Annotated in this window: 60 protein-coding genes (1 of these 60 cut by a window edge); 37 read left to right on the top strand and 23 right to left on the bottom strand. The window is 68.9% G+C overall.

Features of this window, described 5'->3' with window-relative positions:
- Window positions 1-98 precede the first annotated feature (98 nt).
- From SK803_RS20245 to SK803_RS20225, 5 genes are all read left to right on the top strand, one after another.
- Complete coding sequence (locus SK803_RS20245; protein WP_319967583.1) at window positions 99-1,502, top strand: NAD(P)H-quinone dehydrogenase; 1,404 nt, start codon at window positions 99-101, stop codon at window positions 1,500-1,502.
- Window positions 1,503-1,581: 79 nt separating this feature from the next.
- A complete protein-coding gene (locus SK803_RS20240) occupies window positions 1,582-1,932 on the top strand; it encodes a hypothetical protein (RefSeq protein WP_319967582.1) in 351 nt (116 codons plus the stop codon).
- Entirely contained in the window at window positions 1,929-2,522 is a 594-nt protein-coding gene (locus tag SK803_RS20235) for a class F sortase (RefSeq protein WP_319967581.1), read from the top strand. The genes SK803_RS20240 and SK803_RS20235 overlap by 4 nt, the downstream gene beginning before the upstream one ends.
- 31 nt (window positions 2,523-2,553) lie before the next feature.
- Complete coding sequence (locus tag SK803_RS20230; RefSeq protein WP_319967580.1) at window positions 2,554-3,252, top strand: hypothetical protein; 699 nt, start codon at window positions 2,554-2,556, stop codon at window positions 3,250-3,252.
- Window positions 3,253-3,325: 73 nt separating this feature from the next.
- Complete coding sequence (locus SK803_RS20225) at window positions 3,326-3,862, top strand: sortase domain-containing protein (RefSeq protein ID WP_319967579.1); 537 nt, start codon at window positions 3,326-3,328, stop codon at window positions 3,860-3,862.
- A gap of 18 nt (window positions 3,863-3,880) precedes the next feature.
- Here the strand turns inward: SK803_RS20225 and glpK are convergent, their stop codons facing one another.
- Both glpK and SK803_RS20215 read right to left on the bottom strand, forming a co-directional pair.
- Window positions 3,881-5,389, bottom strand: coding sequence for a glycerol kinase GlpK (gene glpK / locus SK803_RS20220; protein ID WP_319967578.1), 1,509 nt, complete (start codon window positions 5,387-5,389; stop codon window positions 3,881-3,883).
- 14 nt (window positions 5,390-5,403) lie between these two features.
- Window positions 5,404-6,147 (bottom strand): MIP/aquaporin family protein, encoded by a 744-nt coding sequence (locus SK803_RS20215; RefSeq protein WP_319967577.1) that lies wholly within the window; start codon window positions 6,145-6,147, stop codon window positions 5,404-5,406.
- A 284-nt stretch (window positions 6,148-6,431) separates the two neighbouring features.
- Here SK803_RS20215 and SK803_RS20210 point away from each other — a divergent pair, with 284 nt between their 5' ends.
- Together SK803_RS20210 and SK803_RS20205 are read left to right on the top strand one after the other, a co-directional pair.
- The gene (locus tag SK803_RS20210; RefSeq protein ID WP_319967598.1) at window positions 6,432-8,141 is read left to right on the top strand and encodes a glycerol-3-phosphate dehydrogenase/oxidase; all 1,710 of its coding nucleotides are present in this window, start codon (window positions 6,432-6,434) and stop codon (window positions 8,139-8,141) included.
- 19 nt (window positions 8,142-8,160) lie between these two features.
- Window positions 8,161-9,579, top strand: coding sequence for an alkaline phosphatase D family protein (locus SK803_RS20205; protein ID WP_319967576.1), 1,419 nt, complete (start codon window positions 8,161-8,163; stop codon window positions 9,577-9,579).
- Here SK803_RS20205 and SK803_RS20200 read toward each other — a convergent pair.
- From SK803_RS20200 to SK803_RS20175, 6 genes are all read right to left on the bottom strand, one after another.
- Window positions 9,576-10,853, bottom strand: a complete 1,278-nt coding sequence (locus SK803_RS20200) for a M20 family metallopeptidase (protein WP_319967575.1) — start codon at window positions 10,851-10,853, stop codon at window positions 9,576-9,578. The two genes, SK803_RS20205 and SK803_RS20200, sit on opposite strands and share 4 nt — an antisense overlap.
- The gene (locus SK803_RS20195) at window positions 10,850-12,022 is read right to left on the bottom strand and encodes a M20 family metallopeptidase (RefSeq protein WP_319967574.1); all 1,173 of its coding nucleotides are present in this window, start codon (window positions 12,020-12,022) and stop codon (window positions 10,850-10,852) included. The genes SK803_RS20200 and SK803_RS20195 overlap by 4 nt, the downstream gene beginning before the upstream one ends.
- 205 nt (window positions 12,023-12,227) lie before the next feature.
- Complete coding sequence (locus SK803_RS20190) at window positions 12,228-12,521, bottom strand: hypothetical protein (protein WP_319967573.1); 294 nt, start codon at window positions 12,519-12,521, stop codon at window positions 12,228-12,230.
- A 56-nt stretch (window positions 12,522-12,577) separates the two neighbouring features.
- Window positions 12,578-13,618 carry a methylmalonyl Co-A mutase-associated GTPase MeaB gene (gene meaB / locus SK803_RS20185; RefSeq protein WP_319967572.1) on the bottom strand — a complete coding sequence of 347 codons (1,041 nt, stop codon included), beginning with the start codon at window positions 13,616-13,618 and terminating at the stop codon, window positions 12,578-12,580.
- A gap of 111 nt (window positions 13,619-13,729) precedes the next feature.
- The gene (gene scpA, locus SK803_RS20180) at window positions 13,730-15,865 is read right to left on the bottom strand and encodes a methylmalonyl-CoA mutase (protein ID WP_319967571.1); all 2,136 of its coding nucleotides are present in this window, start codon (window positions 15,863-15,865) and stop codon (window positions 13,730-13,732) included.
- The gene (locus tag SK803_RS20175; RefSeq protein WP_319967570.1) at window positions 15,862-17,622 is read right to left on the bottom strand and encodes a methylmalonyl-CoA mutase family protein; all 1,761 of its coding nucleotides are present in this window, start codon (window positions 17,620-17,622) and stop codon (window positions 15,862-15,864) included. The genes scpA and SK803_RS20175 overlap by 4 nt, the downstream gene beginning before the upstream one ends.
- A gap of 90 nt (window positions 17,623-17,712) precedes the next feature.
- On the opposite strand from SK803_RS20175, the gene SK803_RS20170 reads away from it, so the two are divergent.
- Genes SK803_RS20170 through SK803_RS20160 form a run of 3 tightly spaced genes read left to right on the top strand, consistent with a single transcriptional unit; the run spans window position 17,713 to window position 21,749 of the window.
- Window positions 17,713-19,350, top strand: a complete 1,638-nt coding sequence (locus SK803_RS20170) for a serine/threonine-protein kinase (protein ID WP_319967569.1) — start codon at window positions 17,713-17,715, stop codon at window positions 19,348-19,350.
- Window positions 19,351-19,359: 9 nt separating this feature from the next.
- Entirely contained in the window at window positions 19,360-20,151 is a 792-nt protein-coding gene (locus SK803_RS20165; protein WP_319967568.1) for a purine-nucleoside phosphorylase, read from the top strand.
- On the top strand, window positions 20,148-21,749 hold the full coding sequence (locus SK803_RS20160) for a phospho-sugar mutase (RefSeq protein ID WP_319967567.1): 1,602 nt from the start codon (window positions 20,148-20,150) through the stop codon (window positions 21,747-21,749). Before SK803_RS20165 ends, SK803_RS20160 begins: the two co-directional genes overlap by 4 nt.
- Before the next feature lies 1 nt (window position 21,750).
- Here SK803_RS20160 and SK803_RS20155 read toward each other — a convergent pair whose 3' ends face one another.
- Window positions 21,751-22,086 carry a hypothetical protein gene (locus tag SK803_RS20155; RefSeq protein WP_319967566.1) on the bottom strand — a complete coding sequence of 112 codons (336 nt, stop codon included), beginning with the start codon at window positions 22,084-22,086 and terminating at the stop codon, window positions 21,751-21,753.
- Between the two features lie 110 nt (window positions 22,087-22,196).
- Here SK803_RS20155 and SK803_RS20150 point away from each other — a divergent pair, with 110 nt between their 5' ends.
- Together SK803_RS20150 and SK803_RS20145 are read left to right on the top strand one after the other, a co-directional pair.
- Entirely contained in the window at window positions 22,197-22,664 is a 468-nt protein-coding gene (locus SK803_RS20150; RefSeq protein ID WP_319967565.1) for a hypothetical protein, read from the top strand.
- Window positions 22,664-23,116 (top strand): flavodoxin family protein, encoded by a 453-nt coding sequence (locus SK803_RS20145; RefSeq protein WP_319967564.1) that lies wholly within the window; start codon window positions 22,664-22,666, stop codon window positions 23,114-23,116. The genes SK803_RS20150 and SK803_RS20145 overlap by 1 nt, the downstream gene beginning before the upstream one ends.
- Window positions 23,117-23,186: 70 nt before the next feature.
- Here SK803_RS20145 and SK803_RS20140 read toward each other — a convergent pair whose 3' ends face one another.
- From SK803_RS20140 to SK803_RS20125, 4 genes are read right to left on the bottom strand one after another with little or no spacing between them, the layout of a single operon-like run.
- Window positions 23,187-24,104 (bottom strand): aldo/keto reductase, encoded by a 918-nt coding sequence (locus SK803_RS20140; RefSeq protein WP_319967597.1) that lies wholly within the window; start codon window positions 24,102-24,104, stop codon window positions 23,187-23,189.
- Between the two features lie 47 nt (window positions 24,105-24,151).
- Entirely contained in the window at window positions 24,152-24,529 is a 378-nt protein-coding gene (locus SK803_RS20135) for a MerR family transcriptional regulator (protein WP_319967563.1), read from the bottom strand.
- Window positions 24,530-24,563: 34 nt separating this feature from the next.
- A complete protein-coding gene (locus SK803_RS20130; protein WP_045315410.1) occupies window positions 24,564-24,950 on the bottom strand; it encodes a type II toxin-antitoxin system death-on-curing family toxin in 387 nt (128 codons plus the stop codon).
- Window positions 24,951-24,982: 32 nt separating this feature from the next.
- The gene (locus tag SK803_RS20125) at window positions 24,983-25,189 is read right to left on the bottom strand and encodes a ribbon-helix-helix protein, CopG family (RefSeq protein ID WP_319967562.1); all 207 of its coding nucleotides are present in this window, start codon (window positions 25,187-25,189) and stop codon (window positions 24,983-24,985) included.
- 56 nt (window positions 25,190-25,245) lie between these two features.
- Here SK803_RS20125 and SK803_RS20120 point away from each other — a divergent pair, with 56 nt between their 5' ends.
- On the top strand, window positions 25,246-25,869 hold the full coding sequence (locus SK803_RS20120) for a TetR/AcrR family transcriptional regulator (RefSeq protein ID WP_319967561.1): 624 nt from the start codon (window positions 25,246-25,248) through the stop codon (window positions 25,867-25,869).
- Between the two features lie 76 nt (window positions 25,870-25,945).
- On the opposite strand, the gene SK803_RS20115 is transcribed toward SK803_RS20120, so the two are convergent.
- Entirely contained in the window at window positions 25,946-27,244 is a 1,299-nt protein-coding gene (locus tag SK803_RS20115) for a glycoside hydrolase family 18 protein (protein ID WP_319967560.1), read from the bottom strand.
- A gap of 94 nt (window positions 27,245-27,338) precedes the next feature.
- On the bottom strand, window positions 27,339-27,962 hold the full coding sequence (gene upp, locus SK803_RS20110; RefSeq protein WP_319967559.1) for a uracil phosphoribosyltransferase: 624 nt from the start codon (window positions 27,960-27,962) through the stop codon (window positions 27,339-27,341).
- Between the two features lie 33 nt (window positions 27,963-27,995).
- Here upp and SK803_RS20105 point away from each other — a divergent pair, with 33 nt between their 5' ends.
- The 12 genes from SK803_RS20105 to SK803_RS20050 all read left to right on the top strand — a co-directional run bounded on the left by SK803_RS20105 (window position 27,996) and on the right by SK803_RS20050 (window position 37,999).
- Complete coding sequence (locus tag SK803_RS20105) at window positions 27,996-28,607, top strand: maleylpyruvate isomerase N-terminal domain-containing protein (protein WP_319967558.1); 612 nt, start codon at window positions 27,996-27,998, stop codon at window positions 28,605-28,607.
- 32 nt (window positions 28,608-28,639) lie between these two features.
- Complete coding sequence (locus tag SK803_RS20100; protein WP_319967557.1) at window positions 28,640-29,632, top strand: Gfo/Idh/MocA family protein; 993 nt, start codon at window positions 28,640-28,642, stop codon at window positions 29,630-29,632.
- A gap of 62 nt (window positions 29,633-29,694) precedes the next feature.
- Entirely contained in the window at window positions 29,695-30,186 is a 492-nt protein-coding gene (locus tag SK803_RS20095) for a SigE family RNA polymerase sigma factor (RefSeq protein ID WP_319967556.1), read from the top strand.
- Window positions 30,186-30,947: a hypothetical protein gene (locus tag SK803_RS20090; protein ID WP_319967555.1), complete on the top strand. Its 762-nt coding sequence runs from the start codon at window positions 30,186-30,188 to the stop codon at window positions 30,945-30,947. The genes SK803_RS20095 and SK803_RS20090 overlap by 1 nt, the downstream gene beginning before the upstream one ends.
- A 100-nt stretch (window positions 30,948-31,047) precedes the next feature.
- On the top strand, window positions 31,048-31,245 hold the full coding sequence (locus SK803_RS20085) for a hypothetical protein (protein ID WP_319967554.1): 198 nt from the start codon (window positions 31,048-31,050) through the stop codon (window positions 31,243-31,245).
- 19 nt (window positions 31,246-31,264) lie between these two features.
- Window positions 31,265-31,909 carry a DUF1707 SHOCT-like domain-containing protein gene (locus tag SK803_RS20080; protein WP_406601554.1) on the top strand — a complete coding sequence of 215 codons (645 nt, stop codon included), beginning with the start codon at window positions 31,265-31,267 and terminating at the stop codon, window positions 31,907-31,909.
- A complete protein-coding gene (locus SK803_RS20075; RefSeq protein ID WP_319967553.1) occupies window positions 31,909-32,121 on the top strand; it encodes a hypothetical protein in 213 nt (70 codons plus the stop codon). Before SK803_RS20080 ends, SK803_RS20075 begins: the two co-directional genes overlap by 1 nt.
- 126 nt (window positions 32,122-32,247) lie before the next feature.
- Entirely contained in the window at window positions 32,248-32,583 is a 336-nt protein-coding gene (locus tag SK803_RS20070) for a hypothetical protein (protein WP_319967552.1), read from the top strand.
- Window positions 32,580-34,742 (top strand): bifunctional polysaccharide deacetylase/glycosyltransferase family 2 protein, encoded by a 2,163-nt coding sequence (locus tag SK803_RS20065; protein ID WP_319967551.1) that lies wholly within the window; start codon window positions 32,580-32,582, stop codon window positions 34,740-34,742. The genes SK803_RS20070 and SK803_RS20065 overlap by 4 nt, the downstream gene beginning before the upstream one ends.
- Window positions 34,743-34,752: 10 nt before the next feature.
- Window positions 34,753-35,709 carry a deoxyribose-phosphate aldolase gene (deoC, locus tag SK803_RS20060; RefSeq protein WP_319967550.1) on the top strand — a complete coding sequence of 319 codons (957 nt, stop codon included), beginning with the start codon at window positions 34,753-34,755 and terminating at the stop codon, window positions 35,707-35,709.
- Window positions 35,710-35,715: 6 nt separating this feature from the next.
- Window positions 35,716-37,143 carry an aldehyde dehydrogenase family protein gene (locus SK803_RS20055; protein ID WP_319967549.1) on the top strand — a complete coding sequence of 476 codons (1,428 nt, stop codon included), beginning with the start codon at window positions 35,716-35,718 and terminating at the stop codon, window positions 37,141-37,143.
- Complete coding sequence (locus SK803_RS20050) at window positions 37,136-37,999, top strand: aldehyde dehydrogenase family protein (protein WP_319967548.1); 864 nt, start codon at window positions 37,136-37,138, stop codon at window positions 37,997-37,999. Before SK803_RS20055 ends, SK803_RS20050 begins: the two co-directional genes overlap by 8 nt.
- Before the next feature lie 146 nt (window positions 38,000-38,145).
- On the opposite strand, the gene SK803_RS20045 is transcribed toward SK803_RS20050, so the two are convergent.
- A complete protein-coding gene (locus SK803_RS20045; protein WP_319967547.1) occupies window positions 38,146-38,772 on the bottom strand; it encodes a response regulator transcription factor in 627 nt (208 codons plus the stop codon).
- Window positions 38,769-39,899, bottom strand: coding sequence for a sensor histidine kinase (locus SK803_RS20040; RefSeq protein ID WP_319967546.1), 1,131 nt, complete (start codon window positions 39,897-39,899; stop codon window positions 38,769-38,771). Before SK803_RS20040 ends, SK803_RS20045 begins: the two co-directional genes overlap by 4 nt.
- Before the next feature lie 108 nt (window positions 39,900-40,007).
- Here SK803_RS20040 and SK803_RS20035 point away from each other — a divergent pair, with 108 nt between their 5' ends.
- From SK803_RS20035 to SK803_RS20015, 5 genes are all read left to right on the top strand, one after another.
- Window positions 40,008-40,697: an ABC transporter ATP-binding protein gene (locus tag SK803_RS20035; protein WP_319967545.1), complete on the top strand. Its 690-nt coding sequence runs from the start codon at window positions 40,008-40,010 to the stop codon at window positions 40,695-40,697.
- Window positions 40,694-42,880 carry an FtsX-like permease family protein gene (locus SK803_RS20030; protein ID WP_319967544.1) on the top strand — a complete coding sequence of 729 codons (2,187 nt, stop codon included), beginning with the start codon at window positions 40,694-40,696 and terminating at the stop codon, window positions 42,878-42,880. The genes SK803_RS20035 and SK803_RS20030 overlap by 4 nt, the downstream gene beginning before the upstream one ends.
- 77 nt (window positions 42,881-42,957) lie before the next feature.
- Entirely contained in the window at window positions 42,958-43,479 is a 522-nt protein-coding gene (locus tag SK803_RS20025; protein WP_319967543.1) for a VanZ family protein, read from the top strand.
- A gap of 48 nt (window positions 43,480-43,527) precedes the next feature.
- Window positions 43,528-43,986 (top strand): hypothetical protein, encoded by a 459-nt coding sequence (locus SK803_RS20020; RefSeq protein ID WP_319967542.1) that lies wholly within the window; start codon window positions 43,528-43,530, stop codon window positions 43,984-43,986.
- Between the two features lie 62 nt (window positions 43,987-44,048).
- A complete protein-coding gene (locus tag SK803_RS20015; protein WP_319967541.1) occupies window positions 44,049-44,645 on the top strand; it encodes a MarC family protein in 597 nt (198 codons plus the stop codon).
- Here the strand turns inward: SK803_RS20015 and SK803_RS20010 are convergent.
- Window positions 44,638-45,174, bottom strand: a complete 537-nt coding sequence (locus SK803_RS20010) for an SMI1/KNR4 family protein (protein WP_319967540.1) — start codon at window positions 45,172-45,174, stop codon at window positions 44,638-44,640. The two genes, SK803_RS20015 and SK803_RS20010, sit on opposite strands and share 8 nt — an antisense overlap.
- 92 nt (window positions 45,175-45,266) lie before the next feature.
- Here SK803_RS20010 and SK803_RS20005 point away from each other — a divergent pair, with 92 nt between their 5' ends.
- Both SK803_RS20005 and SK803_RS20000 read left to right on the top strand, forming a co-directional pair.
- Window positions 45,267-45,593, top strand: a complete 327-nt coding sequence (locus SK803_RS20005) for a type VII secretion target (protein ID WP_319967539.1) — start codon at window positions 45,267-45,269, stop codon at window positions 45,591-45,593.
- Complete coding sequence (locus tag SK803_RS20000; RefSeq protein WP_319967538.1) at window positions 45,590-46,762, top strand: bifunctional WXG100 family type VII secretion target/C40 family peptidase; 1,173 nt, start codon at window positions 45,590-45,592, stop codon at window positions 46,760-46,762. The genes SK803_RS20005 and SK803_RS20000 overlap by 4 nt, the downstream gene beginning before the upstream one ends.
- Here SK803_RS20000 and SK803_RS19995 read toward each other — a convergent pair.
- On the bottom strand, window positions 46,744-47,172 hold the full coding sequence (locus SK803_RS19995; RefSeq protein ID WP_319967537.1) for a limonene-1,2-epoxide hydrolase family protein: 429 nt from the start codon (window positions 47,170-47,172) through the stop codon (window positions 46,744-46,746). The genes SK803_RS20000 and SK803_RS19995 overlap by 19 nt on opposite strands.
- A 54-nt stretch (window positions 47,173-47,226) precedes the next feature.
- Window positions 47,227-47,553 (bottom strand): YnfA family protein, encoded by a 327-nt coding sequence (locus SK803_RS19990; protein ID WP_319967536.1) that lies wholly within the window; start codon window positions 47,551-47,553, stop codon window positions 47,227-47,229.
- 31 nt (window positions 47,554-47,584) lie between these two features.
- On the opposite strand from SK803_RS19990, the gene SK803_RS19985 reads away from it, so the two are divergent.
- From SK803_RS19985 to SK803_RS19975, 3 genes are read left to right on the top strand one after another with little or no spacing between them, the layout of a single operon-like run.
- Window positions 47,585-47,938: a hypothetical protein gene (locus tag SK803_RS19985; RefSeq protein ID WP_319967535.1), complete on the top strand. Its 354-nt coding sequence runs from the start codon at window positions 47,585-47,587 to the stop codon at window positions 47,936-47,938.
- Window positions 47,935-48,372 (top strand): YbaB/EbfC family nucleoid-associated protein, encoded by a 438-nt coding sequence (locus SK803_RS19980; RefSeq protein ID WP_319967534.1) that lies wholly within the window; start codon window positions 47,935-47,937, stop codon window positions 48,370-48,372. The genes SK803_RS19985 and SK803_RS19980 overlap by 4 nt, the downstream gene beginning before the upstream one ends.
- A gap of 54 nt (window positions 48,373-48,426) precedes the next feature.
- The gene (locus SK803_RS19975; protein ID WP_319967533.1) at window positions 48,427-49,644 is read left to right on the top strand and encodes a primosomal protein; all 1,218 of its coding nucleotides are present in this window, start codon (window positions 48,427-48,429) and stop codon (window positions 49,642-49,644) included.
- A 163-nt stretch (window positions 49,645-49,807) separates the two neighbouring features.
- Here the strand turns inward: SK803_RS19975 and SK803_RS19970 are convergent, their stop codons facing one another.
- Window positions 49,808-50,896, bottom strand: a complete 1,089-nt coding sequence (locus SK803_RS19970; protein WP_319967532.1) for an adenosine deaminase — start codon at window positions 50,894-50,896, stop codon at window positions 49,808-49,810.
- Between the two features lie 359 nt (window positions 50,897-51,255).
- On the opposite strand from SK803_RS19970, the gene SK803_RS19965 reads away from it, so the two are divergent.
- Together SK803_RS19965 and SK803_RS19960 are read left to right on the top strand one after the other, a co-directional pair.
- The gene (locus tag SK803_RS19965) at window positions 51,256-52,665 is read left to right on the top strand and encodes a hypothetical protein (RefSeq protein ID WP_319967531.1); all 1,410 of its coding nucleotides are present in this window, start codon (window positions 51,256-51,258) and stop codon (window positions 52,663-52,665) included.
- Between the two features lie 188 nt (window positions 52,666-52,853).
- Window positions 52,854-54,311 (top strand): serine/threonine-protein kinase, encoded by a 1,458-nt coding sequence (locus SK803_RS19960; RefSeq protein ID WP_319967530.1) that lies wholly within the window; start codon window positions 52,854-52,856, stop codon window positions 54,309-54,311.
- Here the strand turns inward: SK803_RS19960 and SK803_RS19955 are convergent.
- Both SK803_RS19955 and SK803_RS19950 read right to left on the bottom strand, forming a co-directional pair.
- Entirely contained in the window at window positions 54,308-55,579 is a 1,272-nt protein-coding gene (locus SK803_RS19955) for a thymidine phosphorylase (RefSeq protein ID WP_319967529.1), read from the bottom strand. The two genes, SK803_RS19960 and SK803_RS19955, sit on opposite strands and share 4 nt — an antisense overlap.
- A protein-coding gene (locus SK803_RS19950; RefSeq protein WP_319967528.1) for a cytidine deaminase crosses the window boundary here: on the bottom strand, window positions 55,576-55,712 show its final stretch. The gene runs 253 nt beyond the window's last position; the window shows 137 of its 390 coding nt (coding positions 254-390); its start codon lies beyond the right edge, outside the window; it ends in the stop codon at window positions 55,576-55,578. The genes SK803_RS19955 and SK803_RS19950 overlap by 4 nt, the downstream gene beginning before the upstream one ends.

Here is a 55,712-nt window from a genome sequence, read left to right as displayed (position 1 = left end):
TAGCGACCCAACGATCAGCTTTCGGTACTGACGACACGGGCGATTCGGCCAACGCGTACGGTTGTGCCGGCCAGCAAGCGCGCAGAAGGGAACTGATCGTGACCCGCATCGTCATCATGGGCGGCGGACCCGCAGGTTACGAGGCAGCCCTGGTCGCTGCGCAGCACGGCGCCGACGTGACCGTGGTCGAGAACGACGGAGCCGGTGGCGCGTGCGTGTTGTACGACTGCGTGCCGTCCAAGACCTTCATCGCTTCAGCGGGCGCTCGCAGTGCCTTCCGCAACGCCGGTGAGCTGGGCATTCAGACCAACAACGACCAGGCGGCGGTCGACCTGCCGGTGGTCCACGGACGGGTCAAGGGCCTCGCCCTGGCGCAGTCCGCGGACGTGCGGGCGCGGTTGCAGCGCGAGGGCGTGCGGCTGATCAACGGGCGCGCGAAGTTCGCGGACGACTCGCGAGGGCTCGCCCAGCACCAGGTCGTCGCCATCAGCGCCAGCGGTGAGGAAGAGATCCTCAGCGCGGATGTGGTGCTCATCGCAACGGGCGCCACGCCCCGCGTGCTCGGCGGCGCGGAGCCGGACGGCAAGCGGATCCTCACCTGGCGGCAGATCTACGACCTGCCGGAACTTCCCGAGCACCTCGCGGTCATCGGCTCCGGTGTGACCGGTGTCGAGTTCGCCAGCGCCTACACCGAGATGGGCGTGAAGGTGACGATGGTCTCCAGCCGGGACCGCGTGCTCCCCCACGAGGACGCCGACGCGGCCGCGGTGCTGGAGGACGTGTTCGCCGAGCGCGGCACGGCCGTCGTCAAGCACGCCCGCGCGGACCGGGTCGAGAACACCGGCGACGGTGTCCTGATCCACCTGGAAGACGGTCGCACGATCGAGGCATCGCACGCCCTGATGACCGTCGGCTCCGTGCCGAACTCGACCGACATCGGCCTCGAGAAGATCGGCATCGAGCTCGGCCGCGGCGGGTACATCCCGGTCGACCGCGTCAGCCGGACCAACGTCAGCGGCGTCTACGCGGCCGGCGACTGCACCGGTGTGCTGTTGCTCGCGTCCGTGGCCGCCATGCAGGGCCGCATCGCGATGTGGCACGCGCTGGGCGAGGGCGTCAGCCCGATCAAGCTCAAGACCGTCGCCGCGAACGTCTTCACCAACCCCGAGATCGCCAGCGTCGGCATCAGCCAGCAGGCGATCGACTCGGGTGAGGTGCCCGCGCGCACGATCATGCTGCCGCTCGCCACGAACCCCCGCGCCAAGATGGAGGGTCTGCGCCGCGGCTTCGTGAAGCTGTTCTGCCGCCCTGCCACCGGTGTCGTCATCGGCGGCGTGGTCGTCGCACCCAACGCGAGCGAGCTCATCCTGCCGATCGCGCTGGCCGTGCAGAACCAGCTCACCGTCGAGCACCTCGCCACCACGTTCTCGGTCTACCCGTCGCTTTCGGGCTCCATCACCGAGGCCGGCCGCCAGCTCATGCGGCACGACGATCTCGACTAGGTAACACCGAACTTCCCTGGCAACCGGGGCGCCCGCAAGGGCGTCTTCGGTGTGCAAGTACAAAGCCGGGGGAGAAAAAATGAAGCGCATTTTCGCGGCTGTGGTCGCACTGGGGGTTGCGTTCGCTTTTGCACAGTCGTCGAGCGCGCAGACCGGCACCGAGCTCGCCGGCGCCGACCTGTTCGTCATTCCACAAAGGACCACCGCGCCCGGCGGCATGGTCGTGGTCCTGAGGTCGGCCCTGTCGAAGTGCACCGATCCGGTGACGTCGAAGGGATTCGTCGCACCGATCGAGTTCACCCACCAGAACGCCGACGGCTCGTGGATCGGCATCGGCGAAGTGATCGGCACGCCCGGTTCCTACGCCGCGAGCACCACGTGCGAGGGCAAGAACGTCACCCGCACCTTCACCGCCGCCGCGGCACGATGAAGCGCCTCCTGGCCGGCGTACTGCTGTCGGCCCTGGCGCTGACCGGCTGCGCTTCTCCCCAGGCATCCGAACTTCCGCCCGCACCAACGACTTCGGCACCAGCGACTTCGGCAACGTCCACTCCGGACGCTCGTGGCCTGCCATCGTCGGAACCGGCCGAGATCCGCATCCCGAAGATCGACGCGGTGTCGTCGTTGGTACCACTGGGACTCAACGCCGACGAGACCGTCGAGGTACCGCCGGTCGAAAAGCCGATGCAGGCGGGCTGGTACCGGCACGCGAGGACGCCGGGTGAGGCAGGACCCGCCGTCGTCCTCGGTCACGTCGACGGCAACAAGCAGCCGGGAATCTTCTTCCGGCTCAAGGAACTCGTCACGGGAGACGAGATCGTGGTGTCCAGAAAGGACGGCACCACGGCGAAGTTCCGCGTGCACAAGAAGGAACAGATCGCCAAGGACAGCTTCCCCACGGAGGCCGTCTACGGCGACACCGACGTACCCGAGCTGCGCCTGATCACCTGCGGGGGCAGTTACGACCAGGCAGCACGCAGCTACCGGGACAACGTCATCGTCTACGCGACGCTCATCTGAGCATCGCCAGAAAACCATGGGGGAAAAAGAAATGAAGAACACCAGAACCATCTCCGGACTGGCCGCGATCGCCGCCACCCTCGCGTTCGCACCGTTCGCGAGCGCGCAGACGAACGCGGGCTTCGAGCTCGACAAGGCGGTGTACGGGATGGCCGAGACCATCAACCTCGCCTACGACGCCGCCGACAGGTGCGAGGGCAAGGCGACCTCGAACGCCTTCATCAACGGAACCTCGACCGAGTTCGAGCTCGACCCGCCGAACATCATGCGCGCCACCGCCCAGGCCGGCTGGGTTCCCGGCAGCTACACCGCCGAGATGACCTGCGGCGGGGAGAAGGTCGTGAGGCCGTTCAAGGTCGTGCAGACGGACGAGCTCACCTTCTTCCTGGACAAGAACCAGGTCGAGGCCGGCGGCGAGGTCACCGTCAGGAAGACCGCGAAGTCGGGCTGCGGCGACGCGGCGAACTCTCCTGGTTTCGTCTCGCGCATCGAGCTGAAGCAGCAGGCGGACGGCACCTGGAGCGGCACGGCCAAGGCCGTCGACACGCCGGGGACGTACCAGGTGGCGATGCTCTGCTTCGGCACCCACACGTACCGGCAGCTCACGGTCCTGCCGAAGACGCCGGAACCGACGCAGCCGCCCACCACCGTCACCGAGAAGCCCAGGCCGAAGGCGCCGATCGTGAAGCCGAAGGGCGCCCCGCAGACCGGTGGTGGCGGCACCGCGTGATCACGCTGATCACATTTCGGCGCCGTCTCGACCGGGCGAGCAACGAACCCACCGGATGTGCGTCAATGAGTCCGTGGGGACTCGTGTCTTGATCGCGGTGCTGTGCGTGGCGCTGGCCACCGCCTGTTCGCAGGCTCCTGCACCGAAGCCGTCGGCGGCGACGAGCGACAGCGCTCCGCCGCCGGTGGTGTCACCGCTCGGCAAGTCCGATCCGATGGAACTGAGGATCGAACGGATCGGCGTGCGGTCGTCCCTGGTCCAGCTCGGCCTCGACCAGCAGGGCGTGGTCCAGATGCCGCCCGCCAGCGAGGGCATGCAGGCCGGTTGGCACCAAACGCATCCGCAGCAGTGGATCGTCGTCGGGCGGATCGAGAGCAACAAGGCCAGGGGCGTGTTCTTCCGGCTGAACGACCTGCAGCAAGGCGACCTGCTCGAAGTGTCCAAGAAGGACGGTTCGGTCGCCCGCTTCACCGTGACGCGCACCGAGAGGATCATCCGCGACGACTACTTCGCCGAAGCTGTGGCGAAGGACGCGGACGAGCAGGGGCTGCGGCTGATCACGTGCGGCACTCGCGACAACGTGATCGTGCACGCAGCCCCTGCTCAGTAACTCAGCGGCTCAGCGGACTCAGTCCTCGACCCAGTCGAACGTCTTCGTGACGGCCTTCTTCCAGTTGGCGTACTCGGACGTGCGGCGAGCCTCGTCCATCTGCGGCTCCCACTGCTTGTCCTGAGCCCAGTTCTCGCGGATCTCGTCCTCGGTCTTCCAGAACCCGACCGCGAGACCCGCCGCGTAGGCCGCACCCAGCGCGGTGGTCTCGGCGACGACCGGCCTGATCACCGGCACGCCGAGGATGTCGGCCTGGAACTGCATCAGCAGCTCGTTCACGACCATGCCGCCGTCGACCTTCAACGCCGTCAGGTCGACGCCGGAGTCCGCGTTCATGGCGTCGAGCACCTCCCGCGTCTGGAAGGCCGTCGCCTCCAGCACGGCCCGCGCGAGGTGGCCCTTGTTGACGAACCGGGTCAGGCCGACGATCGCGCCACGGGCGTCGGAACGCCAGTACGGCGCGAACAGGCCGGAGAACGCGGGCACGAAGTACGCGCCGCCGTTGTCCTCCACGGACCGCGCGTGCTCCTCGATCTCGGCCGCGCTCCCGATCATGCCGAGGTTGTCGCGCAGCCACTGCACCAGCGAACCGGTGACCGCGATCGACCCCTCCAGCGCGTAGACGGGCGCGGCGTCACCGATCTTGTAGCAGACGGTGGTGAGCAGTCCGTTCTCGCTCATCACCTTCTCGGTGCCGGTGTTGAGCAGCATGAAGTTGCCGGTGCCGTAGGTGTTCTTGGCTTCGCCGGGCGACAGGCAGGCCTGGCCGAACGTCGCCGCCTGCTGGTCGCCGAGGATGCCGGCGATCGCCACTCCCGCCAGCGCACCGCGCTCGCGCACCTGGCCGTAGACCTCGGACGAGGACCGGATCTCCGGCAGCATCGACATCGGAATGCCCATGTCCGCGGCGATGCCGGAGTCCCACTGCAGCGTGTCGAGGTCCATCAGCATGGTGCGCGACGCGTTCGTCGGGTCGGTGACGTGCACGCCGCCGTCGGTGCCGCCCGTCATGTTCCACAGCACCCACGTGTCCATGTTGCCGAACAGCAGGTCGCCGGCCTCGGCCTTCTCCCGCGCGCCTTCGACGTTGTCGAGGATCCAGCGGACCTTGGGCCCGGAGAAGTAGGTCGCGAGCGGCAGCCCGACCTTGGGCCGGTAGCGCTCCTGCCCGCCGCCGAGCGCACCCAGCTCCTGCACGATCTTGTCGGTGCGGGTGTCCTGCCACACGATGGCGTTGTACACGGGCTCGCCGGTGTTCTTGTCCCACACCACCGCGGTCTCGCGCTGGTTGGTGATGCCGACGGCGGCGATGTCCGAAGTGGACAGATCCGCCTTCGCGAGCGCGCCGGCGGCGACCTGGCGGGTGTTCTGCCAGACCTCCATCGGGTTGTGCTCGACCCAACCAGCCTTGGGGAAGATCTGCTCGTGTTCCTTCTGGTCGACCGAGACCACCCGGCCGGAGTGGTCGAAGATCATGCAACGGGTCGACGTGGTGCCCTGGTCGATCGCGGCCACGTACTGGGTCATTGCGGAAAGTCCTTTCAGACCGGGAGAACCAGGAAGAGCAACGCGGCGAGTGCGGCACCCACCAGCGGACCGACCACGGGCACCCAGGAGTAGCCCCAGTTGGCGTTGCCCTTGTTGTGGATCGGCATCATGAACGCGTAGGCGATGCGCGGACCGAGGTCACGCGCGGGGTTGATGGCGTAGCCGGTCGGGCCACCGAGCGACGTACCGATCACCAGGACGACGAACGCGACGCCCGCGTACCCCAGTGCGGAGTTGCCGAACTGCGGCACGCCGCCGTCACCCATCTTCGCGGCCGGCGACAACAGGATCCACGCGACCAGCACGAACGTGCCGATGATCTCGGACACGAGGTTCCACACCCGGTCCGGAACCGTCGGCCCGGTGGAGAAGATCCCGAGCGTGTTCTGCGGCTCGTCGTGCGTGTCGAACTGCTTCTTGTACGTCGCCCAGCAAAGCATCGCGCCGATGATCGCGCCGACCATCTGACCGAGGACGTAGAACGGAACGTCGCCCCACGGTGTCTTGTCCGCGATCGCGAGTCCCAGCGTCACGGCGGGGTTGAGGTGGGCGCCGCTGGGGTTGGCGATGCTCGCGCCGGTGAAGACGGCGAACGCCCAGCCGACGTTGACGAACAGGAACCCGGTGCTGTTGCCGAGAGTGTCTTTGAGCACTTGGTTCGCGACGACACCGGTGCCCAGGAGAATGAGGATCGCCGTCCCCAGCATCTCCCAGACGAAGATCGAGCCTGCACTCATCGTCGACCTCCTTCGTTTGCGGCCGAGGAGGACGCGCAAACCCGAGGTCAGGGCCGCGCCGCCCTCCTAGAACGTGCTCGGACGCTATTACCGCGCTGATCAGTTGTCTACGCCAAGCAGCTGGGGTCGGGCCGTTTTCAGGCCATAAGGTTCTGGACCGCTCGCCCATGGGCGAGCGGACGCCGCTGAAGGTAACGTGATCCGCGAGTCGTCACAGGGAGGCGTCTGCCGTGGCCACGCGCAAAAACGCAGGTGCAGCACCGCAAGTCCACACCGCCCCACCGATCACCGGCAGGCTCGGCCCAGCCGAGCGTGAGGAGTCGTGGCGGCGGCTGGAGGCCGAGACGTTCGACGTCGTCGTGATCGGCGGTGGTGTGGTCGGCGTCGGTGCGGCACTCGACGCGGCGACACGCGGGTTGCGGGTGGCGCTCGTCGAGGCCCGCGACCTGGCGTCCGGCACGTCCAGCCGGTCCTCCAAGCTCTTCCACGGCGGCCTGCGCTACCTGGAGCAGCTGGAGTTCGGTCTGGTGCGCGAGGCACTGCGCGAGCGCGAGCTGATGCTGACGCGGATCGCGCCCCACCTGGTGAAGCCGGTCGCGTTCCTCTACCCGTTGAGCAACCGGCTGTGGGAGCGCCCGTATTCGGCGGCCGGGCTGTTCCTCTACGACACGATGGGCGGCGCCCGGTCCGTGCCGGGTCAGAAACATCTCACCCGTGCGGGTGCACTCCGGCTGGTCCCCGCGCTGAAGCGCGACGCGCTGATCGGCGGAATCCGTTACTACGACGCACAAGCCGACGACGCACGGCACACGATGATGGTCGGCCGCACCGCCGCGCACTACGGCGCCGTCGTGCGCACGTCGACCCAGGTCGTCGGGTTCCTGCGCGAGGCGGACCGCGTGTCCGGTGTGCGCGTACGGGATGTCGAGGACGGTCGCGAGACCGACGTGCGGGCGCACGCGGTGATCAACGCGACGGGCGTGTGGACGGACGAGCTGCAGCGGTTGTCCGGTTCGCGTGGGCGGTTCCGGGTGCGGGCGTCGAAGGGCGTCCACATCGTGGTGCCGCGCGACCGGATCGTGGCCGAGGCGGGCATGATCCTGCGCACCGAGAAGTCCGTGCTGTTCGTGATCCCGTGGCGCAACCACTGGATCGTCGGCACCACGGACACCGACTGGAACCTCGACCTGGCGCACCCCGCGGCGACCAAGCACGACATCGACTACATCCTCGAGCACGTGAACTCGGTACTCGCGACTCCGTTGACGCACGACGACATCGAGGGCGTCTACGCGGGCCTGCGTCCGTTGCTGGCGGGCGAATCCGATTCGACGTCGAAGCTTTCGCGCGAGCACGCGGTCGCACGGGTCGCTCCGGGCCTGGTCGCGATCGCGGGCGGCAAGTACACGACGTACCGGGTGATGGGCGCGGACGCGATCGACGCGGCGCACGTGGACCTGCCGGGCCGGATCCAGCCGTCCATCACGGACAAGGTGCCGCTGGTCGGCGCCGACGGCTACCACGCGTTGATCAACCAGGCCGACCAGCTGGCCGCCAAGCACGGCCTGCACCCGTACCGCGTCCGGCACCTGCTCGACCGCTACGGCTCGCTGGTGCACGAACTGCTGGCGCTCGCCTCGGACAACCCGGAGCTGCTCAAGCCGATCCCGGCCTCCCCCGACTACCTGCAGGTGGAGGCGGTGTACGCGGCCTCGCACGAGGGCGCGATGCACCTGGAGGACGTGCTGACCCGGCGCCTGCGCATCTCCATCGAGTACGCCCACCGCGGCGTCGACTCGGCGGAGGCGGTGGCACGGCTCGTCGCGCCGGTGCTCGGCTGGGACGAGGACGCGATCAAGCGCGAGATCGAGGTCTACAACGCACGCGTCGAGGCCGAGCGCGCGTCCCAGACCAAACCGGACGACCAGGCGGCGGACGCTGTTCGTGCCGCCGCACCGGAAGCACGGTCGCAGTTGATCGAACCCGTGAGCTGACAACAGGCATGCTGGAGGCATGACTGGGGTTGATCGCAGAACTTTTCTGGTCGGTGCAGCCGTGGCCGGTGCCGCTTCGACCGGTACCGCCCGCGCCGCCACCGCGTTGTTCGAGCACGGCGTCGCGTCCGGCGACCCGCTGGCGGACGGCGTCCTGCTGTGGACGCGCGTCGTCACGTCCGAGCCGATCCGCTGGGAGATCGCTCGCGACGAGGACTTCCGTCGCGTCGTGAAGCGCGGTACCACCCGCACCGGGCCCGCGCGCGACCACACGGTGAAGGTCGAGGTCCACGGCCTGCACTCGAACACCCGCTACTGGTACCGGTTCCGCGTCGGCGACGTCGTGTCGCCGGTCGGGCGCACCAAGACAGCGGGCTGCGACTCCGAGCTGAACTTCGGCGTCGTGTCGTGCGCGAACTGGTCGATGGGCCACTTCGCGGGCTACGGCTTCCTCGCACAGCAGGACATCGACGCCGTGATCCACCTCGGCGACTACGTCTACGAGGGCGTTTACGCGGTCACGCCGCAGCTCCGCCCGACGGATCCGCCGCACGAGTGCGTGACGCTCAACGACTACCGCCGCAGGCACGCGCAGTACAAGACCGACCGGCACGTACAGGCGATCCACCAGGCCCACCCGATGATCGCGACCTGGGACGATCACGAGAGCGCCGACAACTCGTCCAGCACCGGCTCGCCGCTGCACGATCCGGCGACCGAGGGCCCGTGGGGTGTGCGGATGGCCGCCGCCACACAGGCCTACTTCGAGTGGATGCCGATCCGCGAGGGCAAGCTGGACCGGAGTTTCCACTTCGGCGAGCTGGCGTCGTTGACCATGCTCGACCTGCGGTCGTACCGCACGGACACGACGATCCTGGGTGCGGCACAACGCAACTGGCTGATCAACAGGCTCACCACCGACAACGCCCGCTGGCAGCTCGTCGGCAACTCGGTGATGATCAGCCCGTTCAGGATCCCGCCGGCGCCGGGCTTCCCGTCGTCGAACCCCGACCAGTGGGACGGCTTCCCCGCCGACCGGGAACTGGTGCTGCGCGCGCTCGGCGACCGCAGGAACACGGTGTTCCTCACCGGTGACATCCACAGCTCGTGGGCGTGCGAGGTGCCGTTCGAGGGCCGTTCGGTCGCCACGGAGTACATCACGACGTCACTGACGTCCGACAACTTCGACGAGCTGCTGAAGGTGCCGCCGCGCACCGGATCAGTGCTGCTGGAGGCGCAGATCCAACTGCTCAACCCACATGCGAAGTTCGTGGAACTGGACTCGCACGGGGTGAGCACCGTGAAGATCACCGAGGACGAGGTCCGCTACGACTGGTACTACACGGCGGACCGCAAGGACCCGAACAGCGCTGTGGCGCGTGCGCATTCGTTCCGCACGCGCCACAACACGGCGCAAACTGAGAGGGTTCTCTCCTAGGCGAGGGCGGCCAGCGCGGTGTGCACCATCACGCGCACACCAACGAGGAGCGCGCGCTCGTCCAGGTCGAACGACGGCTGGTGCAGGTCGCGCTGCTTCTCCTGGCCGTTCCACACGCCGAGGCGCGCGAACGAGCCGGGCACGTGCTCCAGGTACCAGCCGAAGTCCTCGCCACCGGACGACTGCTCGGTGCCGGCCAGCGCGTCGTCGCCCAGGGCGGCCTCGATGCCGGCGCGCAGGATCTGGGTGGACTCGCGCTCGTTCACCACCGGCGGCACGCCGCGGCGGTGGTGCAGGTCGAAGCCGACGCCGGTCGGCGCCAGCAGACCCGTGACCAGGTCCTTGACCAACGGCTCCAGCTCGGCCCAGATGTCGCGGTCGCCGGTGCGCAGCGTGCCGCGCACCATGCCGTCCTGCGGCACCGCGTTCGGCGCCTCACCGGCGTGCACCGCGCCCCACACCAGGACGGTGCCGGAGCGGGGGTCGACGCGGCGCGACAGCATCGTCGGCAGGCCGGTGATGACGGTGCCGAGCGCGTGGACCAGGTCCGCGGTCAGGTGGGGGCGCGAGGTGTGGCCGCCCGGCGAGGACAGCCGCAGCTCCAGCAGGTCGGAGGCCGACGTGATGGCACCGATGCGGGTGCCGATCCGGCCGACCTGCAGGCGCGGGTCGCAGTGCAGGCCGAAGATCCGCTCCACGCCGTCGAGACCACCCGCTGCCAGCACGTCCAGCGCTCCACCCGGCATGACCTCCTCAGCCGGCTGGAACACCAGCCGGACGCGGCCGGGCAGTTCGGTGGCCGAGGCGAGCGCCAATGCCGTGCCGAGCAGGACCGTGGTGTGGGCGTCGTGACCGCACGCGTGCGACACACCGTCCACAGTGGAGGCGAACGACAGACCGGTGTTCTCCGGCAACGGGAGTGCGTCCATGTCCGCGCGGAGTGCCACGCAGCGGGGGCCGTTGCCGATGTCGCAGATCAGGCCCGTGCCGCCGGGAAGGATGCGCGGCTTGAGGCCGACCTCGCGCAGCAGCTTGGCCACGAGCTCGGTGGTGTTGTACTCACGGCGGGACAACTCGGGGTTGGCGTGGATGTGACGCCGCCACGCGATGACGTCCGCGGCGTTCGCCTTCAGCCAGTCGTCGAGCCACGCGGGGCCGCGGCCCTCTCCGAGATCATCCACAGGAGACATGCTCACCCCGGTGGGGTCGACAAGCATCTCGGTGGACGTCTTCACAGTTGAGGTTCCCGAGGGACGGGAGTCCAGAACCGTCATGCCGCACCTCCGCGGGCCAGCAGCCGTGCGCGCTGCTGGGAATCGGTGGCTGTCGCGATCGTCGTCCAGGCCATGGCAAGTGCTCCTTCGAGCACCCCACGGTCCGCCGACGCCGAGGCACAGGCGGTCGCGAACTCTTGTTGGTGATTCACCGCGTCTCCGCAGTCGATGGCAATGGTCGGGTGGATTGCGGGCAACACTCTGGTGACGTTGCCCATGTCGGTGCTCCCGATCTTCTCTCGCTGTTCCTGCTCGGGCGAGAGCGGTCGTCGTCCCAGCTCAGTGGCCGCACGCCGGTAGGCGTCCGCGAGCCACGGGTCGGGAGTCAACTCGGCGTAGATCGGTGAGACCTGCTCGACCTCATGGGTGCAGCCGGTCGCGAGCGCGCCGGCGGAGAAGCAGTCCCGGATCCGGTTCTCCAGGCGCTGCAACGATTCCAGATTTTCCGCCCTCACATCGAACATCGCTGATGCGCGGGCGGGTATTACGTTCGGCACGGTGCCGCCGTTGGTGACGATGCCGCTCACCATCTGGCCGGGCTCGAAGTGCTGCCGCAGCAGACTGATCGAGATCTGCGCGACGGTCACCGCGTCCGCGGCGTTGACGCCCAGGTGAGGAGCGGCGGCCGCGTGTGACGGCTTGCCCTGGTAGTGCACCTGGAGATCGGTGATGGCCAGCGATTTCGCCGCGCACGACTCGTACGGTGCCGGGTGCACCATCATCGAGAACGCGACGTCGTCGAACACGCCCCGTTCCAGCATGAGCACCTTGCCGCCGCCGACTTCTTCGGCCGGAGTGCCGATCACCTTGATGGTGATGCCCAGTCGGTCGGCGATGTCACGCAGCGCGAGCCCCGTGCCGACGGAAGCGGCGGCGATGACGTTGTGCCCGCACGCGTGCCCGACCTCGGGCAAAGCGTCATATTCGGCACAAAGTCCCAGCACCAGTTCGCCGTCGCCGAACGTCGCGACGAACGCGGTGTCGAGGCCGGCCACGCCGCGATCGAGCTTGAAACCCTCGCGGGCCAGCAGGGAGGTGATCTTCTCGACGCTGCGGTGCTCCTCGAAGGCCAGCTCAGGCTCGGCGTGGATCGAGTGCGACAGGTCCAGCAGCGCGTCGGAGTACCGCTCGACGGTCGAGCGTGTGCTGATCTTCAAATCGGTACCCATTTGCCACCATCCTGCATCACCACCTTGGCGACGCAGCGCGCTGATGATGATCAACCGGCTGGCCGGTCGCAGCGCTGCGCCGAGCGGCGAGCGAGTTTCGGTCTGACCGATCAACGATGACGCAAATGGTCGGGAAGCACGCTTAATTTTGACTATTCCGTCCCACCACGTGGGAGGGATCGTCTCAGCTCGAACGACCGGCGGACTAGCCCTTCTTGGCCGCCCGCGCCTTGCGCCACGCCGCCCACCGACGCTTGTTCCGGTAATAGACCAGCGCGAACAGTCCCACGGCGATAGCGCCGATCCACAGCTTGCGCTTGGTTTCCTGCCTGATCTCAGGCGACGGTTCCTGCGGCGCGTTCACGCTCGGACCCGGATTCGCTGTCGTCTGCTGCGCAGCCGCCACGGGCGCGTTCGGCGCCTCTTGCGCGGACGCCACACCGGCGATCCCGACAACGCTCATCAGCGCGAACACGCAGGCCAGCAGCAACCTCGACATGGCCTGGACTCTACCTCGAATACCACGATCGAAGGTCACCCAAACTAGTTAAGCGCCTACCTAGAGTCCGATTGGAACGCCTTGAGAATCTGCTCCGCCGCAAGGGTGGCGGTGAGCTCTCCCGACCGGACCTTCTCCTCCAGGGAGGGGGCCAGAGAGCGCACCGCGGTGCTCTCCCGCACCTGCCGCCACAGTTCGTCGTGGACCATCATCCAGGTCCATTCGACTTGCTGACGGCGACGGCGTTCGTCCAGTTCACCAGCGTCCTTCAAGGTGGCCTGGTGTTCCAGCACTCGGGACCACAACTCGTCGAGCCCAGCACCGGTGAGGCCCGAACAGGTCAGCACCGGCGGGTGCCACAACGCGTCCGGCGGGCGCAGCAGCTTGAGCGCACCGGCCAGTTCGCGCGCGGCCTTGCGGGCGTCCAGTTCGTGCTCGCCGTCGGCCTTGTTGACCGCGACGACGTCCGCGAGCTCCAGGATGCCCTTCTTGATGCCCTGCAGCTGGTCGCCGGTGCGCGCCAGGGTCAGGAACAGCGAGCAGTCCGTCATGTTCGCGACGGCCACCTCCGACTGTCCGACACCGACGGTCTCGACCAGCACCACGTCGAATCCAGCGGCCTCGACCAGCACGATCGTCTCGCGGGTGGCCTGCGCGACCCCGCCGAGCGTGCCGGACGTCGGCGAGGGCCGGATGAACGCCTTCTGGTTCACCGACAGCCGCTGCATGCGCGTCTTGTCTCCCAGAATGCTGCCGCCGGTGCGGGTCGACGACGGGTCGACGGCGAGCACCGCGACCCGGTGCCCCCGCTCGGTCAGCGTGGTGCCGAGCGCGTCGATGAACGTCGACTTGCCCACGCCGGGAACACCGGTGATGCCGACCCTGATCGCGTTGCCCGACTTCGGCAACAGCTCGATCAGCAGCTCCTGGGCCTTGGCCCGGTGGTCGGCGCGCGTCGACTCGACCAGCGTGATGGCCCTGGCCAGCACGCCGCGATTGCCGTCGAGGACGCCCTTCGCATACTCGGCGACATCGATCACCCGCGTGCGGTGACCGCCCACCTTCGGCGCGTTGTTTCGATGGTCAGACGGGTTCATCGCGGTGTCTCCCCCGCGCCCTCATATCGGGCATATGGGGGCGCGGGGGAGACACCGCGAGGGATCCTGCTGAGCACCGAAAGAACCCGGTGAAGGTGGGTGGTCATCGCACTACCCATGATGGCCGAGCTGATCTGCGAGTTTCACCAGCAAATCCTTGGCCGCGTCCGCGATCACGGTGCCCGGCGGGAAGATCGCCGCCGCGCCCGCCGCGTACAGCTCGTCGAAGTCCTGCGGCGGGATCACGCCACCGACGACGATCATGATGTCCGCCCGGCCTAGCTTGGTCAGCTCTTCCTTCAGCGCCGGCACCAGCGTGAGGTGCCCCGCTGCCAGGGAGGACACGCCGACGATGTGCACGTCGGCCTCGGTGGCCTGGCGCGCGACCTCGTCCGGCGTCTGGAACAGCGGGCCGACGTCGACGTCGAAGCCGAGGTCCGCGAACGCCGTCGCGATCACCTTCTGGCCGCGGTCGTGCCCGTCCTGCCCCATCTTGGCGACCAGGATGCGCGGCCGGCGACCCTCCTCCTCCGCGAACGCCTCGACGACCTCGCGGCAGGCGTCCACGTTGGACACTGAACCGACCTCCTGCCGGTAGACCCCGGAAATGGTGCGGATCTGCGCGCTGTGCCGTCCCCACACCTTGCCGAGCGACTCGGAGATCTCGCCGACGGTGGCCTTGGCGCGGGCGGCGTTGATCGCCAGCTCCAGCAGGTTGCCACCGCCGTTCGCCGCGTTCGTGAGGGCGTCGAGCGCACTGTCCACAGCGGACTGGTCGCGTTCTTCCTTCAACCGCCTGAGCTTTTCCAGCTGCTGGACGCGGACGCCCGCATTGTCGACCTTGAGCACGTCGATCTGCTCGTCGTTGCTCACCAGGTACTTGTTGACGCCGATGACGGGCTGCCGGCCGGAGTCGATGCGCGCCTGCGTGCGGGCGGCGGCCTCCTCGATGCGCAGCTTGGGAATGCCCTCGTCGATCGCGCGGGCCATGCCGCCGGCCTTCTCGACCTCGGTGATGTGCTGCCACGCCTTCGCGGCGAGTTCGTTCGTCAGCCGTTCGACGTACGCGCTGCCACCCCACGGGTCGATCACGCGCGTCGTGCCGGACTCCTGCTGGAGCAGCAGCTGCGTGTTGCGGGCGATGCGCGCGGAGAAGTCGGTGGGCAGTGCGAGCGCCTCGTCGAGTGCGTTGGTGTGCAACGACTGCGTGTGCCCCTGCGTCGCCGCCATCGCCTCGACGCACGTGCGCGCGACGTTGTTGAACACGTCCTGCGCCGTCAGCGACCACCCGCTCGTCTGGCAGTGCGTGCGCAGACTGAGGGACTTCTGGCTCTTCGGCTCGAACCCGTTGACCAGCTTGGCCCAGAGCAGGCGCGCGGCCCGCATCTTGGCGATCTCCATGAAGAAGTTCATGCCGATCGCCCAGAAGAAGCTGAGCCGCGGCGCGAACGCGTCGACGTCCAGCCCGGCTTCCTTACCGGCGCGGATGTACTCGACGCCGTCCGCCAGCGTGTAGGCCAGCTCCAGGTCGGCGGTCGCTCCGGCCTCCTGCATGTGGTAGCCGGAGATCGAGATGGAGTTGTACTTCGGCATGTGCCGGCTGGTGTAGCTGAAGATGTCGGAGATGATCCGCATCGACGCCGCGGGCGGGTAGATGTAGGTGTTGCGGACCATGAACTCCTTGAGGATGTCGTTCTGGATGGTCCCCATGAGCTGCTCCGGCTTCACCCCCTGCTCCTCCGCCGCCACGACGAACAGCGCGAGAATCGGCAGCACCGCACCGTTCATCGTCATCGACACGGACATCTTGTCCAGCGGAATGCCGTCGAACAGCGTGCGCATGTCGTAGATCGAGTCGATCGCCACCCCGGCCATGCCGACGTCACCGGCGACGCGCGGATGGTCCGAGTCGTAACCGCGGTGCGTCGCCAGGTCGAAAGCCACGGAGAGGCCTTTTTGGCCGGCCGCGAGGTTGCGGCGGTAGAAGGCGTTCGACTCCTCGGCCGTCGAGAAGCCCGCGTACTGGCGGACGGTCCACGGCTGGTTGACGTACATCGTCGGGTACGGGCCGCGGAGGAACGGCGCGACGCCGGGGTAGGTCCGCAGGAAGTCCAGGCCGTCCACATCGGACGGGCCGTAGACCGGCTTGACCGCGATGCCCTCCGGCGTCTCCCACACCGGGAGGTCGGTCTCGTACTTGGCCGACGGGAGCGGGCCGAGGTCGATGTCCGCGAAGTTGGGGATCATCGCTCCACTCCCATGAACTCGAAGGTGTTGTTCAGGATCTCGAGCGCCGGGCAGCCCATGAACACGAAGCCGTCGACCTTGGCGTCGCTCTTCTTGCCGGCCAGGAGTACCCGTTCGGCGCCGGCTTTGCGCAGGGCCTCCACGGTTTCGACGGCCAGGTCGGCGTAGCTGGTGTCGCTGCCGCAGACGACCGCGATCTTGGCACCGGACTCGGCGAACTTCTCGGCCACCTCGTCGGCGGTCTTGGTCGGACCCGCGTTGGGGGTGGCGAAACCACCGGCGTTGAAGAGGTTCGCGGCGAAGGTGGCGCGGGCGGTGTGCGCGGAGACCGGGCCGAGGGTGGCGAGGAAGACCTGCGGGCGTTCGGGCTGGGCGTCGGCGAGGTCGCGCAGCTCTTCGAAGGCCTGTGCATAACGGACCCTCGGCAGCCCGAACTTGTCAGACCTGCTTGAGACACTTGGGATGGGGGGTGCATCCCCCCTGGGGGCCTGCGAGTCGGAATCGATTCCGGGCCCCGGTTCGCGGACGACCGGCTTCTCGCCGAGGTTCGGGAACTCACTCACACCCGTGATCGGGTCGCTGCGATCCGCCAGCCGCGCCGACCGCTTCGCCCACGTCTCCGCGAGCCGAGCAGCGACCAGCCCGTGCGCGGCAGGCAGCCCACCCGCCCGTTCGATCTCCTGGAACCACGACCAGGCGGCAACAGCCAGCTCGTCGGTCAGCTTCTCCACGTACCAGGACCCAGCCGCGGGGTCGATCACCTCGCCGAGGTGCGACTCCTCCAGCAGCAGGTTCTGCGTGTTGCGGGCCACCCGGCGGGCGAACTCGTCCGGCAGTCCGATGGCCGCGTCGAACGGCTGCACCGTCACCGAGTCGGCGCCACCGAGGCCGGCGGCCAGGGTCGCGACCGTGGTGCGCAGCATGTTCACCCACGGGTCGCGGCGGGTCATCATCGCCGACGACGTCACCGCGTGCTGCACCTGCGGCACGTCGACGCCGGACACCTCGGCCACGCGCGCCCACAGGCGGCGGGCGGCGCGCAGCTTGGCAATGGTCATGAACTGGTCGGCGGTCGCGGCGTAGCGGAACTCCAGCTGAGCGAAGGCCTCCTCAACGCCAAGCCCCGCGTCCGTCAGAGCACGCAGGTACGACACCGCCAGCGCGAGAGAGGCGCCCAGCTCTTCCGAGTCCGAACCACCTGCGTCGTGGAACGGCAGCGCGTCCACCACCACGGTCCGCAACGACGGGAACTGCTTGCGAGCGTCCTTGATGACGTCGAGTGCCTCACCGAAAGGCGTCAGCGCGAGGTTGCCGCGCACCTCTTCCGGCAGCAGCGGCGCCTGGTCGTAGATCCGCAGCATCGCGCGCGCCGCGTCCACGTCGCCGTCGAGCGTGATCGGCGCGAGGTCGAGGTAGACGCCGTCGAGGACGCGTTCCAGAGAATCAGCCGGAAGAGCGAGCCACAACGAGGTGACGCCGCCCTCCAGGTCGTTCATCAGGGCGACCGGATCGGGAACGGCGTGGCGCTGGCGCACGTCCCAGCCCTGCTTCACCGGGGCGAGAGCGTAGGCGGGCAGCGCGTCGTCGAGGGTGTAGAGCGGCTGCAGTTCGATGCCGTCGTAAGTCTTCGTGACCAGCGATTCGTAGCTCGCGCCGGTCTTGCGGAGGACGGCGTCGACCAGCTCACGCCACTGTTCCCTCGACGCCGAGGGGAACTCGTTCGGGCGGAATTCGGCGGGCAAGGCCAACTCCATCATGCGTTGCAGTGTTACCGACCAGTACCGACACGGCTATGTGAGGTTCACCGCCGTTAACGATGCAGCCAGTCTGTCAGGAAGAATGAACCAGTGGAAAACGGTGACCAGGAGCGCTTGATCGCGGCTCGGTACCGCCTGCTGCATCTGCTGGGGCGAGGGTCCATGGGCACCGTCTGGGCTGCTCACGACGAGGTGCTGCGCAGGCAGGTCGCGGTGAAGGAGATCCTGCGGCCGCCAGGAATGACCGATGTCGCGGCCGATGAGCTGCGGGAACGGACCATGCGCGAGGCACGTGCCGTCGCCGCGCTCTCCCACCCGAACCTCGTCACGCTCTACGACGTCGTGCAGCACGACGGCGACCCGTACGTCGTGATGGAGCTCGTGCCGTCGCGCAGCCTGAGCGAGTTGCTGCAGGAGCAGGGCTGCCTCACCGAGAAACAGGGCGCGGCGGTGCTGGACGCGGTCGCGGCGGCGCTGGCGGCGGCGCACCGGGTCGGCATCACGCACCGGGACGTCAAGCCGGGCAACGTGCTGATCGCGGACGACGGCCGGGTGAAGCTCACCGACTTCGGCATCGCGCGCAACGTCGCCGAGGCCACCATGACCGCGCGGGGCATCACGCTGGGCACACCCGCCTACATCGCGCCCGAGGTCGCGCAGGGCGGTGACGTGTCGGCGGCCGCTGACCGGTGGTCGCTCGGCGCGACGCTGTGGGCCGCGATGGCCGGTGAGCCGCCGTACGTGGGCAAGAACGTCATGCAGACGATCAACGCGGTGATCAACGGCGACGTGCCGGTGCCTGCGGGTGCCGGGCGGCTCGCGCCGGTGATCAGCGGGTTGATGCAGAAGGAACCGGCCGCGCGGCTGTCGCTGGTCGACGTGCGCAGGCAGGTCTACTCGCTGCTGCCGGAGCCCGGCACCGACGCGTTCGAGGTCCGCGAGTCGGTGCAGCTGCCGATCGTCGTGCGACCGAAACCGAAGATCGAGCCGGACGCTCCGCTGGCCGACGACCCCGGCCCGTTGCCGTTCATGATCACCAAGCCGATCCCGCCGCAACAACCGCGCGGGCGGGTGGCCACCACGTTCATGGTGTTCGTGGCCGTACTGCTGTTCGTGGCGGGCTCGGGCGGCGGCTTCGCGCTGACCCGGCTGGCCGCTGGCGCGCCGCTGCTGCCGCCGACCGAACAGACCTTGCAGACGCTGCCGACCCTGCCCACGTCCGCGACGCTGGAACCGCGGACGGCGCTGGCCATCACCGCGAACGGCGACCAGGGCGGGAAGTTCACGCTGAACGTCGAGGCGAGCTGGTCGACCTACAGCGAACAGCGCGCGGCGGACAAGCTGATGCCGCCTTCCTCGGTGGTGCACTTCGTGTCGGGCACCGGCGCGTACGAGGTCACGGTGCAGCGGTTCCCCGACTACTACCCGAAGCGCACGATCAACACGTACACGTCGAGCGTGCAGGCGCGGTGGCCGAACCGGTTCTTCGGCGGCGAGAAGGTGCCGACGCCGAACCTCGCCGGGCCGCGCATCGAGGACGGCATCCAGTTCATCTACCGGACGGTGGAGGGTGACGAACCCAACGCGCTGAGGAGGTCGCACTTCTCTCGCGTGCTCCCGCACGGCAACGACCTGTGGGTGGTCGAGGTCATCGTGCCGACCGAACAGGAAGACGAAGCGCGAGTCCGTCTCTTCGACGCGATCGCCTCGACGTTCGCACCGGTTTAAGCTCTCGCGGTGACTCCAGAAGAGCTGGCCGGCAAGGCCGCGGAAGAGATCCAGAGCCGCACCGGCGTGGCGAAGCACGACATCGCGATCGTGCTCGGCTCCGGCTGGCGGCCCGCCGCCGACGTGATCGGCGAGCCGGTCAGCGAGATCCCAGTCGGTGAACTGACGGGCTTCGAAGCGCCGACCGCGCTCGGCCACGGCGGCACCATCCGTTCCGTCGAGGTGGGCGGCAAGAAGGTGCTCGTCGTCCTCGGCCGCACGCACGGCTACGAGGGCAAGGGCGTCCAGAAGGTCGTGCACGGCGTGCGCACCGCCGCTGCCGCGGGTGTGTCGTCGATCGTGCTGACCAACGCCGCCGGTGGCCTGCGGCAGGGCATGGCCGTCGGGCAGCCCGTGCTGATCTCCGACCACCTCAACCTGACCACGCTGTCGCCGCTGGTCGGCGCCCGGTTCGTGGACCTCACGGACCTGTACTCGCCGCGGCTGCGCAAGCTGGCGCAGGAGATCGACTCCTCGCTGGAGGAGGGCGTGTACGCCGGGCTGCCCGGGCCGCACTTCGAGACGCCCGCCGAGATCCGGATGCTGCGCACCATGGGCGCGGACCTGGTCGGCATGTCGACCGTGCACGAGGCCATCGCCGCACGCGCCGAGGGTGTCGAGGTGTTCGGCCTGTCGCTGGTCACGAACCTCGCGGCGGGCATCACCGGCGAGCCGCTGAACCACCAGGAGGTGCTGGAGGCCGGTGCCGCCGCCGCCCAGCGCATGGGCACGCTGCTGCGCGAGCTGGTGGACCGGGCATGAGCCTGACGCCGGCCCTGCGTGACGCGACGTTCCGGTGGATCGCCGACGACCCCACCGCGGCCACCCGCGAGGAGCTGCAGGGAGTGCTGGCTCGTGCCATGGGCGGTGATTCCGTCGCGCTGGCCGAGTTGCAGGACCGGATGGCCGGGCCGCTGACGTTCGGCACCGCCGGGCTGCGCGGGCCGGTGCGGGCGGGCACGAACGGCATGAACGTGGCCACCGTGGTCCGCACGACCGCCGGGCTGGCGTCCTGGCTCGGATCCCCCGGCCTGGTGTTCGTCGGTCGCGACGCCCGGCACGGGTCGGAGGAGTTCGCCACGGCCGCAGCCGAGGTGATGGCGGCCGCGGGCTTCGACGTGCGGATGCTCCCGGACCCGTTGCCGACGCCGGTGCTGGCGTTCCTGGTGCGCAACCACAACGCGGTGGCGGGGATCCAGATCACCGCGTCGCACAACCCGCCCGCCGACAACGGCTACAAGCTCTACCTGTCCGGCGGTTCGCAGATCGTGCCGCCGTCGGACGGGGAGATCGAGAAGGCGATCGAGGCCGTTCCGGCAGCGGTTTCCGTGCCGCGTTCACCTTCGTACTCGACGGTGACCGAGGCCGAGATCGACGCGTACCTGGACCGGGTGGCCGCGCTGCCTTCCGGCCAGGCGCGCGCGCTGAAGATCGCGTTGACGCCGATGCACGGCGTCGGCGGCGCGTTCGCCGTGGAAGCGTTGCGGCGCGCGGGTTTCACCGACGTGCACGTGGTGCGGTCGCAGGCGGTGCCGGACCCGGACTTCCCGACCGTGGTGTTCCCGAACCCCGAGGAGCCGGGCGCGTCCGACGAGCTGCTCTCCCTCGCGGCATCGGTGAACGCGGACCTGGCCATCGCCCTGGACCCGGACGCCGACCGGTGCGCGCTGGGCGTGCGCGACGGCGACACGTGGCGGATGCTGCGCGGTGACGAGACGGGCGTGCTGCTCGGCTCGCTCGTGCTGTCCACCACCGAGTCCGCGGACCCGCTGGTGGCGACGACGATCGTGTCCTCGTCGCTGTTGAAGTCGATCGCGGCGGCGCACGGTGCCCGGTACGCGGAGACGCTGACCGGCTTCAAGTGGCTGGCGCGGGCGGGCGAAGGCCTGGTGTTCGCCTACGAGGAAGCACTCGGCAACTGCGTTGACCCAACTTTCGTCGCGGACAAGGACGGAGTGTCGGCTGCCGTCGTGGCCGCGGATCTGGCGGCCGGCCTGAAGGCGTCCGGACGGACGTTGCTCGACGCCCTGGACCAGCTGGCGTTGGACCACGGCCTGTACCTGACCGACCAGGTCTCCTTGCGCTACACCGACTTGAGCCTGATCGACGCGACGATGGCACGGCTGCGCGCGGAACCGCCTGCCGACTTCGCGTCGGAAGACCTGCTGCCCAGCGCGGACGTCCTGCGCTGGACGGCAGACGGCGTGCGCGTGGTCGTGCGACCGTCCGGCACCGAGCCGAAGCTCAAGGCGTACCTGGAGATCGTCGAGCCGGTCACGGACGGACTGGAGTCCGCCCGTGCGGCTGGTCAGGCTCGGCTCGCCGAGTTGCGGGAACGGGTAACGGCTCTCGTGAGTTAGATCAGCCGGCGAGCGCGATCATCAGGCACAGCGCGGCAAGAGCGAAGCCCCCGCCGGCCACCCAGTAGGCCCTTCTGGTCGGCGGGGCGATCGCGCCGCGACGCCCCTCGGTCACTGCCGCGACAGCGATCCGCCCGAAGATGTACGCGATCGCGCAGAGCCCCACGCCGAGTCCGAGCAACATCGTGTTGACGTCCCACGGGCTGTGGTCGAACCCCGGCCACAACGACGCGAAGAGGGGCCCGATGCCGATCATCCCGATACCGATCGCAAGGCCGAAACCCCAGGTGATGCGACGCTGACGAGGACTGGTGTGCATAAGGGCAGTGGTCTTCATGGTCCCTCCTGTGTACACCCTTCAGGACGCCTTTCCGCCTTCGGGGTTCCATGGTCGCTCGCTCTGATGACGTTGCGAGCACACCACTTCGTTGAACTAGGTTGCCACGCGTGGAATACACCCGCCATGACCTGGCACAGGCCGTCCTCGACGCGCATCCGGACAGCAAGCGCGGCCTCGACATGTTCCGCGGCGGCTTCAGCGACGACATGAAAGCGCACCAGGTACGCCTGCGCGACGGGCTGCTGAAAGCGTTCGGCATCGATCTCAAGGCCGACATGGCGCTGTTCATGATGCTGCGCGCCACGCTCGACTCGAACGCGGCTGTCAGGGGACCGATGAGCACGTTCGGCGAGGCCGGCCTGCTCCTCCGCAAGCTGGAAGGCACCGGGGTGCTGGACCGGGTGAATCAGATCGGCGAGCTGAACGTGCGGTCCCGGGAGCTGCACTTCGAGATCGTCGAGGAGCTGATCGGCCTCATGGGGCCTACCGTCGAGAAGGTGACCTCGGAGGACCTCAAGGCGATGCACGTGGACGACACACCGCCGAACCCCGACGACTACGAGATCGACTACTGATGGCCAGGTTGTTGATCGTCCACCACACGCCCTCGCCCGCCGTGCAGGCGATGTTCGAGGCCGTGGTCGCCGGCGCGTCCACGCCCGAGATCGAGGGCGTCGAAGTGGTGCGCCGGGCCGCGTTGTCCACAACCGCTGTGGATGTGCTGGAAGCCGACGGCTACCTGCTGGGCACGCCCGCGAACCTCGGCTACATGAGCGGTGCGTTGAAGCACTTCTTCGACACCGTCTACTACCCGTGTCTCGACTCCACGCGCGGCAGGCCGTTCGGGCTCTACGTGCACGGCAACAACGACACGACGGGTGCGGTGCGCGGCGTGGAGACGGCCACGACCGGGTTGGGCTGGGAGAAGGCCGCCCAGCACGTCGTCGTCACGGGTGAGCCGTCGAAGGCCGACCTGGAGGCGTGCTGGGAGCTCGGGGCCACCGTCGCGGCCCAGTTGTCCACATGAACCCAGGGTTGTCCACAGCTTCTTGTCCCCAACCTGTGGACAACCCTGGGGATATCTTCGAACGTATGTTCTAACGGCCGATCGAGCTCATGTCCGGGTACCGGTCACCGGCCACTGCCGACGCGGGCACGGCGGCCTCGATCGCGGCGAGATCGTCGGCGGACAGCTCCAGAGCGGCCGCCGCGACGTTCTCCTCCAGGTACTTGATCCGCTTGGTGCCCGGGATCGGCACCACGTCGTCGCCCCGGTGCTGCACCCAGGCCAACGCCAGCTGACCCGCGGTCACGCCGCGGTCGGCGGCCAGAGCGCGCAGCTCCTCGACCATCTTGAGGTTCGCGTCGAGGTTCGAGCCGGAGAACCGCGGCTGCGCCACGCTCCGGAAGTCGCCCGCACCGAAGTCACTGGCCGACGTGAAACGGCCGGTCAGCACGCCACGGCCGAGCGGCGAGTACGGCACCAGACCGATGCCCAGCTCACGCGCGGTCGGCACGATCTCGGTCTCGATGTCCCGCGACCACAGCGACCACTCGCTCTGCAGCGCCGTGATCGGGTGCACCGCGTGGGCCCGGCGCAGCGTCGACGCGCCCGCCTCGGACAGGCCGAGGAACCGCACCTTGCCCTCGGTGACCAGCTCGGCCATCGCCCCGACGGTCTCCTCGATGGGCGTGTCCGTCGGCACCCGGTGCAGGTAGTACAGGTCGATGACGTCGGTGCCGAGCCGCTTCAGAGACCCTTCGACGGACGCACGGACGTACTCGCGATCGCCTCGCACGCCGCGTCGGTCGCCGTCGCGCACGATGCCGAACTTCGTGGCCAGCACGACGGAGGAACGACGGTCCGCGATCGCGCGGCCCACCAGCTCCTCGTTGACGTGCGGCCCGTACATGTCGGCGGTGTCGAGCAGCGTCACGCCGAGCTCCAGGGCCCGGTGGATGACCGCGATCGACTCCGACTCGTCGCCGGCGCCGTAGAACTCCGACATTCCCATGCAGCCGAGCCCCTGCGGCCCGACCTCCAACGATCCCAACAAACGGCTCACGCCGTCGCCTCCAAGTCCCGCTCTACCACCGCGTAGTGGTCGATCTTGTAGTCCAGCACCTCAAGGGACGTCTGCAGCTCCGCGATGCGGGCGCGGACGTCGTTGCGGTGCTCGACGAGGATCTGCTTGCGGCGGCCTGCCGTCAGGTCGCCATGGTGCCTGAGCTGCGCGAACTCGCGCATCATGCGAATCGGCATGCCGGTCGTGCGCAGGCGCGTCACGAAGGCCAGCCAGCCGAGGTCCTCCTCCGAGTAGCTGCGGCGACCACCCGAGTCACGCGCGGGCGGGTCGACGAGCCCGATTCGTTCGTAGTAGCGCAAGGTGTCGATGGACAACCCACTGCGCTGCGCGGCTTGGGCTATCGAGTAACTCACGCCTTCGACGCTATGACCTAGAGCGCGCTCTAGGTCAAGCGGAATCCTTCGGGAGTCCCCACGCTTCGAGGTGGCCGGCCATCTCCGGGACGTCGATCTTGTCGCGGCCGAGAGCGCGCACGAGGTCCAGCGCGTCGTCCTCGTCGGCGTCGATCCAGTAGCCGTTGATGTCGCACATCGTGACGGCGGACACCCAGCCCAGCCGCCAGTTTCCCTCGACGAGAGGGCGGGTTCGCACGATCGAGTCGAGTAAAGCGGAGGACTTCAGCCACAGCGTGTCGTAGGCCTCCACGCCGAGCACGGTGGCGCGGGGACGGTAGGCCGCCGTGTCCAGCAGGCCGATGTCCCTGACGACGAGGTCGCCACCGGTCACGGCCGTGGCCAGCACTAAGAGGTCCCCGGCGTCGAGGTAGGAGATCACGGCACCCAGTTGATCACAGAGGTCTGACAGTTTCAGGAAGATCCGAGCCTATCCAAAAGACCTCGGTACTTGGGCAGGACTCGCCCGAGCACCTCGCCGAGCTTTTCCTCCTGCTGCATGCGCTGGTAACGGTCCGCGATCGCCAGCCGCACGACGTCCTGCTTGGAGCGACCCTCGGCCTGCGCCAGTTCGGCGAGCCGCAGGTTCTCCTCCTCGGTCAACCGCAAGGTCATCGCCATGCAGGGGACGGTACCAATCTGATACCACGCAGACCAGCGGCCGTTAGGATTGCGTGATGCCGCGGCCGAAGACCCACGACGACGCTCTGCGACGACGTCTGCTCGAGCGGGCGGGCGAGTTGCTCAGCACCGAGGGCCCCGCCGCGGTGAGCCTGAGGAAGATCGCCACCGACGTCAACACGTCGACCACGGCGGTCTATTCCCTCTTCGGCGGAAAACCGGCGTTGCTCGACGCGCTCTACGACGAGGCGTTCCACCGGTTCGGCACGCACCTGGCCTCCGTGGCGGTCACCGAGAACCCCGCCGAGGACCTGGTCCAGATCGGGCTGGCGTACCGGCGCAGCGCGCTCGCGGACCCGCAGTTCTACTCGGTGCTCTACTCGAAGGTCGTCGAACCGACGAGGGCGATGAGCCGCGCGGCGGGCCGGACGTTCGCGCCGGTGATCAACACGGTGCGGCGGGCGGTCGAGGGGAAGGTCTTCCTCGACGAGGACCCCGAGCAGATCGCCATGTCGATGTGGGGCATCGCGCACGGCCTGGTGAGCCTGGAGCTCAACGGAAACCTGCCGCCGGGCATCGATCCCGCCGCCACCTACGAGCGGGCGTTGCGCGCGCACGGCAGGGGGTGGCTTGCGGAATCCGGGGAGGCGGCCGCCGCGAAACCTCCCCGGACCCGCTGAACTGTCCGATCCGGACAGTCCGTTCTGGTGCGGCCTAACTGCAGGGCATTACTTCAGTGCGGCTATTTCAGGGCGGCTATTTCAGGGCGCCGTCGAGCGCCTTGATCAGCTGACCGTCAGCGGTGTCACCGTCGAGCGACCAGATCATCGCTCCACCGAGCCTGCGGTCGTTGATGAAGCGAGCCTTGCGCTTCATCTCCGTCGCGTCGTCGTAGGTCCACCACGTCTTGCCGTCGTAGATCCACGCGAAGCCGGCGCGCTCGTCGCGGTAGATCTTGTAGGTGTTGCCGGGTTCGGAGAGCTTCGCCGTGATGCGGTGGAAGTCCTCGTAGCCCGCCTCGTACTTGGCCGGCGCCGGCACACCGGTGCCGAACAGGCCGTTGCGCGTGCCGGGGGCGACGCCGTCCCAGCCGCGGCCGTAGAACGGGACGCCGAGCACCGCCTTCGAGCGCGGAGCACCGCGGCGCAGCCAGGCGTTGACCGTCACCTCGGAGCTGAACTCGAACTCCGAGGGGTCGCCCTTGGGCACCCGCAGCGCGGACTGCTGGTTCGCCGGGGCGTCCCACGCGCCGTGGTAGTCGTAGCCCTGCAGCGTGCCGAAGGTGAGGTAGCAGAACACCTTCGAGACCTCGAAGCCGCGATCGACCTGCACCGGGTCGGCCGGGAGGAACGCGGTCAGGTCGCGGTTCCAGCCCATCTGCTTGCGGTACTCGGCGAGCAGCTTGGTGAAGTTCTGCTTGTCCTCGGGGCGCACCACGTTGGGCGGCAGCATGTTGCCGTTGCTGGCGGGCCACTCCCAGTCGAGGTCGATGCCGTCGAAGACGCCCTTGGCGGCACCCGCGGGCAGGCCTGGCAGGTCGCCCTTGATCCACATGTCGGTGCACGACTTGACGTGCGCGGCGCGCGATTCAGGCGTCAGCGCGGCGTTGGAGAAGTAGCGCGAGCCCGTCCAGCCGCCCAGCGAGATGTTGATCCTCAGCTTGGGATACTTGACCTTGAGCTGCTTGAGCTGGTTCAGGTTGCCCATCAGGGCCTGACCGGCCTCGTCGGCCTTGCCGCTCACGGACTGCTCGGCGGTGTGCGGCATCTGCCAGTCGGCCCACGGGTCGGCGCTGACGCACTTGCCGGCCTCGTCGAGGAAACCGAAGGCGTAGTTCAGATGCGTGAGCCGCGCGGCGGCCCCGCTGTCCACGAGGTTCTTGACGCGGAAGTTCCGGTCGTACACGCCCCACTGGATGAAGTACCCAACGGTGCGGGTCTTCGAGTAACCGTGGTGCCCATTGGTCTCGACGTCGGCGTTCGCGGGCGCATGAGCCAGCGACGCGGACAGGGCGCCGACCGCAAGAGCGGCGACACCCCATCTCCGTCTGGACATGAGTCTCCTAAGTCGTTCGCGGCAGCGGCGATGTGGTCCACAGCACGATAGGCCTGAGGTCTAGACCACTGCTACGTCCGATCGGAGGTATGTCCTAAACCGCCCCGTACAGACGGTCACCGGCGTCGCCCAGGCCAGGCACGATGAAGCCGGAATCGTTCAACCTCTCGTCCACCGAAGCCGTAACGAGACGGCACGGGAGCTTCGAGTCCTCGAGATGGTTGATTCCCTCAGGTGCGGCGAGCACGCACACGGCCGTCACGTCGGTCGCGCCGCGCTGGGTCAGCAGGCGGATCGTGTACGCCATCGAGCCGCCCGTCGCGAGCATCGGGTCGAGCACGAGCACCGGCCGTCCGGCGAGGTCCTCCGGCAGCGACTCCATGTACGGCGTCGGCTGCAGCGTCTCCTCGTCGCGGGCGAGCCCGACGAACCCCATCTGCGCGTCCGGGATCAGCTTGTGCGCCTGGTCCGCCATGCCCAGGCCGGCCCGCAGCACCGGCACCAGCAGCGGCGGGTTTGCGAGCTTGTAGCCGGTGGTACGAGCAACCGGCGTGTGCGTGCGGTCTTCCTTCAGCGGCGCCTCGCGCATCGCTTCGTAGACCAGCATGACGGTGAGTTCCTGCAACGCCGCGCGGAAGGCGGCGTTGTCCGTGCGCGCGTCACGCATTGTTGTGAGTCTCGCCTTGGCGAGTGGATGATCGACGACGAGGACGTCCATGCTCGACACCGTAACCGCTGGGAGGAGCTAGGGGTGTTCGAAGAGATCTACCGCGAGGCACGTCAGCGCATCGTCGGGCTGACGATGGGCCTGACCGCCGACGAGCTCGCCCGCACCGTGCCCGCCTGTCCTGAGTGGACCGTGCACCAGGTGATCGCGCACCTGTCCGGGGAGGCGTCCGATCTCGTGAGCGGCCGCATGGAGGGTGCGCCGTCGGACGAGTGGACCGCGCGCCACGTTGCCGAGCGCGAAGGCGTTCCCGCGGACGACCTGCTGGAGCAGTGGAACGTCTCCGCCGAGCAGATCGACGAGATGGAGCGTCTCCCGTTCCAGCTCGCGCTGGACGCGATCACGCACGAGGCCGACCTGCGCGCCGCGCTCGGCCGCGAACGCCTGCCGGACGCCGTGTGGCAGCCGACCCTGGTGTGGATGGCCCCGCGCGTGCTGACCGAGGTGACGGTGAAGACCGAGTTCGGCGCCCTCGGCGACGGCCCGATCACGCTGGAGGTCGACGGCTACGAACTGTGGCGCGCGTTCTTCGGCAGGCGGTCGCGCCGCCAGATGGAGTCGTGGAACTGGTCCGACCCGGCGCCGATCGAGAAGATCTCCTTCTTCCCCACGCGCGAAACGGATCTGACGGAGTGAACGCCGTTAACTGAAGGTGTAGGGTCGGCCGCGTGACAGACCACGTGCGCATCGGAGTGCTCGGCGCGGCCATGATCGCGCCGCCCGCTGTCATCCGGCCGGCCCGCTCCTCCACCGTCGCCGAGGTCGTGGCGGTCGCCGCGCGGTCGGCCGAACGAGCCAGGGCCTTCGCGGACAAGCACGGCATCGCGCGCGTGCACAGCTCCTACGAGGACCTGCTCGCGGACCCGGCGGTCGACGCCGTCTACAACCCGCTGCCGAACGGCCTGCACGGCAAGTGGACGCTGGCGGCATTGGAAGCCGGCAAGCACGTGCTGTGCGAGAAGCCGTTCACGGCCAACGCCGCCGAAGCGGCCGAGGTCGCCAAGGCCGCCGACGCGTCCGGGCTCGTGGTGATGGAGGCGTTCCACTACCGCTACCACCCGCTGGCGATGCGGGTCGCCGAGATCATCCAGTCCGGCGTGCTCGGGCCGTTGCGGCACGTCGAGGCCTCGGTCTGCTTCCCGCTGCCGGTGTTCTCGAACATTCGCTACGACTACTCGCTCGCGGGCGGCGCGATGATGGACGCCGGCTGCTACGCCGTGCACATGGCGCGCCTGCTGGGCAACGAGGAACCCGAGGTGCGGTCGGCACGAGCGTTGCTGCGCGGGCCTTCCATCGATCGGGCGATGCGCGCCTCACTGCGTTTCCCCTCCGGTCACACGGGTTCCGTGCACGCGTCGCTGTGGTCGTCGTCGGTGTTCAAGCTGTCGATGAAGGCCATCGGCGAGAACGGCACGCTGAGCGTGTTCAACCCGCTCGGCCCGCAGACGTTCCACAAGTTGTCGTTGAAGCTCAAGAACCACAGCTCGTCCGAGAAGTTCGGGCGGCGCGCGACCTACGCCTACCAGCTGGACGCGTTCACCGACGCGGTGCTGCACGGCAAGCCGTTCCCGACGACCGCGGACGACGCGGTGAAGAACATGACGGTGATCGACTCGATCTACCGGACCGCCGGACTGCCACTGCGCCAGCCCACCGCGTGACCCAGGTCACCCAACCGCGCTCCCTCCGCGCCGTGTCTTGAGTGCGGACGGAAGGGGGAGGGTTGGCTGACAACGAGTACACCGAGTACGTCACGGCGGCGCTGCCCTGGTTGCGGCGCACCGCGTATCTGCTCTGCGGTGACGTGCACAGCGCCGATGACGTCGTGCAGGTCGCGATCACGCGGCTGTACACGAGCTGGCGCAGGGCCAGGGCCGCCGACAACCTCGACGCGTACGTGCGGGCGATCCTCGTCCGCACGTTCCTCAACGAACGCAGGCGGCCGTGGAGCCGCGTGCGCCTGTTCGACCGCGTGGACGGGTTTCCCGCGGTCGCGAGCCCGGACTTCGAGAACAGCTTCGAGACCCGCGAGGAAGTCCGGGTCGCCCTGATGCGCGTGCCACCGGGCCAGCGCGCGGTTCTCGTGCTGCGGTTCCTGTTCGACCTGCCGGTGGCCGAGGTCGCGCGCGCTCTGCAGTGCTCGGAAGGCACCGTGAAAAGCCAGACGTCGGCCGGACTCTCGGCCCTGCGCACCCAGTTGGGAGTGACTCAGTGATGTCCGAAGAGGACGGTGCACGGCTGCTAGGACCGTTGCGCACCATGGACGTTCCCGCTTCCGACGGTGTCAGCGTGCAGCGGGCGATCAGGTCGGGCAAGCGCACCAAGACGTTGCGGGTGGCCGCGGCCGGGGTGTTCGTGCTGATCATCGCGGGCGTGCTGCCCGTCCTGGTCAAGCCCACCCAGAACCACGTCGCCGCCGAGCCGTTCGACCCGTTGGTGCGCACGATCAGCGTGAGCGCGACGGACGGGCTCAAGCCGGTGAACTACATCATCGGGCGGGACGTGCAGGTGATCTACCTCAGGCCGGTCGGGAACGGCGACCAGCAGGGCAGCGTGAACGTGTTCGCGGCGGGCAGCTTCCGCGAGCCGTCGGGCGAGCCGTTGCCGGACGTCAACGGCAAGCGCGCGATGTGGACGGGTAACGCGGTAGCCGTCGAATGGTCGCCGCGCGCGTGGGCGGTCGTGTCGGTGGAGGGCTTCCCCGACGACCGCGATCGGGCTCAGCGGCTCGCGGAAACCCTGCGGTTCGACGAGCACGTCGCGATCAAGATCCCGTACACCGTCCAGACCTCCTGGAAGCTCAACCGCGTCTTCGACGACGGCGGCGACATCCAGCTGGAGTTCGAGAACGGCGTCCGCCTCGCGCTGCGCGGCGGTGTCGGTTTCGCCCAGGGCGAGGCACCCCGGACGGAGATGGAGGCGCTGGAGAAGTCATTGCGACGGGCTGACCCTCCGGTTACCAACCCGTTCCGATGACCACCCGATTCAGTGGCCGCACAACCCGATCCGGGAGTACAGAACCGGCTGAACGACTCCGAAGTGTCTCGTAGCCAGTTGAGACGCGGAGGTGCGAACGGTGACGATCGAACAGAAGCCCGTCCAGCAGTTGTGTGAATCCCCGCTGGTCATCCTGGGTGTGTCGGCGTCGCTGGCGGTGTTGATCGGCGTGCTGCCCCTGCTCTGGGGCCACAGCCCGACGCTCGCCGCCGGCCTCGCCGCGCTCCTGGTGATGGCCTTTGCGATCACGGTCAAGTACGCCCCGAACCGCAAGTGAGAGTCCTACACTCGATCGGGTGAGCGACGAGCTGGTACCCGCTGACCAGAACCACATGCGCGCCTCGGACGCCGACCGGGAACGGATCGCGCAAGTGCTCCACAAGGCGACCGCCGAGGGCCGCCTGGACATCCACGAGCTGGATGAGCGGCTGGTGGCCGTCTACGCCGCGAAGACCTACGGCGAGCTCATCCCCATCACCGCGGACCTGGTGCTGAGCGGCCTGCCGCAGCCCGCGGTGGGACCGCAGTACCAGCCGGTGGTGAGCGACCGCATCGGCGGCCAGCCCGGCAGTGCGACGTCCATCGCGTTCTGGTCCGGCGTCAACCGCAAGGGTCAGTGGGTCGTTCCGCGCGTGCACAACGCCGTGGCGGTCATGGGCGGCATCGAGATCGACCTGACCCACGCCCGGTTCGCCGAGGCCGAGGTCACCATCAGCTGCTTCGCGTTCTGGGGCGGCGTCGAGATCCGCGTGCCCGACGACATCAACATCAACGTCGACGGGTTCGGCTTCATGGGCGCCTTCGAGGACCACGCGCCGGGGCGCCGGCACATCCCCGGTGCGCCGACGGTGCGGATCACCGGGCTCGCCCTCATGGGTGGCGTGGAGGTCAAGGGGCCGAAGCGGAAGAAGTCCAGCATCCTGCGCGAGCTCCTCGACTGATGCTGCTGGCGGACCTCGTCGAACGGGTGGGACCGGCCGGCGTCGTCACGTACGCGGACGTGTTCGAAGCGGTCGACGAGACAGGTGAGTTGTTGATCGTCCAGTACCGCCTCGGATCGAGGTCGGTGCTGTTCGCCGCCGGGCACGAGCAGGAGGGATACCCGAGCCTCGACGAGTGCGTCCTGGACGGGCTCGCGAGGCTGGGCTGGTGAAGGACTTCCGCTGGACGGCGTAGCCGGTTAACCTCCGGCGTCCACACGCCTCCCCCCGCGAAGGTCATGACGACTCCCTCTGACAGACCTGTGTTCGTTGATCCGAGTGGCCGCCGCCGCAAGGTGATGCGCATCGCCATGGGCGCAGTCGCCGCCGGTGTGCTGGCCTACCTGGTACTTCTCGTGGTCGCGCTGGCCGGCGGCCCGGTGAGCCCGACGTCGCTGTTGCCGATTCCCGAGGCGGCCGTGCCCACGATCGTCACGACGGACGTCCCTGCTTCGTCACCCGAAGCAACATCGTTGCCACGCAACGAAACCACCACCACGCCACCGTCGACCACCTCGACGACCACGGTGTCGAGCGTCACCACGGCGACCTCCACGTCCGAGAACGGCAACAAGCGCACCGATCCGCCGGGGGCGTCGAACCGGCCGAGCGCGCCCGGTCAGGGCAAGCCGTGAGGCCGCAGCCCCGCGCCCACTGGGTGTTGCTGGGGTTGGGCATGGTGGTGCTGCTCTGCGCGTTGCTGCTGGACACCTTCGTGGTCGGACGCGTCGGCCAGGGCGCCGCGCCCACCGCCGGGCCCGCGAACACCGTGCCGGAGAGCCTGCACCAGGGCGGGCCGCTGGTCGGCGACGCCGGGCCGGGGCTCAGCTCGCGCACGACGCCGGACCGCACGGTGGTGCTGACGTTCGACGACGGACCGGACCCCGAGTGGACGCCGAAGATCCTCGACGTGCTGCGGCGCAACGACGTCAGGGCCACCTTCTTCGTCACCGGCGCGAACGCCGCGCAGCACCAGGACGTGCTGGAGCGCCTCGACGCCGAGGGGCACGAGGTGGGGCTGCACACCTTCACCCACGTCGACCTGGGCAAAGTCGGTGAGACCCGTGCCAGGGTCGAGCTCGGGCAGACCGGGCTGGTCGTGGCGAGCGGCACCGGCAAGTCCAGCCGGCTCGTGCGGCCGCCGTACTCGAACCGGCCGGACGCCGTCGACGACGAGGACCTGGTCGGCATCGAGCGGATCACCGCGGCGGGCAACCTCGTGCTGCTCTCCGATCTCGACAGCGAGGACTGGCGCAGACCCGGCATCGATGCCGTCGTCGCCAACGCCACGCCGAAGGACACCAAGGGCGCCGTGGTGCTGATGCACGACGGCGGTGGCGATCGGTCGCAGACCGTTGCGGCGCTGGAGAAGCTGATCCCGAGCCTGAAGGAGCGCGGCTTCGCGTTCCAGACCGCCGGTGAGGCGTTCGGCGTGCAACAGGCCACCACGCCCGCGACGACCGCGGAGCGTGCCGAGGGCACGGCCGTGTCACTCGCCGTGCGGTTCTCGCGGTTCGTCACCGAGTTGCTGACGTGGCTCGTCGTGATCTCCAGCGTGCTGGCGCTCGCCCGCGCCGCGGTGTTGCTGGTGACGACCGCGATCCACGCGCGGCGGAAGCCCGGCAAGCACGCACCGCGGCTGCGACCGCAGATGGTGACGGTGCTCGTGCCCGCTTACAACGAGGAAGCAGGCGTCGAAGCGACCGTCCGCACGATCCTCTCAAGCACCAACCCCGTGCACGTGATCGTGATCGACGACGGCTCGACCGACCGCACGTCCGAGGTCGTCAAGAGCCTGCGCCTGCCCAACGTCTCCCTGGTGCGCCAGCGGAACGCGGGCAAGGCGGCGGCGCTCAACACCGGCCTGCGGCACACCCGGACCGAGCTGGTCGTGATGGTCGACGGCGACACCGTGCTCGAACCGCAGACCGTCGCGAACCTCGTGCAGCCGTTCGCCGACCCGGTGGTGGGTGCGGTGTCGGGCAACGCCAAGGTGGGCAACAGGTCCGGGCTGCTGGGCCGCTGGCAGCACATCGAGTACGTGATCGGCTTCAACCTCGACCGGCGGATGTACGACGTCATGGAGTGCATGCCGACGGTGCCGGGCGCGGTCGGCGGCTTCCGGGTGGAGGCGTTGCGCGAGGTCGGTGGCGTCCCGGAGGACACCCTGGCCGAGGACACCGACCTGACGATGGCACTGGAACGAGCCGGGTGGTCGGCGGTCTACGAGGAGTCCGCACGGGCGTGGACGGAGGCGCCGGCGAGCCTCGGTCAGCTGTGGCGGCAGCGTTATCGCTGGTGCTACGGCACGTTGCAGGCGATGTGGAAGCACCGCGGCGCGATCTTCGAACGCGGCCTGGGCGGCAAGCTCGGCCGTCGCGCGCTGCCGTACCTCTTCCTCTACCAGGTGGCGTTGCCGATGCTCGCCCCCGCGATCGACGTGTTCGCGGTGCTGAGCCTGTGGACCGATCCGGTGGCCGGCGCGGTCGCCTGGCTCGGGTTCCTGGTGCTGCAGCTGATTCCGGCGGTGATCGCGTTCCGGCTCGACGGCGAACGACTGCGGCCGCTGTGGGCGGTCGCGCTGCAACCGGTCGTCTACCGGCAGCTCATGTACCTGGTCGTCATCCAGTCCGTGATCACGGCGCTGGCCGGTGCCGTGCTGCCGTGGCAGAAGCTCAAGCGCACCGGCAGCGCCGCGCAGGACGCACCGGAGATCGACGAGCGAACCGTGCCGCTCAGCCGGGCTGACCTGCACAAATCGCCTCACTTAGGACGGGCGTCCCATTCCGCTTAGACTCCCGAGCATGGCTGCTCCAACGACACTGCCGTCGGCCCTGGCTGACGCCACGCGCGACGAATCGTCGCTGCGGCGTTTCCTGCACGGGCTCCCCGGCGTCGACCAGGTCGGCGTCGAGCAACGAGCCGCGGGCCTCGGCACGCGGAGCATCAAGAAGGCCTCCAAGCTGCACGCCATCGACCTGGCGATCAGCATGGTCGACCTGACCACGCTGGAGGGCGCTGACACCCCCGGCAAGGTGCGCAGCCTGGCCGCCAAGGCGCGCCGGCCCGACCCTGATCGGCCGGAGGTGCCGAAGGTCGCGGCGGTCTGCGTCTACCCGGACATGGTCAAAACCGCGGCCGACGAGCTCAAGGGCACCGGGATCAACGTCGCCAGCGTCGCGACGGCATTCCCCAGTGGCCGCAGCACGATGGACATCAAGATCGCGGACACGCGGTTCGCCATCGAGCAGGGTGCGACCGAGGTCGACATGGTGATCGACCGCGGCGCGTTCCTCAGCGGGCGGTACGGGCAGGTGTTCGAGGAGATCGTCAAGATCAAGGAAGCCTGCGGGGACACGCACCTCAAGGTGATCCTCGAAACCGGCGAGCTCGTGACGTACGACAACGTGCGCCGTGCGTCCTGGCTCGCGCTGCTGGCCGGTGGTGACTTCATCAAGACTTCTACCGGCAAGGTGCAGCCCGCCGCGACGTTGCCGGTCACGCACGTGATGTTGCAGGCGGTGCGGGACTGGCAGAGCCAGACCGGTGAGCTGCGCGGGGTCAAGCCCGCCGGTGGTATCCGGAGCACCAAGGACGCGATCAAGTACCTGGTGGCCGTGCACGAGGTGGCCGGGCCGGAATGGCTCGACCCGCACCTCTTCCGGTTCGGCGCGTCGACGTTGCTGAACGACCTGCTCATGCAGCGGCGGACCCAGTTGGACGGCCACTACAGCGGCCCGGACTACGTGACGGTGGACTGAGAAGACATGTGGGAATACGCCCCCGCGCCCGAGTCGCGGGACATCGCGAACCTCAAGCCGAACTACCGGATGTTCGTCGACGGCAAGTTCGTCGAGGGCACCGGCGAACCGCTCAAGACCATCAACCCGGCCACCGAAGAGGTGCTGGCGGAGGTCTCGACCGCGTCGCAGTCCGATGTGGACACCGCGGTCAAGGCCGCCCGCAAGGCCTACGACCGAGTGTGGTCGAAGATGCCCGGTGCCGAGCGGGCCAAGTACATCTACCGGATCGCGCGGCAGATCCAGGAGCGCGGGCGTGAGCTCGCGGTGCTGGAGTCGCTCGACAACGGCAAGCCGATCAAGGAGTCGCGCGACGTCGACGTGCCGACGGCCGCCGCGCACTTCTTCTACCACGCGGGCTGGGCGGACAAGCTCGGCTACGCGGGCTACGGGCCGGACCCGAAGCCGCTCGGCGTCGCGGGACAGGTGATCCCGTGGAACTTCCCGCTGCTGATGGCCGCGTGGAAGATCGCGCCCGCGCTCGCGTGCGGCAACACCGTCGTGCTGAAGCCGGCCGAGACCACGCCGCTGACGGCGCTGGTGCTGGCGGACATCATCCAGCAGTGCGACCTGCCGCCGGGTGTCGTCAACATCATCCCCGGCGCCGGTGACGTCGGCGCCTCGCTGGTCGAGCACCCGGACGTCAACAAGGTGGCGTTCACCGGGTCGACCGACGTCGGCAAGATCATTCAGCGGCAGCTGGCCGGCACGTCGAAGAAGCTGACGCTGGAGCTGGGCGGCAAGGCCGCGAACATCGTGTTCGACGACGCGCCGCTCGACCAGGCCGTCGAGGGCATCGTCAACGGCATCTTCTTCAACCAGGGCCACGTCTGCTGCGCCGGATCCCGCCTGCTGGTGCAGGAATCCGTCGCGGACGAGGTGATCGAGAAGCTGCACGCGCGGGTGAACACGCTGCGCGTCGGCGACCCGCTGGACAAGAACACCGACGTCGGCGCGATCAACTCGCGTGAGCAGCTCACCAGGATCAAGGAGCTGACCGAGTCCGGCGACGCCGAGGGCGCGCAGCGGTGGACGTCGTCCTGCCCGTTGCCGGACAAGGGTTTCTTCTTCGCCCCGACCGTCTTCTCCAACGTGTCGCAGGCGATGCGGATCGCCCGCGAGGAGATCTTCGGGCCGGTGCTGTCGGTGCTGACGTTCCGCACGCCAGAGGAGGCCGTGGCCAAGGCGAACAACACGCCGTACGGCCTGTCCGCCGGCGTGTGGACGGAGAAGGGCTCGCGCATTCTCTGGATGGCGCAGAAGATGCGCGCCGGTGTGGTGTGGTCCAACACGTTCAACCGCTTCGACCCGACCGCCCCGTTCGGCGGGTACCAGGAGTCGGGCTTCGGCCGTGAGGGCGGCCGCACCGGTCTGGAGGCCTACCTCGATGTCTGATCGCATCACGGTCGCGAAGACCTACAAGCTCTACATCGGCGGCAAGTTCCCGCGCTCGGAGTCCGGGCGCAGCTACCCGGTGTCCGACGCGAAGGGCACCTTCCTCGCCAACGCCGCGCAGGGTTCCCGCAAGGACGCCCGCGACGCGGTTGCCGCCGCCCGCAAGGCTTTCGGCAGCTGGTCCGGCGCCACGGCCTACAACCGCGGCCAGGTCCTGTACCGCGTGGCCGAGGTGCTGGAGGGCCGCCGCGAGCAGTTCATCGCCGAGGTCGCCGCGTCCGAGGGCGTGCCGGTGAAGAAAGCTCAGTCCCTTGTGGACACCGCGATCGACCGCTGGGTCTGGTACGCGGGCTGGACGGACAAGATCGCGGCCGTGCTGGGTTCCTCGAACCCCGTCGCGGGCCCGTACTTCTCGTTCTCCACGCCGGAACCGACGGGCGTGGTGGCCGTGCTGGCACCACAGCAGTCGTCGTTGCTGGGCCTGGTGTCCGTGATCGCACCGGTGCTCGCGTCCGGCAACACCTGCGTGGTCATCAGCTCGCAGGACCGCCCGCTGCCCGCGATCACGCTGTCCGAGGTGCTCGCCACGAGTGACGTGCCCGGTGGCGTGGTCAACATCATCACCGGCCGCACCGCGGAGATCGCGCCGTGGCTCGCGTCGCACGCCGACGTGAACGCGCTCGACCTCACCGGCGCACCCGAGTCGTTGCGCACCGACCTGGAGCGTTCGGCGGCCGGCACGGTGAAGCGCGTGCTGCGCAACAAGGTCAGCGAGGACTTCGCCGTCACGCCGGACATGTCGCGCCTGCGCGCCTACCTCGAAACGAAGACGGTCTGGCACCCCATGGGTGTCTGATCTGGCGTCTGCAAGTACCACCAACTCAACATCAACAAGCGCGCAACTACACCCATCCTGTTCGGCGTTCACCGAACAGGATGGGTGTAGTCAGCGGTGGTTTGATCATGGGTTGGGGGTACTTGCAGACGCCATGACAGCCAGGGTCAGGAGTTGACCAGGCCCGCTCGCCAGGCCCACGAGGCGATCCCCACCCGGTTGCGCACGTTGAGCTTCGTCTGCACCGACGCGAGGTGCGTCTTCACCGTCGACAGCGACAGGAACAGCTCCGACGCGATCTCCTGGTTGCTGAGCCCGCGCGCCACCTCCCGCACGACGTCCTGCTCGCGCGCGGTCAGCAGTCCGAGATCGGGCCGCTCCGCCGGACGGGCGAAGTGCTCCAGCATCCGGACGGTGACCTGGGGCGAGATCAGCGCGTTGCCCTGAGCCGCCGCCCGCACCGCCTCGACCAGCAGCGCCGGGCCGGCGTCCTTCGTCAGGAACCCGGAAGCGCCGTTCTCCAACGCCGTGTGCACGTACTCGTCCAGGTCGAAGGTGGTCACGACGACGACCTTCGTGGTCGGGGAGAGCTTCTTGGTGACCTCGAGACCGTCCAGGCCGGGCATGCGGATGTCGAGCAACGCCACGTCCGGCTTGAGCTCACGAGCGGCGGTGACGGCGGCGATGCCGTCGGGCACGTCCGCGACCACCGTGATGTCCGGTTGCTTCTCCAGGATCATCCGGAAACCGACGCGGACCATCTCCTGGTCGTCGGCGATGAGGACCGAGATCACTTGTTCCTTCCCAGGGGTAGCTCGGCGAGCACCTGCCAGCCGTTCTCACGCGGGCCCGCCGAGAACAGGCCGCCGAGCAGGTCGACCCGCTCACGCATACCTACGAGACCGTATCCGCCCTGGTTCAGCTCGCCGGGCCGGCCGTCGTCGGCGACGATCACGCGCAGCGCGCCGGCCTGCGTCCGGGAGATGTCCACGTCGATCATCGTCGGGGACTGGGCGTGTTTGTGCACGTTGGTGAGCGACTCCTGGACCAGGCGCAACACCGAGCGGCCGAGCTCGGGCGGCACCTCGTCGGGCAGGTCGATCCGCAGCCTGGTCTCGAAGCCCAGCTCGCGGGTGCGTTCGACGGTGGAGATGACGTCCGCAGCCAGATCGGTCGTCGCCGCCTCGCTCTCGCCCTGCCGCAACGTGCCGACCATGCGCCGCATCGCACCCAGCGCTTCCGTGCCCGATCGGACAATGCCCGGCAGCAACCGGTGGGCGGCGCGCGGGTCGTCGTCGGAGACCTCCAGCGCGGCCTGAGCCTGCACGAGCATGCCCGTCACGTGGTGCGCGACCACGTCGTGCAGCTCGCGGGCCAGCGCGATCCGTTCTTCCTTCTGGGCGTCGGTGACGGCGGCCGCGATCAGCCTGCCGCTCTCGGAGTCCCTGGCGCGGAAGTACAGGCCGGTGCCGACCGCCGTGAAACCCAGCACGAGCGAGCCGAGCATCTCGTTGTAGTTGCTGCTGGAGATCCAGTTGTCCCGCACCACGGCGGCGAAGAAGCTCACGGCCACCAGGGAGCCCACCGACCACGTGGCGGCACGGCGCGGCTCCTCGCGCACGATCACGGCGGTGAGCACCAGGCACGCCGCGGTCTCGGCGACGGTCAGCGGGCTCAGCAGCGTGGGCAGGTTCACGTTGAAGAGCCGGAAGATGAACGACGACACGAAGATCGACGTCACGGTCACCGGGATGGCGAACGCACGTGACTTGAACGACGTGACGGCCGCGATGCACGGCGGCACGCTGAGCAGCCACACCAGCGCCTCGGCGCTGCCCGGCCCGTTCATCAGCACCAGCTCGCCGAGCATCAGCAACGCGAGAGCGGCGGCGATCGGCCATTGGCCCCGATGACTGTCCACGGGAGACAACGGTAGGACCACCACACCTCTCCGGCCTCGGTCATCCGGCTGATCCGGTGTGTCGTCAAGGCTGAGGTTTTCCCGGCCGGTACCCGGCACCTTGAGTGCATGAATTCGGTTCTGGCCGCTCGTGGCCTGGTCAAGACCTACGGCGACGTGCACGCGCTCGCCGGGGTGGACATCGACATCAAGGCCGGGGACGTGCTGGCGGTCGTCGGTCCGTCCGGCTCCGGCAAGACGACGCTGCTGCACGTGCTGTCCGGCATCCTGCGCGCCGACAGCGGCGACGTGTTCCTCGACGGGCGCGCGATCGGCGAGCTGAACGAGACAGGACGCAGCGAGCTCCGGCGCACGGCGTTCGGGTTCGTGTTCCAGTCGGGCATGCTCGTCGCCGAGCTGACGGCCGAGGAGAACGCGGCGCTGCCGATGCTGCTCGCCGGCCGTTCGCGGGAGGAGTCGCTCGGCGCGGCCCGGCTGTGGCTCGCGCGGCTCGGCCTGCAGACCCTGGAGAAGCGGCGGCCGGCCGAGCTGTCCGGCGGGCAGGCGCAACGGGTGGCGATCGCGCGAGCGTTGGCGCACCGGCCGCGGGTGATCTTCGCGGACGAACCGACCGGCGCCCTGGACACGCGGACCGGCCAGGAGATGATGTCCGCCCTCCTGCAGGCCGCGGAGGAGACCAACGCGGCCGTCGTGATCGTCACGCACGACAAGGCGATCGCGGACCGGGCGCTGCGCGTCGTCGAGATCCAGGACGGCCGGATCGCGCCCAAGGTGATCGAAGAGGCGGTGTCCGCGTGAGGATCGCGCTCGCGGTGCTGCGCAGGGACCGCCGCAGCCAGGTCGCCACCGTGCTGGTCGCGCTCGGCGTGATGATCGCGGTGTCGCTGGTGCTGTGGCTCCTCGCCGCACCGAACGGCCTGCAGGCGCGGGCGGACCGCACGGCGTGGCGCGATGTGCTGGGACAGAGCCAGAAGGGCCCGATCTCCGTTGCGGTGAACAAGGATTCGTTCGACGGCAAGCTCATCGAACGGTTCGACGTCGCGCGCAACCAGCAGGGTGACGTGCCGGTGGCCAAGGGCATCGGGAAGTTCCCGGAGGCCGGCCAGGTGCTGCTGTCCCCCGCGCTCGCCGAGCTCGTCCGCGGCACGCCCGCGGAGAAGCTCGGCAACCGGTTCCCCGGCACGCAGGTCGGCGTGCTCGGGCCGGAAGCCCTGAAGTACCCGGACGAACTCGTCGCGATCATCGGCCATGACAAGGTCGAGAGCGGGTACCAGGCAGCGGGTCTGGAGGGCGGCAGCGGCTCGTACCGCGACGACTACCACGGCATGCTCTACCTGCTCACGCGCGTTGGACTCGTGGTGCTCGTCGTGCCGTGTCTGGTGCTGGTCGCGTCGGCCGCACGGCTGACGGCGGCGAAACGAGAACGTCGGCTCGCCGCGTTGAGGCTCGCCGGTGCCAGCCCGCGGCAGGTCGTGATCATGACCGCGGTGGAGACAGCGGTCGGTGCGGTCGTCGGCAGCGTGCTGGGCGTGGTGCTCGCACAGCCGTTCAGCCACATCACCGCGAAGATCCCGTGGGAGGGCGGCACCTGGTATCCGGGTGACTTCGGGGCGTCGCCCGCAGTGGTGGTGGCCGTGGCCGTGCTCGCACCGGTGCTGGTCATCGCGGCGGCGATCATGGGACTGCGCCGGGTGGTGAACCGGCCGCTCGCGGCGGAGGAGAAGCGCAGGGTGCGGTCGTGGCGGTTGCTGATGATCGCCGGGGCGATGGGCGTGTTCTTCCTGGGGATCATGTACGCGCAGGAAGCCAGTGGCGACGGCCAGTTCACGGTCGTGCTCCTCGGCCTCGGCGCGGTGGCGTTCGCGCTGGTGCTCGCGGGACCGGTGCTGACGGCCTGGGTCGGCCGGTTCTTCGTAGGACGGTGGAGCAGGCCGTCGACGTTGCTGGCGGGGCGCAGGCTGTCGGGTGACCCGGTGGCCGCGTTCCGCGGCTCGGCCGGTGTGGTGATCGCCGTGTTCACCGGCTCGATGGCGCTGACCATGTTGCCGGGCTTGGAAAGCCAGGTGCCCTACCGCGACGAGACGTGGAAGACGGACGCGATCGTCGCGGAGGACGTGGGCCACGACGTGACATCGCTGCGGCTCGCGACCTCCGCGCCGATCGTCACGATGCTGGACGGCACGGTGAGCACGGGCAAGGAGAACGACTACGGCCCGTACGTGATCGTCGGCAAGTGCGCCGACGTCTCGCAGGTGCTGAACGGTCTGACGTGTCAGGAGGGACCTGCCGTGTACACGTCCGGGAAGTTCAACGGTGACCAGTTCAAGTCGAACGCGCGGGACAACGCCGTGACCGCGAAGCTGCCCGCGCAGTACGAGACACGGCCGTTCGCGGGGTACGGCCGGATCAGCGGGGTGATCGATCCGGAACTCCTGCCGGGCGTCGAGGGCAAGGTGTCGATGGTCGGAGTGCCGACGACAGCGGAGAACCGCGACGCCGTGCACACCGCGTTGATCGGCACGTTGCCCGGCGTGCGGCTGGTGGACGGCGAGCTGCGCGGCCTCTACGGCGACACGCTGATGGACGACCTCCAACGCGCCACGATCATCGGTCTCTCGATAGCGGCGGTGCTCGGCGGCATCGGCGCGGCGGTGTCCGCGGCCGGGTCAGTGATCGACCGCAGGCGCACGTTCGGCGCGTTGATCGCGGCCGGCACACCAATTCGTGTCCTGGGTCACGCATTGCGCCGAGAAGTAATGCTTCCCGTGTTCGCCGTCACCATTGCGGCGTGCGGCGCGGGCATTGTTGTCGGACTCGGATTGCTCACCCTGGCACGCGGATTGGTCGGCCACGGCGAAATGCCGCTGACGCCGTGGGTGCTCGCTCCCGTGGCCGTCGGCATGGTGGTCGCGCTGGTAGCGGCCCTGGCCTGCGGTCCGGTACTACGGGGTATCAGCCCACGGGATTACGCGGCCGAGTAGCACTCGGCCGGAAGGACGAGGACGGAACTGGCCCTCAGCGCGATGTGCGCCGAGGGCCTTTTCCATAACTTGGATTCATGACGAATGCACAGCTCGCGAGCATCCAGTGGGGCCTTTTCCTGTCGGTCGTCTTCCTGCTGCCGCAGCTGTTGTTCCGTCAGCTGACCTTCCGCGGCGCCACCGTCACCGTCTACGCGAGCATGCTGTTCGCCGCGACGTTCCTGCCGATGCAGACCGTCCCGCCGCGCCAGTCCGTGCAGCTGGTGCCGTTCCAGTGGATCGCGGACACCTTCCGCGACGGGCAGATCGCGTTCGACCAGATGACGTTGAACGTGCTGCTGTTCGTGCCGCTCGGCGCGATGCTGATGTTCTGGGGCCGCCGGTCGATCGGGCAGGCCGCGCTGATCGGCTACGGCGTCTCGCTGCTGATCGAGGGCTCGCAGCTGATGTGGGCCAACCGGATCTTCGACGTCGACGACCTGATCACCAACACCACCGGCACCGCTGTGGGCTGGCTCGGCGCACTGGCCGCCGTGAAGGTCTACGCCCGCGTGAAGACCGCCGCCGTGCCTCAGCGCGAGCTCGTCGGCGTGCGCTGACCTGCGGATTCCAGAAAGCTTGCAAGACCGCCTCCGCATCCTGGCGCCATGCGAGCCAAAAGAACGATCGCCGTCATCAGCGCACTTCTCGGGCTGATCCTGAGCACGGCCGTCCCGGCCTCCGCCGCGACCGGCACCTGGGTCCCGTACGGCAACGACAACCCGATCACGGGCAGCGCCAGCAAGTGGGTGTGCGCCGCCAGCAAGACGATCTCCACCAACGTGGTCGCGCAGGTCTGCGCGATCAGGTCGCCCAACAGCGGCGACTACGTACAAGGCGCGGTGATCGTGCGGAACAACCGGTCCAGCCTCTTCAGCACCACCGCGTCGGTGGAAGTACGAGACCGCTTCACCCTCGACACACTGGGCATCTGGGAATGCCCGTCGTCCGGTGTCGGCGCCAACTCGTGGTCGGTGTGCTTCGGATCGACCACCCATTGGCTGTACCAGGTGTACGCGCTCGGGTACGCCAAGGGCGAGTACCTCAACATGACCGGCGTGGCCTGATCGTTCACCCGGCGGCGTGAGGTAACCGGCGCCGCCGGGCCCCCGGCTCGATCATTGAGTTCATGAACTTCGTCGAGGCGTTCAGCATTCTCGTCGCCGTCGCCGGTCCGCCGAAGATCCTGCTGGCGTTCCTGATGGACACCGAGGGCGCCGACTCCCGCACACGATGGCGGGTGGCGCTCACGTCCAGCGCCATCGCACTGGGTGTCGGGCTGTTCGTGGTGGCGGCGGGAAGGCTGCTGCTCTCCCTGTTCCACATCAGCGAGGGTGCCCTGCTGCTCGCCGCCGGCGTGATCCTGTTCGTGCACGCGCTCGATCTCGTGCTCGGCCGCAAACAGGAGCCTGGGCACAACGACGAGACGCGTGGCACGCACGAGCTGGCCACCGCCTACTACGCGAACCCGGTGGCGCTGGCCTACCTGTTCCTGCTGGCGGACACGAAGTCGGCGCAGACGACGGTCGTGCTGGCGGGCGCCTTCGCCGCGGTGATCGCGCTCGACCTGGCCGCGATCGCGGTGCTCGGGATCGCGATGCGGTACGTGAAGATGACCTACGCGTGGGTGCTGGTGCGGGTGCTCGGCATCCTGCTCGCGGCGCTCGGTGTCGAACAGATCATCAACGGCCTGGAAGCGCTGCGGGTGCTCGAACCGATCAGCTAGTCCGCCAGCCGAGCTCGCCGGCGGAGTTGACCTCCGGGTAGCAGTGCCCGACCGCGCTGCGCGTCTCCAGGGCCGTCGCGACCTGGTCGAACATCTCGACGAGCGACGTCCACTCCGGCTTGACCATCTCGTTGCGCTCCTGGTCCCACTCGACCACGCAGCCGCGCAGCACGCCGGGCCTCAGGTCCACCGCGAGCACGTCGCCGGTGCCGTCGAACGCGATCGGCAGCCACTCGGGGTGGAAACCGCGCGTCGGCGAGCCCGCCTCGGAGGCGTCCGCGGCCTTGCTCGTGTGGGTCTCCCTGAGCACGAACGCGCGATCGGCGCCCAGCGGTGTGTAGAAGGGCGGCAGGATCTCGGCGTACAGGCCCTCCTCGGTGCCGCCGTAGACGCTCCACCACATCTGCAGATCGATCGGAACCCGAAGCTCCGGCAGCGCGTCGTACCTCGGACGCAGCACGGCGCGGGTGGCGGGCGCGTGCTCCGCCAGCCATGCCAGGACCCGGTTCCAGTGCTCGATCACACCCACGGTTCCATGATCTTGGCGGAACGACGGGCGAGGTACCGCCCATCGGGGCAGGATCAAGGCGAACAGGTCACTACTGGGGGAAGAGCTTTCAGATGGCGGAACAGGGTCTCAAGGTCGACCTCGACGCCTTGACCGGATACGCGTCCGCGGTGACCGGTCTGGCGAGCGAGGTGGGCACGGTCGGCACGGGCACGTTGAACGGCACCACCACCCTGCCGGGCGACTGCTTCGGCAAGATCGGCAGCGAGGTGGGCCTCAACGCCGCCTTCGCCGCCGCCGCGCAGGCGCAGCTCGACGCGTTGAAGGCCGCGTCCACCGGTCTGTCCGGCCTCGGCACGGCGGTGTCGAAGGCCCGCGACGCCTACATCGCGCAGGAAGAGGCGCACGCGGCATCGCTGAACAAGGCGGCGCGGGCATGAGCGTCGAGGGTCTGCTGAGCCAGTTCCTCGCGCCCATGAAGGAGAACCTGGCAAAACTGGACGGCGACACCGGCGGCGCCACGCGGGCAGGCGACGCGTTCGGCCGCGCCCAGACGGCGATGGCCGAGCTGGGTTCGCGGCACACCTCGGCCTCGACCGCCGTGCTGAACACATGGTCCGGCGAGACCGCCAACGCCTTCTCCGGACGCGTCTCCGCCTTCTCGTCCGCCGCGAACCTGTTGGCCACCAACGCTTCCACGCTGAAGACCGCGGCTTCGACCGGCGTCTCCGCGGTGACCGGCGGGCGCACCGCGATCCAGGGGTTGATCGACGAGTTCACGTCGAAGGCGACCCCGAAACTCGCCGCCGCCCTCGCCGCGTCCCTGGTGGCAGGCCCCGCCGTGGTGCTGGCCGCGGTGGCCGACCTCGCCGGGATGGCGTCCAGCTACCAGAGCAAGACCTCCACCGAGCTGCAGAAGGTCCGGGACCAGCTGACGCAGCTGGTCGGCCAGCTGAACGGGTTGCAGAAGCCGGACGTCGGCACGCTGTCGAAACTCGGCGAGCCGTTCAGCGTCGACCATGGCACCACGTCGACCGCTGGTGCTTCCGACCCCGCGCCGAAGAACTCCGATTCCGGGTCCGGTTCCGGATCCGGTTCCGGTGGGGGTTCCGGCTCGGGTGGTGGCGGCGGCGGTGGTTCCGGTGGTGGAGGAGGCGGTGGCGGCGGCGGCTCAGGCCCGCGGCTTCCCGTCGCGATCCCGCCGCAGCCCGGCACCGGTGTCGGCGTGAACCTGCCCGACGGCAGCAGCGCCGAGGCTCCGAACGAGACCGCGGCCAAGGCCGTCCGGAACGCGTTGTCGGCGCTCGGAACGCCGTACGTGTGGGGTGGCGCGAACCCGCCGCAGGGCACGGACTGCTCCGGCCTGACCCAGTGGGCCTACAAGAACGCCGGGTTCGACATCCCGCGCCCGGCCTCGTCGCAGGCGATGGGCGCGTCGGTGCCGGCGGACCAGCTGCTGCCCGGCGACCTCGTGGTGTGGGACGGCCACGTGGCGATGGTGATCGGCAACGGCCAGATGGTCGAGGCGGGCGACCCCGTGCAGGTCGGCAACATCCGCACGAGCAACAGCGGGATGTCGTTCTACGGCTTCTACCGGCCGACGGGCTGAAGCCTGCTCCGGGCGGTCTTCAGGGCCGCCCGGCCGAGTCCCTTCAGGCACGCCGCGATGAAGGTCGCGTTGTCGTAGTAGTCACGCCACAGCACGACCTTCCCGTCGCGCACCACGAACGTGCCGCACACCCAGAACTCGGCCTGCCACGCGCCACGCCCGATGACGTCGGTCCGCTCGGTCAGCACCACGTCGCCGTTGGCCGCGATGTTGTGGATCCGCACCTCGACGTCGTGGACGACCTTGTGCATGGCCCGCAGCTGCTTGGCCACCGTCGCCTTGCCGCGCGCGGGAGGCAGCGGCACGTTCTGCCACACGACGTCGTCGGCCATGTGCCGCACGACTTCCTCGGGGTCGCAGGTCTCGGTGGCTCGAAGCAACGCGGTGACGACGTCCCGGGGATCAGTCATGCACCGACCCTAGCGAGCTGGTGAAGAGCCTTGCGCCGCTGTCGCCGGAGCGCGCTATCGAGGCGCGTACATGATCACGGCCACGCCGGCCAGGCACACCAGGGCGCCGATCACGTCGTAACGGTCCGGGCGGAAGCCGTCGACGACCACGCCCCACGCGAGCGAGCCGGCCACGAACACGCCGCCGTAGGCCGCGAGGATCCGGCCGAAGTTCGCGTCGGGTTGCAGGGTCGCGACGAAGCCGTAGATCCCCAGCGCGATCACGCCGCCGCCGATCCACAGCCAGCCGCGGTTCTCGCGCACGCCCTGCCAGACGAGCCAGGCTCCGCCGATCTCCATCAGGGCCGCGAGGACGAACAGCACGACCGAACGCAGGATCATGCGGCACACTGTCGCAGTAGGGGGTGATCACGTGGACGACGACGTCGAGCGCGCCGCGCGGAAGGTGCGCGATGTCGAGCAGGCGGTGTCCCAGCACGTCACGCGCAGTGGTCCCATCACGGGACGAGCGTCCTCACCGGACGGCGCGGTGACGGTGGTCGCCACGCCCGGTGGTCCGCCGCGGCAGATCGCGGTGAGCGCCGCGGCGCTGCGGATGGGGCCGCAGGGGCTGGCCGCCGAGATCATGCGCATCGCCGACAAGGCCCAGCGCGCCGCGTCGACCCGGCTGCACCAGACGCTGGAACGGGTCGTCGACCCGCGGGAGCTGACGGAGCTGGGGTTCGTGCGCGAGCGGGACGAGGACGACTTCGGGTGGCGGCGGTGAACGAAGAGCGGATGCAGGCCACCGAACAGCTGCAGCGCGAACTCAAGGCCCTGACCGCGACGGTCGAGCACCCGAACGGGCTGTGCACCGCGACGGCATCGCCGAAAGGCGAGATCAAGGCCCTGCACCTGCACCCCGCGCTGCTCGCCCAGGGCGCGCGGGCGGTCGGCGACGTGGTCACCGAGACCGTGCGGCTCGCGACGAACGCGGCGGTGCAGACGAGCTTCAACCAGATGGCGCTGGCCCTCGGCGACGGAATGGCGATCGACGTCGAGTCGATCGCGGGCGACTCACCCTTCCGGTCGACGTGGAGCCCTGTCGTGCCACCGAAATCCGCAGCTCCCGAGGCGCCTGCGGAGCGGCGGCCCAGGACGCCTATCCTCGACAACCCAGACGACGACGCTTTCTTCGAGAACCCCTTTGGGCGCCGGTGATCAGCACCGTTAGGCTCGCCCACGGCATCAGGCAGGCGTGACCGGGAGGTCAGGATGGCGCAGGACATCGTCCCAATCGAGCTGGGGCTGACGCAGGGTGACGTCGTCACGCTGTGGGCACCCCGCTGGCGCGAGAAGGGCGAGGAGTGGGAGGCGTTCCTCGGCGACGAGGAAGACCTGTTCGTCTTCCCCGACGCCGCGCACCTCGCCGCCTTCGTGCGCACCGCGGAAGAGCACGACCTGACCGATCACCCTGCGTGGCCGGTCGTGCCGTCGCTCGGCGTCGCGGACCTCTCGCCGGACGACAACCACCAGTTCGACCTCGTCGGTGTGCCCGAGCTCGTCGCGGAGGACCCCGACACCTGGACCATCGGCGAGCTCGCCGACGTGATCGCGATCGTGCGTGCGCTCGCGGACGTCTGCGACCTCGAGAAGGTCCACGAGGTCCTCGACTCGGCCGAGGGCTTCTCGCTGCTGCCGCAGGGCACGCTGCCGTTCAGCGGCCGCGACGGCGCGAAGCTGTGGGGCGAGCTGTCCGAGGTCGTCTCCGAGAAGTGGGACGAGGTCCTCGACGCGATCGACAGCGTGGTGAACACGCCGGAGGTTCCCGAGAAGGAGCTCGCCGTCGCGCAGGAGGAGCTCACCGCGCTGGAGGAGGCGACCGCCGCGTCCGCCGCCGCCGACGCGGACGACGAGGACTCCGACGAGGAGAAGCCGGCCCCCACCGGCTTCTGGGCCGACGCGGGCATCGACCCCATCAAGATCATCACGTCCGCCGGCGAGTTCTACACGCTGCGCTGCTACCTCGGCGACGACCCGGTGTTCCTCGGCCGCCGCGGCAAGATCGAGGTCTTCACCTCGGCGCGCGGCCTGAGCCGGTTCGTGGCCGAGAACGACGACCACGACCTCGCCGAGGTCGAGACGTGGAACGACGTCAAGGTCAAGGCCACCGCGGGCGAGCTCGACGTCGACGTGGACGACGACAACGTCTACGTGCTGACCGGCATCGCCGAGGACATGGAGGAGGGCCCCGACTCCCTCGACCCGCAGCAGCTCGACCTCGCCGTCGAACTGTTCGAGGACGCGGGCGAGTGGGCCGACGACGAGTCCGTGAAGGACGCGCTGGCCTCGTCCGAGTCGCTGGGCTGGCTGGTGTCGTTCGTCGTGTCTCCCGACCCGACGCGGCTCGCGCCGTCCGCCCCGTACGACGCCGAGGTGGCCGCGTTCCGCACGCTGCAGGCGACGTTCGAGGACCGGCTCAACACCAACTGATCGCACGGAAAAGGGCCGCTCGCACTGCGCGAGCGGCCCTTTTCCGTTCGTGTCCAACGAACTCGGTAGCTCACCGCACCGAACGGAAAGTTGCCCTGGTGCAGGCTGCCGAGCACGTAGTAGCTGTCGATCAACTGTCGCGCACGGCCGGAACGAGAACCGGTCAGGCGGTGAGTGCCGCGTAGCCCGGCTTGATCAGCTCGTTGATGATCGACAGCCGCTCGTCGAACCCGATGAACGCCGACTTCATGGCGTTGATCGTGAACCACTGCAGGTCCGCCCACCCGTAGCCGAACGTCTCGGCCAGCGCGGCGAACTCGCTGGACAGCGAACAGTCGCTCATCAGGCGGTTGTCGGTGTTGACGGTGACGCGGAAGCGCAGCTTCGCGAGCAGGCCGATCGGGTGGTCGGCGAGGGTGGCGGCGGCGCCGGTCTGCAGGTTCGACGTCGGGGCCATCTCCAGCGGGATGCGGCGGTCGCGGACGTAGGCGGCCAGCCGTCCCAGCTGGACGGTGCCGTCGCCGGAGACCTTGATGTCGTCGACGATGCGCACGCCGTGGCCGAGACGTTCGGCGCCGCAGTGCTGGATCGCCTCCCAGATGGACGGCAGCCCGAACGCCTCACCGGCGTGGATGGTGAAGTGGGCGTTCTGCTGGCGCAGGTACTCGAACGTGTCGAGGCCCCTGGTGGGAGGGAAGCCGGCCTCGGGGCCCGCGATGTCGAAGCCGACGACGCCGAGGTCGCGGTAGCGGACCGCCAGTTCGGCGATGCGCAGCCAGCCCTCGTTCTGGCGCATGGCGCACAGCAGGGTGCCGACGCGGATCTTGCGGCCGGTCGCGGCGACGCGCTGCTCGCCGAGGCGGAAGCCCTCCTGGACGGCCTCGACGACCTGCTCCAGGGAGAGGCCCTTCTCGGTGTTCAGCTCGGGCGCGTAGCGGATCTCGGCGTAGACGATCCCGTCGGCGGCCAGGTCCTCGACGGCCTCGGCGGCGACGCGGACGAGTGCGGCCTCGTCCTGCATGACTCCGCACGTGTGGGCGAAACCTTCGAGGTAGCGCACCAGCGAGCCGGAGTTGGCGTTGTCGCGGAACCAGCCGCCCAGAACGCCCGCGTCGGTGGTGGGCAGGCCCTGGTAGCCGGAGGCATCGGCGAGTTCGATCACCGTCTGCGGGCGGAGGCCACCGTCGAGGTGGTCGTGCAGCAGGACCTTCGGCGCGCTGCGGATGGTCTCCAAGGTAAGCGGCGTGGACATTGCTACACGTTACTTCAGGCGACACGCCGCTTCAGTGCTGGCCAAAATGATCTTGTCGCCGATATGATCATTTGTCGGTTCAACGTTGTTGCAGATCCGTGATCAGCAACTTTCTGCAACCAGATCGAGGCTTGAGTCACCCCAAGGTAGGAACATCACCCGTCGCTACTGCCTGCTTCCGACCAGTAACTTGGCGTTGAGAGTAATGAGGTAGCCTGATCGGGTCAGTTGCCCGTCCGCACCCGGCCGTTTCTTGGCGGGGGTGGTACAGACACGTCCTGTGACGCGGATAGGCTCCCGTCGTCTCCCCCTCCCCTGGACGAAGGCACTCAGCCGTGACAGAGAACAACAGCTCCACGATGTCCTTCGATCGGATGCGCAACATGCTCACGCGCGCCGCCGAGATCCGTGAGAGCGAGCAGCAGCAGATCTTCGACGCGCTGGACGAGATCCACGCCCGGATGTCGCCTCTGGAGTCGCTGGGTTCGGTCCGCAAGCGCCTGTCGGAGCTGCCGGACCGCACCGAGGTCAGCGTTCTCGCGGAGCGGCTCGACGAAGCCCTCGCCAAGCTGGAGGCCCAGGACAACGCCGTCGCCGACATCGGTCGCGCGGTCGACGCCCTGGTGGACAAGCTCGCCAAGCCCTTCGCCCAGCTGGACGGCCGTCTCGACGGTGTCGCCGGGCGCTTCGAGGGCGTCGCGGGCCGCATGGACGGCCTCGAGGACAAGCTCTCGAGCATCCACAAGCGCATCGACGACCTCGACGGCCACCTGGACAAGCAGGACGGCAAGGTCGACGCGATCCCCGCCGCCGTCACGAACCCGCTGCGCGAGCGCGTCGAGGCACTTGAGGCCGCGCTGCGCGGTCGCCTCGACGAGGTCGACGAGGGCGTGCACGAGCACCTCGACGGCACCCGTGAGGCCCTGCAGAAGGTCCTCAACGACTCCTTCTCCAGCCTGCACGGCCGCGCCGACGAGTCCCGCGACTCACTGGCCGCCGCCCGCGCCGAGCTGATCGCCGCGATCGCCGACAGCCGTGGGGAGCTGGCCGGCACGATCGCGGACAGCCGCGAGAAGCTGATCACCGCCGTCACCGACCGCCACAACCAGCTGTCCGGCGCACTCGCCGAGACCCGCACCGAACTGTCCGGCGCCGTGGCGGAGACCCGCGGCGAGCTGGCGGGCGTCGTGGCGGAGACCCGTGACTCCCTCGCCGGTTCGCTGGCCGAGACCCGTTCCGAGCTGGTGTCGGCCGTCGCCGAGACCCAGAACACGGTCAACGGCAAGCTGGACGAGGCCCGCACCGCCCTGTACGCGGCGATCGAGCAGTCCCGCGACCAGGTCGACGCCGCCGACCGCCTCGAGGCACTGGCCGGCCGCCTGGAGCAGGTCACCTCGAAGCTCGACACGATGACCGACCGCCTGGACAAGGTCGAGGACGGCTTCGCGACCCGCATCTCCGAGCTCGGTGGAGCCGTGGACGCGAGCCTGGTCAAGGTCAGCGAGACCGTCTCGGCCCGCCCGGACGCCGACGCGCTGCAGTCCCTGGTCCGCAAGTCGAACCAGGAGTCCGAACTGCGCATCGGCGGCCAGCTGGACGAGGCCATGGCCACCTTCGCCGAGCTCATCCTCGGCGGCGGCTCGCCCACGCCTCCCCCGCCGCCCACCGCCCTGCCGCGCCCGCAGCGCCGCACCCGCAAGAACGGTGCCAAGCCGGTCAACGGCGGCAAGGACATGGACGACGACGACCTGGCGGCCGAGGGCGCCTGATCGCCTGAGCCCCCACTCGTGGAACGGCCCCGGAGCTGCTGCTCCGGGGCCGTTCCGCGTCTGTGCTCCAGACCACACCGGACCGGACGGTCGAACCGGCCGCCCGCGGCACTCGTGACCATGTTGGGAGCGCTCACATCGCCGTCGACATGCTCGCCGCATCTGGGGGCGTCCAGAAGGGGTAGTCCGTGCAGCAACAGCGAGTCATCGCCAACCGCTACGCACTGGTCGCCGAGCTCGGCCGCGGTGCGATGGGCGTCGTGTGGCGCGCCCAGGACCAGCTGCTGGGCCGGGCGGTCGCGCTCAAGGAGCTGCATCCGCCGCAGGGCATGGCCGCCGAGGAACGCAATGTGCTCGAGGAGCGCATGCTCCGGGAGGCGCGGACTGCCGGTCGGCTGAACCACCCGGCCGTGGTGACTGTGCACGACATCATTCGCGAGGACGGGCGCACGTTCCTCGCGATGGAGTTGGTGGACGCGGCTGACCTGGCCACCATCGTCGAGCGGCACGGGCCGCGGGACTCGGTGTGGATGGCGGGTGTCGCGTTGCAGGCGTTGGGGGCGTTGGACGCCGCGCATGCCGCCGGCATCGTGCATCGGGATGTGAAGCCCAGCAACATCATGGTGCGGCCGGACGGCACGGCGAAGCTCACCGACTTCGGCATCGCGCAGACGATGGACGACCCCCGGCTCACCCACAACGGCGGCATCGTCGGGTCGCCCGCGTACATGTCGCCGGACCGGCTCCAGGGCTGGGAGGCCTCGCCGGCGTCGGACCTGTGGGCGCTCGGGGTCACGATGGCGCACGCGGTCGAGGGCATCAGTCCGTTCGAGCGCACGTCCACCGCGTCCACGTTGCACGCGGTCATGAACGAGCCGCCGGTGTTGCGACGGGCTTCGCCACAGCTGGCCGAGGTGATTCGCGGGCTGCTGACCGTGGATCCGGCGCGGCGCATGAACGCGGCTCAGGCGCGGGCGATGCTGGTAGCGATCGTTCAGGGCACGGCGCCGGTTCCGGTGCAGCAGCAGCCCAAGAAGAACAACACGATGGTCAAGGTCGCTGCCGTGGCGCTGGGTGCCGTGGTGCTCGCCGGGGCCGCGTTCGCTGGTTACGTGGCGTTCAAGCCGAAGCAGAACACGGCGAGCGGGCCCACCAGCAGCGCTCCCACGTCGGAGAACTCCACCGAGTGGAGCACCGACACCAACCCGCTGCCGGCCGGTGCCCCGTTGCTTTCGCGGCGGATCGCCACGTTCGGGCGCGGCGGCGACATTCCACAGTGGAATCTCACGGGTACGGAGTGCGCGAAGGACTTCCTCACGCAGGGGGCACCGGTGCCGGGCAGCGTGCCGTGCGACAAGCCGCACAGCATCCAGCTCTTCGCCGCCGCGACGCCGTTGTGGGACAAGCCGAAGGACATCGCCTACCCCGGCGTCGAGTACCTCGCCGACTTCACGAAGAAGTACTGCGCGGAACAGTTCCGGGCCACCGCGTCGCGGTCCAAGGACGCGCTGGGCTTCACCGGCATCGTGCCGACGGAGCAGGAGTGGAAGGCGTACAACGACCCGACCACCCCTGGCCGCCAGGAGGTGTTGTGCGTGGTGTGGAAGCAGGACCGCGCGCCCCTCGCCGGGACGCTCGTCGGTTAGCCGCGGATGGTGTCGATCACCAGCGGACCGGCGGCCACCTCGCCGCCGACGGTGAAGGCACCTTCCAACGCCTGCAAGGCACCCTCGACGGCGTCGGGGGTGTCGGTGTACAGCTCGAGCAACGGCTGCCCGGCCTCCACGACGTCACCGGGCTTGGCCAGGCACATGACACCGGCCCCTGCCTGCACCGGATCTTCCTTGCGGGCCCGGCCGGCACCCAGCCGCCAGGCGGCCACACCGACGCCATAAGCGTCCAAAGAGGACAGTACGCCGGACGCAGGTGCCTCGACCACGTGCTTGTGCGCCGCAACGGGCAACGCGGCATCAGGGTCACCGCCCTGGGCGCGGATCATCCGTGCCCACACCTCGTAAGCCTCACCAGAGGCCAGCACCGCCGCCGGGTCGACGGAAATCCCGGCCAGCGACAGCATTTCCGCGGCCAGGGCCACGGTCAGCTCGACGACGTCAGCAGGCCCGCCACCACGCAACACGTCCACGGACTCGGCGACCTCGACCGCGTTGCCGACCGCGCGTCCCAGCGGCACCGACATGTCGGTCAGAAGAGCGGAGATCCGCACGCCGTGCTCAACCCCGATGGCCACCAACGCCTCAGCGAGTGCACGAGCGGAAGTGAGGTCCTTCATGAAGGCCCCAGAACCGACCTTCACGTCCAGGACCAGCGACTCGGCCCCCTCCGCGATCTTCTTCGACATGATCGAGGAAGCGATCAGCGGAATGGCCTCGACGGTCCCGGTGACGTCCCGCAACGCGTAGAGCTTCCGGTCAGCGGGCGCAAGTCCTTCGGTGGCAGCACAAACCACCGCGCCGACGTCGGAGAGCTGCGCCATGATCTCCGAAGTGGACAGTGCGGCCCGCCACCCAGGGATCGACTCCAGCTTGTCCAGCGTCCCGCCGGTGTGGCCGAGCCCGCGCCCCGACAACTGCGGCACGGCGGCACCGCAGGCCGCGACCAGGGGCGCCAGCGGCAGTGTGATCTTGTCGCCGACGCCGCCGGTCGAGTGCTTGTCCACGGTCGGGCGGGAGACGTGCAACGACAAGCGCTCGCCCGACGAGATCATCGCCTGCGTCCACCGCGCGGTCTCGGCGGAAGTCATGCCGTTGAAGAAGATCGCCATCGCCAGCGCGGACATCTGCTCGTCCGCGACGGCACCGCGCGTGTAGGCGTCGATGACCCAGTCGATCTGCGCGTCCGACAACACCGCACCGTCGCGCTTGGCGCGAATCACGTCCACAGCGGAGAAACTCACGGCAGATCCTCCGGTCCGAACGCGTCCGGCAGCACTTCGGTCATCGGCAACGGACCGCGCGGCGTGTCCACCAGCAGCGCGCGCCCGCCCAGTTCATAAAGGACCTGACGGCACCGGCCACAAGGCATCAGCA

This window comes from Lentzea miocenica, assembly GCF_033949945.1.
GTDB classification, from domain to species: domain Bacteria; phylum Actinomycetota; class Actinomycetes; order Mycobacteriales; family Pseudonocardiaceae; genus Lentzea; species Lentzea miocenica.
The sequence above is the reverse complement of the archived record's forward strand: the minus strand, read 5'-3'. Positions and strand labels throughout refer to the sequence as shown.

Excerpts from the sequence above, each read along its gene's own strand:
- SK803_RS20070 (WP_319967552.1), top strand. The coding sequence starts at position 32,248 with ATGCGCATCGCCATGGGCGCAGTCGCCGCCGGTGTGCTGGCCTACCTG.
- glpK (WP_319967578.1), bottom strand. The coding sequence starts at position 5,389 with ATGACCCAGTACGTGGCCGCGATCGACCAGGGCACCACGTCGACCCGT.
- SK803_RS20155 (WP_319967566.1), bottom strand. The coding sequence starts at position 22,086 with ATGAAGACCACTGCCCTTATGCACACCAGTCCTCGTCAGCGTCGCATC.
- deoC (WP_319967550.1), top strand. The coding sequence starts at position 34,753 with ATGGCTGCTCCAACGACACTGCCGTCGGCCCTGGCTGACGCCACGCGC.
- SK803_RS20205 (WP_319967576.1), top strand. The coding sequence starts at position 8,161 with ATGACTGGGGTTGATCGCAGAACTTTTCTGGTCGGTGCAGCCGTGGCC.
- SK803_RS20120 (WP_319967561.1), top strand. The coding sequence starts at position 25,246 with ATGCCGCGGCCGAAGACCCACGACGACGCTCTGCGACGACGTCTGCTC.
- SK803_RS20020 (WP_319967542.1), top strand. The coding sequence starts at position 43,528 with ATGCGAGCCAAAAGAACGATCGCCGTCATCAGCGCACTTCTCGGGCTG.
- SK803_RS20090 (WP_319967555.1), top strand. The coding sequence starts at position 30,186 with ATGTCCGAAGAGGACGGTGCACGGCTGCTAGGACCGTTGCGCACCATG.
- SK803_RS19970 (WP_319967532.1), bottom strand. The coding sequence starts at position 50,896 with ATGTCCACGCCGCTTACCTTGGAGACCATCCGCAGCGCGCCGAAGGTC.
- SK803_RS20240 (WP_319967582.1), top strand. The coding sequence starts at position 1,582 with ATGAAGCGCATTTTCGCGGCTGTGGTCGCACTGGGGGTTGCGTTCGCT.
- SK803_RS20050 (WP_319967548.1), top strand. The coding sequence starts at position 37,136 with ATGTCTGATCGCATCACGGTCGCGAAGACCTACAAGCTCTACATCGGC.
- SK803_RS19990 (WP_319967536.1), bottom strand. The coding sequence starts at position 47,553 with ATGATCCTGCGTTCGGTCGTGCTGTTCGTCCTCGCGGCCCTGATGGAG.
- SK803_RS20075 (WP_319967553.1), top strand. The coding sequence starts at position 31,909 with ATGCTGCTGGCGGACCTCGTCGAACGGGTGGGACCGGCCGGCGTCGTC.
- SK803_RS20025 (WP_319967543.1), top strand. The coding sequence starts at position 42,958 with ATGACGAATGCACAGCTCGCGAGCATCCAGTGGGGCCTTTTCCTGTCG.
- SK803_RS20125 (WP_319967562.1), bottom strand. The coding sequence starts at position 25,189 with ATGGCGATGACCTTGCGGTTGACCGAGGAGGAGAACCTGCGGCTCGCC.
- SK803_RS20055 (WP_319967549.1), top strand. The coding sequence starts at position 35,716 with ATGTGGGAATACGCCCCCGCGCCCGAGTCGCGGGACATCGCGAACCTC.
- SK803_RS20145 (WP_319967564.1), top strand. The coding sequence starts at position 22,664 with ATGGCCAGGTTGTTGATCGTCCACCACACGCCCTCGCCCGCCGTGCAG.
- SK803_RS20175 (WP_319967570.1), bottom strand. The coding sequence starts at position 17,622 with ATGATGGAGTTGGCCTTGCCCGCCGAATTCCGCCCGAACGAGTTCCCC.
- SK803_RS20190 (WP_319967573.1), bottom strand. The coding sequence starts at position 12,521 with ATGTCGAGGTTGCTGCTGGCCTGCGTGTTCGCGCTGATGAGCGTTGTC.
- SK803_RS20000 (WP_319967538.1), top strand. The coding sequence starts at position 45,590 with ATGAGCGTCGAGGGTCTGCTGAGCCAGTTCCTCGCGCCCATGAAGGAG.
- upp (WP_319967559.1), bottom strand. The coding sequence starts at position 27,962 with ATGGACGTCCTCGTCGTCGATCATCCACTCGCCAAGGCGAGACTCACA.
- SK803_RS20235 (WP_319967581.1), top strand. The coding sequence starts at position 1,929 with ATGAAGCGCCTCCTGGCCGGCGTACTGCTGTCGGCCCTGGCGCTGACC.
- SK803_RS20195 (WP_319967574.1), bottom strand. The coding sequence starts at position 12,022 with ATGGGTACCGATTTGAAGATCAGCACACGCTCGACCGTCGAGCGGTAC.
- SK803_RS20200 (WP_319967575.1), bottom strand. The coding sequence starts at position 10,853 with ATGACGGTTCTGGACTCCCGTCCCTCGGGAACCTCAACTGTGAAGACG.
- meaB (WP_319967572.1), bottom strand. The coding sequence starts at position 13,618 with ATGAACCCGTCTGACCATCGAAACAACGCGCCGAAGGTGGGCGGTCAC.
- SK803_RS20015 (WP_319967541.1), top strand. The coding sequence starts at position 44,049 with ATGAACTTCGTCGAGGCGTTCAGCATTCTCGTCGCCGTCGCCGGTCCG.
- SK803_RS20005 (WP_319967539.1), top strand. The coding sequence starts at position 45,267 with ATGGCGGAACAGGGTCTCAAGGTCGACCTCGACGCCTTGACCGGATAC.
- SK803_RS20035 (WP_319967545.1), top strand. The coding sequence starts at position 40,008 with ATGAATTCGGTTCTGGCCGCTCGTGGCCTGGTCAAGACCTACGGCGAC.
- SK803_RS20140 (WP_319967597.1), bottom strand. The coding sequence starts at position 24,104 with ATGGGAATGTCGGAGTTCTACGGCGCCGGCGACGAGTCGGAGTCGATC.
- SK803_RS19995 (WP_319967537.1), bottom strand. The coding sequence starts at position 47,172 with ATGACTGATCCCCGGGACGTCGTCACCGCGTTGCTTCGAGCCACCGAG.
- SK803_RS20115 (WP_319967560.1), bottom strand. The coding sequence starts at position 27,244 with ATGTCCAGACGGAGATGGGGTGTCGCCGCTCTTGCGGTCGGCGCCCTG.
- scpA (WP_319967571.1), bottom strand. The coding sequence starts at position 15,865 with ATGATCCCCAACTTCGCGGACATCGACCTCGGCCCGCTCCCGTCGGCC.
- SK803_RS19975 (WP_319967533.1), top strand. The coding sequence starts at position 48,427 with ATGGCGCAGGACATCGTCCCAATCGAGCTGGGGCTGACGCAGGGTGAC.
- SK803_RS19965 (WP_319967531.1), top strand. The coding sequence starts at position 51,256 with ATGTCCTTCGATCGGATGCGCAACATGCTCACGCGCGCCGCCGAGATC.
- SK803_RS20230 (WP_319967580.1), top strand. The coding sequence starts at position 2,554 with ATGAAGAACACCAGAACCATCTCCGGACTGGCCGCGATCGCCGCCACC.
- SK803_RS20215 (WP_319967577.1), bottom strand. The coding sequence starts at position 6,147 with ATGAGTGCAGGCTCGATCTTCGTCTGGGAGATGCTGGGGACGGCGATC.
- SK803_RS20160 (WP_319967567.1), top strand. The coding sequence starts at position 20,148 with ATGAGCCTGACGCCGGCCCTGCGTGACGCGACGTTCCGGTGGATCGCC.